General features: G+C 38.7%; 46 protein-coding genes. 6 read left to right on the plus strand and 40 right to left on the minus strand.

Annotated features, from left to right (window positions below; genetic code table 11):
* Positions 1–392 precede the first annotated feature (392 nt).
* The 24 genes from pknB to O3798_RS05800 form a co-directional block, all read right to left on the minus strand.
* Positions 393–2,366 (minus strand): Stk1 family PASTA domain-containing Ser/Thr kinase, encoded by a 1,974-nt coding sequence (gene pknB, locus O3798_RS05685; RefSeq protein ID WP_371463881.1) that lies wholly within the window; start codon positions 2,364–2,366, stop codon positions 393–395.
* Positions 2,363–3,112, minus strand: a complete 750-nt coding sequence (locus O3798_RS05690) for a Stp1/IreP family PP2C-type Ser/Thr phosphatase (RefSeq protein WP_048711075.1) — start codon at positions 3,110–3,112, stop codon at positions 2,363–2,365. Before O3798_RS05690 ends, pknB begins: the two co-directional genes overlap by 4 nt.
* A 21-nt stretch (positions 3,113–3,133) precedes the next feature.
* On the minus strand, positions 3,134–4,456 hold the full coding sequence (gene rsmB, locus O3798_RS05695) for a 16S rRNA (cytosine(967)-C(5))-methyltransferase RsmB (protein ID WP_371463882.1): 1,323 nt from the start codon (positions 4,454–4,456) through the stop codon (positions 3,134–3,136).
* Positions 4,449–5,405 (minus strand): methionyl-tRNA formyltransferase, encoded by a 957-nt coding sequence (gene fmt, locus O3798_RS05700; protein WP_371463883.1) that lies wholly within the window; start codon positions 5,403–5,405, stop codon positions 4,449–4,451. The genes rsmB and fmt overlap by 8 nt, the downstream gene beginning before the upstream one ends.
* A gap of 9 nt (positions 5,406–5,414) precedes the next feature.
* Positions 5,415–7,820, minus strand: a complete 2,406-nt coding sequence (gene priA, locus O3798_RS05705) for a primosomal protein N' (protein ID WP_371463884.1) — start codon at positions 7,818–7,820, stop codon at positions 5,415–5,417.
* A gap of 130 nt (positions 7,821–7,950) precedes the next feature.
* Positions 7,951–8,166 carry a DNA-directed RNA polymerase subunit omega gene (gene rpoZ, locus O3798_RS05710; protein WP_048712313.1) on the minus strand — a complete coding sequence of 72 codons (216 nt, stop codon included), beginning with the start codon at positions 8,164–8,166 and terminating at the stop codon, positions 7,951–7,953.
* 17 nt (positions 8,167–8,183) lie between these two features.
* Positions 8,184–8,819: a guanylate kinase gene (gene gmk / locus O3798_RS05715; RefSeq protein WP_048712315.1), complete on the minus strand. Its 636-nt coding sequence runs from the start codon at positions 8,817–8,819 to the stop codon at positions 8,184–8,186.
* A 198-nt stretch (positions 8,820–9,017) separates the two neighbouring features.
* Positions 9,018–10,385, minus strand: coding sequence for an MATE family efflux transporter (locus O3798_RS05720; RefSeq protein ID WP_371463885.1), 1,368 nt, complete (start codon positions 10,383–10,385; stop codon positions 9,018–9,020).
* 94 nt (positions 10,386–10,479) lie between these two features.
* Positions 10,480–11,127, minus strand: coding sequence for an HD domain-containing protein (locus tag O3798_RS05725; RefSeq protein ID WP_048712320.1), 648 nt, complete (start codon positions 11,125–11,127; stop codon positions 10,480–10,482).
* Positions 11,124–12,107, minus strand: a complete 984-nt coding sequence (locus tag O3798_RS05730; RefSeq protein ID WP_048784166.1) for a Gfo/Idh/MocA family protein — start codon at positions 12,105–12,107, stop codon at positions 11,124–11,126. Before O3798_RS05730 ends, O3798_RS05725 begins: the two co-directional genes overlap by 4 nt.
* 93 nt (positions 12,108–12,200) lie before the next feature.
* The gene (locus tag O3798_RS05735) at positions 12,201–12,932 is read right to left on the minus strand and encodes an alpha/beta hydrolase (protein WP_048784168.1); all 732 of its coding nucleotides are present in this window, start codon (positions 12,930–12,932) and stop codon (positions 12,201–12,203) included.
* A gap of 208 nt (positions 12,933–13,140) precedes the next feature.
* On the minus strand, positions 13,141–14,988 hold the full coding sequence (gene typA, locus O3798_RS05740; protein ID WP_371463886.1) for a translational GTPase TypA: 1,848 nt from the start codon (positions 14,986–14,988) through the stop codon (positions 13,141–13,143).
* A 189-nt stretch (positions 14,989–15,177) separates the two neighbouring features.
* Positions 15,178–17,832: a DNA polymerase I gene (gene polA / locus O3798_RS05745; RefSeq protein WP_371463887.1), complete on the minus strand. Its 2,655-nt coding sequence runs from the start codon at positions 17,830–17,832 to the stop codon at positions 15,178–15,180.
* A gap of 209 nt (positions 17,833–18,041) precedes the next feature.
* Positions 18,042–18,542, minus strand: a complete 501-nt coding sequence (locus O3798_RS05750) for a GNAT family N-acetyltransferase (RefSeq protein ID WP_371463888.1) — start codon at positions 18,540–18,542, stop codon at positions 18,042–18,044.
* A 149-nt stretch (positions 18,543–18,691) separates the two neighbouring features.
* Complete coding sequence (gene murC, locus O3798_RS05755; protein ID WP_371463889.1) at positions 18,692–20,023, minus strand: UDP-N-acetylmuramate--L-alanine ligase; 1,332 nt, start codon at positions 20,021–20,023, stop codon at positions 18,692–18,694.
* 20 nt (positions 20,024–20,043) lie between these two features.
* Positions 20,044–20,850: a hypothetical protein gene (locus O3798_RS05760; RefSeq protein ID WP_371463890.1), complete on the minus strand. Its 807-nt coding sequence runs from the start codon at positions 20,848–20,850 to the stop codon at positions 20,044–20,046.
* Positions 20,851–20,866: 16 nt separating this feature from the next.
* Positions 20,867–21,493, minus strand: a complete 627-nt coding sequence (gene ytpR, locus O3798_RS05765; RefSeq protein WP_371463891.1) for a YtpR family tRNA-binding protein — start codon at positions 21,491–21,493, stop codon at positions 20,867–20,869.
* 19 nt (positions 21,494–21,512) lie between these two features.
* The gene (pepA, locus tag O3798_RS05770) at positions 21,513–22,595 is read right to left on the minus strand and encodes a glutamyl aminopeptidase (protein ID WP_371463892.1); all 1,083 of its coding nucleotides are present in this window, start codon (positions 22,593–22,595) and stop codon (positions 21,513–21,515) included.
* A 77-nt stretch (positions 22,596–22,672) separates the two neighbouring features.
* The gene (locus tag O3798_RS05775; RefSeq protein ID WP_048710056.1) at positions 22,673–22,999 is read right to left on the minus strand and encodes a PepSY domain-containing protein; all 327 of its coding nucleotides are present in this window, start codon (positions 22,997–22,999) and stop codon (positions 22,673–22,675) included.
* 22 nt (positions 23,000–23,021) lie between these two features.
* Positions 23,022–23,690, minus strand: a complete 669-nt coding sequence (trmB, locus tag O3798_RS05780) for a tRNA (guanosine(46)-N7)-methyltransferase TrmB (protein WP_371463893.1) — start codon at positions 23,688–23,690, stop codon at positions 23,022–23,024.
* 14 nt (positions 23,691–23,704) lie between these two features.
* On the minus strand, positions 23,705–24,508 hold the full coding sequence (locus O3798_RS05785; protein WP_371463894.1) for a phosphotransferase: 804 nt from the start codon (positions 24,506–24,508) through the stop codon (positions 23,705–23,707).
* Between the two features lie 109 nt (positions 24,509–24,617).
* Complete coding sequence (locus tag O3798_RS05790; protein ID WP_371463895.1) at positions 24,618–25,850, minus strand: ABC transporter permease; 1,233 nt, start codon at positions 25,848–25,850, stop codon at positions 24,618–24,620.
* A complete protein-coding gene (locus O3798_RS05795) occupies positions 25,843–26,583 on the minus strand; it encodes an ABC transporter ATP-binding protein (protein WP_371463896.1) in 741 nt (246 codons plus the stop codon). Before O3798_RS05795 ends, O3798_RS05790 begins: the two co-directional genes overlap by 8 nt.
* A 102-nt stretch (positions 26,584–26,685) precedes the next feature.
* Positions 26,686–27,348 (minus strand): TMEM175 family protein, encoded by a 663-nt coding sequence (locus O3798_RS05800; protein ID WP_371463897.1) that lies wholly within the window; start codon positions 27,346–27,348, stop codon positions 26,686–26,688.
* A gap of 132 nt (positions 27,349–27,480) precedes the next feature.
* On the opposite strand from O3798_RS05800, the gene O3798_RS05805 reads away from it, so the two are divergent.
* The 5 genes from O3798_RS05805 to O3798_RS05825 all read left to right on the plus strand — a co-directional run bounded on the left by O3798_RS05805 (position 27,481) and on the right by O3798_RS05825 (position 31,451).
* A complete protein-coding gene (locus tag O3798_RS05805) occupies positions 27,481–27,903 on the plus strand; it encodes an HIT family protein (protein ID WP_048711312.1) in 423 nt (140 codons plus the stop codon).
* A 3-nt stretch (positions 27,904–27,906) separates the two neighbouring features.
* The gene (locus O3798_RS05810) at positions 27,907–28,239 is read left to right on the plus strand and encodes a YtxH domain-containing protein (protein ID WP_371463898.1); all 333 of its coding nucleotides are present in this window, start codon (positions 27,907–27,909) and stop codon (positions 28,237–28,239) included.
* Between the two features lie 12 nt (positions 28,240–28,251).
* Entirely contained in the window at positions 28,252–29,124 is an 873-nt protein-coding gene (locus O3798_RS05815; protein WP_371463899.1) for a Cof-type HAD-IIB family hydrolase, read from the plus strand.
* Between the two features lie 159 nt (positions 29,125–29,283).
* Positions 29,284–30,720 carry an amino acid ABC transporter substrate-binding protein/permease gene (locus tag O3798_RS05820; protein WP_371463900.1) on the plus strand — a complete coding sequence of 479 codons (1,437 nt, stop codon included), beginning with the start codon at positions 29,284–29,286 and terminating at the stop codon, positions 30,718–30,720.
* A complete protein-coding gene (locus O3798_RS05825) occupies positions 30,720–31,451 on the plus strand; it encodes an amino acid ABC transporter ATP-binding protein (RefSeq protein WP_048784205.1) in 732 nt (243 codons plus the stop codon). Before O3798_RS05820 ends, O3798_RS05825 begins: the two co-directional genes overlap by 1 nt.
* Positions 31,452–31,953: 502 nt before the next feature.
* Here the strand turns inward: O3798_RS05825 and O3798_RS05830 are convergent.
* From O3798_RS05830 to O3798_RS05895, 14 genes are all read right to left on the minus strand, one after another.
* Positions 31,954–32,250, minus strand: coding sequence for a helix-turn-helix domain-containing protein (locus O3798_RS05830; RefSeq protein WP_371463901.1), 297 nt, complete (start codon positions 32,248–32,250; stop codon positions 31,954–31,956).
* Positions 32,251–32,412: 162 nt separating this feature from the next.
* Positions 32,413–32,835 carry an Rrf2 family transcriptional regulator gene (locus O3798_RS05835; RefSeq protein WP_371463902.1) on the minus strand — a complete coding sequence of 141 codons (423 nt, stop codon included), beginning with the start codon at positions 32,833–32,835 and terminating at the stop codon, positions 32,413–32,415.
* Between the two features lie 8 nt (positions 32,836–32,843).
* Positions 32,844–34,211 carry an FAD-dependent oxidoreductase gene (locus O3798_RS05840; RefSeq protein WP_371463903.1) on the minus strand — a complete coding sequence of 456 codons (1,368 nt, stop codon included), beginning with the start codon at positions 34,209–34,211 and terminating at the stop codon, positions 32,844–32,846.
* Positions 34,212–34,335: 124 nt separating this feature from the next.
* The gene (locus tag O3798_RS05845) at positions 34,336–34,782 is read right to left on the minus strand and encodes an HIT family protein (RefSeq protein WP_371463904.1); all 447 of its coding nucleotides are present in this window, start codon (positions 34,780–34,782) and stop codon (positions 34,336–34,338) included.
* An 11-nt stretch (positions 34,783–34,793) separates the two neighbouring features.
* Positions 34,794–35,342 carry a GNAT family N-acetyltransferase gene (locus O3798_RS05850; RefSeq protein ID WP_371463905.1) on the minus strand — a complete coding sequence of 183 codons (549 nt, stop codon included), beginning with the start codon at positions 35,340–35,342 and terminating at the stop codon, positions 34,794–34,796.
* A gap of 64 nt (positions 35,343–35,406) precedes the next feature.
* Positions 35,407–36,360: a 3'-5' exoribonuclease YhaM family protein gene (locus O3798_RS05855; protein ID WP_371463906.1), complete on the minus strand. Its 954-nt coding sequence runs from the start codon at positions 36,358–36,360 to the stop codon at positions 35,407–35,409.
* A 3-nt stretch (positions 36,361–36,363) separates the two neighbouring features.
* Positions 36,364–38,808, minus strand: a complete 2,445-nt coding sequence (locus O3798_RS05860; RefSeq protein ID WP_371463907.1) for an AAA family ATPase — start codon at positions 38,806–38,808, stop codon at positions 36,364–36,366.
* Positions 38,808–39,977, minus strand: coding sequence for an exonuclease SbcCD subunit D (locus O3798_RS05865; protein WP_371463908.1), 1,170 nt, complete (start codon positions 39,975–39,977; stop codon positions 38,808–38,810). Before O3798_RS05865 ends, O3798_RS05860 begins: the two co-directional genes overlap by 1 nt.
* 110 nt (positions 39,978–40,087) lie before the next feature.
* Complete coding sequence (locus O3798_RS05870; RefSeq protein WP_048709697.1) at positions 40,088–40,432, minus strand: YlbF family regulator; 345 nt, start codon at positions 40,430–40,432, stop codon at positions 40,088–40,090.
* Positions 40,433–40,510: 78 nt separating this feature from the next.
* The gene (locus O3798_RS05875; RefSeq protein ID WP_371463909.1) at positions 40,511–42,673 is read right to left on the minus strand and encodes a transglycosylase domain-containing protein; all 2,163 of its coding nucleotides are present in this window, start codon (positions 42,671–42,673) and stop codon (positions 40,511–40,513) included.
* A 487-nt stretch (positions 42,674–43,160) separates the two neighbouring features.
* On the minus strand, positions 43,161–44,477 hold the full coding sequence (gene murA / locus O3798_RS05880) for a UDP-N-acetylglucosamine 1-carboxyvinyltransferase (protein WP_371463910.1): 1,317 nt from the start codon (positions 44,475–44,477) through the stop codon (positions 43,161–43,163).
* A 29-nt stretch (positions 44,478–44,506) separates the two neighbouring features.
* Complete coding sequence (locus O3798_RS05885) at positions 44,507–44,737, minus strand: DUF1146 family protein (protein ID WP_065422371.1); 231 nt, start codon at positions 44,735–44,737, stop codon at positions 44,507–44,509.
* 564 nt (positions 44,738–45,301) lie between these two features.
* Positions 45,302–45,901: an ATP-binding cassette domain-containing protein gene (locus O3798_RS05890; protein ID WP_371463911.1), complete on the minus strand. Its 600-nt coding sequence runs from the start codon at positions 45,899–45,901 to the stop codon at positions 45,302–45,304.
* 13 nt (positions 45,902–45,914) lie between these two features.
* Positions 45,915–46,421: a hypothetical protein gene (locus O3798_RS05895; RefSeq protein WP_371463912.1), complete on the minus strand. Its 507-nt coding sequence runs from the start codon at positions 46,419–46,421 to the stop codon at positions 45,915–45,917.
* Positions 46,422–47,446: 1,025 nt separating this feature from the next.
* On the opposite strand from O3798_RS05895, the gene O3798_RS05900 reads away from it, so the two are divergent.
* The gene (locus O3798_RS05900) at positions 47,447–48,082 is read left to right on the plus strand and encodes a YigZ family protein (protein ID WP_371463913.1); all 636 of its coding nucleotides are present in this window, start codon (positions 47,447–47,449) and stop codon (positions 48,080–48,082) included.
* Positions 48,083–48,234: 152 nt separating this feature from the next.
* Here O3798_RS05900 and O3798_RS05905 read toward each other — a convergent pair whose 3' ends face one another.
* Both O3798_RS05905 and O3798_RS05910 read right to left on the minus strand, forming a co-directional pair.
* Entirely contained in the window at positions 48,235–49,344 is a 1,110-nt protein-coding gene (locus tag O3798_RS05905; protein ID WP_371463914.1) for a hypothetical protein, read from the minus strand.
* Positions 49,345–49,629: 285 nt separating this feature from the next.
* On the minus strand, positions 49,630–50,241 hold the full coding sequence (locus O3798_RS05910) for a PepSY domain-containing protein (protein WP_371463915.1): 612 nt from the start codon (positions 50,239–50,241) through the stop codon (positions 49,630–49,632).
* Positions 50,242–50,327: the final 86 nt, after the last annotated feature.

A 50,327-nucleotide genomic window follows, 5' to 3' on the forward strand; every position in this document is an offset into this window, starting at 1 on the left:
TTGAATTTTCATAAGCTTTGAAAAGCTCATTTTAATTACTGACTTATTGTATCTCTTTAAGAGATAAGAAATTGTTGTTTCTTCATCAAAAGATGAAGTCCCTACACATTTGGTTTGTCTTCTTTGTTCAGTTTTCAAAGGTCAATCGTTGTTTTGCAACAACTTCTATATCCTATCACAGGACATTTTTACTGTCAACAGATTTCATGTAACTTTTTTTAAGTTTTTTGAAACTGTTTTATAAGCGAACGTTCGCTCAACAGTGATATTAATTTATCATAACTGATTACCAATTTCAACTGAAATGACTAAGAAAATTTTAGATATTTTATTATTCTATAAAAATTCAAAAAAGAGCCTAGGTTACTTGAACCTAGACTCTCATATATACTCTACTGTACGACCCCTGTATCGATTGCTACACCATCTCTTTTAATGATGTATTTACCACTTTGAACTTGATTATTAAATGTAAAGTCGATTGTCACACTTGTGTTCTCAGAAATCTTGAAGGTACGATACGCAGTATTAATATTGTTGTTTGCATCTTGAATAAAGATTTCAACTGTATTTTGTTTTGCTTCTTGGGTATTTGACCCAGAGTTCGCATTATTATTGTTATTTGTCTTCTTCGCTTCATAAGGAATCGTGAATTGGCGAGATACTACTCGTTCTCCTTTTCCTTTCGAGATGACAACTGTTAATGTATCACCTTTTTTAAGAGCTGTGCCTTCTGCTGGTGATTGTTTAATAACAGTATCTGCTGTTTCATTACTATTTTCTTCTGAAATTTGTAACTTCAAGCCATGTTCTTTCGCGTAGTCTTCAACGCCTGAACGCGAATAACCTTTTAAGTTAATTAACGTTACTGGTTCTTTTCCTTTAGATACGGTTAAAACCATTTTTGTATCTTTGGCGACTACTTTTTCACCTTTAGCAACACTTTGTTCTATTACCTTACCAGACTCTACAGTATCTGAATAACTTTCTTTCTTCTCTACTGCAATTCCTAGTTTTTGCAAGGCTGCTTTGGCTTCATTGAAAGTCTTGCCGGTATAATCTCCGACTTCAACGGTGTCTTTACCAGCACTTACTTTTAATACCACTTTAGATTTTTCTTTTACAGAACTTCCTGCCTTAGGGTTCGTCTCTACAACTTTCCCTTCTTCGACAGTGTCCGACTTCACTTTTTGCACATCTGACACTTCGAGGTTCGCATCCGCTAATTTTACTTTTGCATCTGCTTCAGTAAGGTTCGTTACATCTGGAACTTTAACGTCTTTTGGAGAAGTTTGAATAAATGCATAGATAGTTCCAGCACTAATGATGATAAATAGTAGCAATAAGATCCATGGCCATTTCTTTTTCTTCTTCTTTTTAGGTTCCTCTTGAACAACTTTCTTCTCTTCGTCAAATTGAATTTCAGGAACTTCCTTACTTGTTGCTGGAACCTTACGAGGGATTGGTCCTGTCGTAATTGGTTGCAACACCTTTGTTTCCTGACTGAAAGCAGTCGGTTTAAACATTGGCTCGTGTAAGCGTTCTGGATTTAAGCATGTTTGTAAATCTTCCAACATTTCGTAGCAACTGCTGTAACGATCAAGAGGTTCTTTCGCAGTCACCTTCAACACCACATTTTCTAAACTTTGTGGTACTGTTGGTAACATCTGTGATATCCGAGGAAGTGGCTCTTGGAAATGTTTCAACGCGATTGAAACTGCTGATTCTCCTTCAAAAGGAACTTCACCGACTAATAACTCATACAATACGATACCGAGTGCATAAATATCACTGCGGATTGTTGCCATTCCACCTCTTGCCTGTTCAGGAGATAAATAATGAACAGAACCAAGCAATGTATTCGTTTGTGTTAATGACGTTTCAGAAAGTGCAATTGCAATCCCAAAGTCTGTAATCTTCACATTACCTTCTCTATCAATTAAGATGTTTTGAGGTTTGATATCGCGGTGAATGATTCGATTTTGGTGAGCGAGCTCAATCGCTGAAACGATTTGTGTCATAATACGAACGGCTTCACGTGGTGGAAGAGGTCCTCTCTCACGAATGTACTCTTTCAAATCCGTTCCTTCGACGTATTCCATTACAATGTAATTTGTTCCGTCTTCTTCTCCAACATCATATACACTTACAATGTTTGGATGGACTAATTGTGTTGCTGATTTCGCTTCTCGTTGGAAACGTCTCATCGCAGCTTCATTTGTATGGAAGTCTAAGCGTAACACTTTTACTGCCACGGGTCTTTCTAGAATTAAATCTTGTGCTAAATACACTGTGGCCATTCCACCAGTCCCGATATGAGACTTGATTTTATAGCGACCACCAACTGTTTTTCCTGGTACAATCATTCTTCTACCTCCTCCCTGGCAGTATATTTTGCAATCGCAACTGTAATGTTATCGCGACCGCCCGCCTCATTTGCAGCATCGACCGCTTTATTCGCTTGCGTTGTTACATCTGAATAATTCCCTAGAATTTCTTTAATATATTGATCTTCAACCATATTCGACAATCCATCTGAACAAAGGAAAATCGTGTCTCCATTTTTTAGACTCACTCTTACAAAATCAATCTGGACATTCAGTGTAATCCCTAAAGACTGCGTTACAATATTTCGTTGAGGGTGGCTTTTGGCTTCCTCTTCAGAAATCTCTCCAGATTTTAACAACTCTTGTACGAGTGTATGATCTTCTGTCAATTGTTTCATTTGAAAATTGCGATACAAATAAGCACGGCTATCACCGACGTTTGCAATTAACAATTCAGAACCGATCACTACGGCAACCACAATTGTTGTTCCCATTCCATCTAGCTCACGATATTGATTCGCTTTTTGGAAAATACGATCATTTTCGGCCTGAATATTTTTAACGAGCCATTGATAAGCGGCTTCTGTATCCGTAATACTTTCTTCTTCCCAACGTTTTCCCAAATGCGATAATGCCATAGCACTTGCTACATCCCCAGCATTATGCCCGCCGATACCGTCACACACAACAATCATCGGCACGTTTTGAGTATTCAAAAAATATCCGGCAGCATCTTCATTTAAAGTACGTCTTTGTCCGACGTCACTTTTGATGGCTATCTCCATATTTTTCCTCCTGTTGCGAATTTATTTTCTTACCATTCTCGCGATGAAAAATCCATCTGTATGATATTCATGCGGTAAAATCGTAAGCATCGGATTTTCCTTTGTACAACCAAACTCTTCGATTCGTTGTAATTCAAACTCCGGATGTTCTCGTAAAAAGTTATGGACTACTTCTTCATTTTCACCCTTGTTAATTGTACAAGTTGAATAGATGAGTTTTCCACCTTTCTTTACCATTGTAGCAATTGCAGACAAAATTTCCAACTGTATTTTTGTTAATTTTGTTAAATCTTCACTATTTTTTGTGTATTTTATATCTGGTTTACGACGCATCAAGCCCAATCCAGAGCATGGTGCATCTACAAATACCGCGTCAAAGCTTTCTTCTTTAAATAGTTCGCCAACTTTTCTAGCATCGAGTGCGTGAGTATGAATTCTGTCTTCTACTCCTAAACGTTTTGCGTTTTGATGAATCTTACGTAATTTATTCTCATGTAAATCCAACGCCTCTACAAGTCCGCCCTCTTCAGGCACTAAGTAACTTGCAAAATGAGTGGTTTTCCCTCCAGGAGCAGCACACGTATCGAGCACTTTATCTCCAGGTTGTAAGTCCCCTACTTGAGCCACTAATGAAGAAGACTCATCTTGAACGGTAACCATTCCATTTTTGAATGCTTTCGACCCTAGTAAATCTCCTTCTTCGACAATCACTGCTCGAGGAGACAACTTGCTTGGCTGAACCATAACCCCTTCTTCTCTTAAAAGAGTTTGCACTTCATCAACCGACATCTCTGGATTTTGAATACGCGCACTTAGGTGAGGCGCAATATTTAAACTTGGGAAAATTTCTCTAGCCTCTTCTCCGTATTGTTCAAATAATAAATCCACAATCCAGCGTGGCATACTATATTCAACACTCAAACGTTCACGTTCATCTTTAATAGAAGAAACTCCATCGAATCCAGCACGTTGAACATTTCGAAGAACACCGTTGACGAATTTCGCAATCCCTTGATGACCACGTTTCTTCGCAATTTGAACGGCTTCAAAAATAGCTGCGTGATCAGGTACTCGGTCTAAATACGCCATTTGGTATACAGTCATTCGTAGGAGACTTAGCACCCATAATTCCATTTTCTTTTGTTTCTCGATAAATGGTTTTAAATAGAAGTCTAATGTCAGTTTACGCTGAATCGTTCCATAGAATAATTCCGTTAACAAACCTCTGTCTCTTGCATCCAGTTTGTGCTTTTGTAACACGTTTTGAAATGCAACTGTCGAGTACGCTTGATTCTTTTCTACATTCGTTAATAATTCTACGCAAATGTCACGTACATTACTCATGGTTTAACCCCTCAAAAATCGCATCATCCTTCACCCATTCTGAAAATCCATTCATAAATGCCTTCGCATCCATTTGAGCTTTTCCTGCTGGTTGAAGACGTGTAATCTCAAGAACCGTTCCGCCACCACAAGCCACATATAGACGTCCGCCTTCTACAAATAAGCTACCTGGTGCTTTAGTAGTTTGTTTATCCGTTAAAGCTACTCCCCACATCTTCACACGGTTTCCATTTAAAATCGTAAATGAAGTTGGCCATGGACGTAAGCCACGTACGAAACAATCTACTTCAGTCGCTGTTTTATTCCAGTCAATTTGCTCTTGCTCTCTTGAAATATTTGGAGAGAACGATACAAGCGCTTCATCTTGTTCTACTTCAGTAATCGTTCCAGCAAATAACGCTGGTAATGTTTCGATTAATAAATCCGCTCCAACGACACTTAGTTTTTCAAACATACTAGCCACATCGTCTTCACCAGTAATTGGAATGGCGCGTTGTGAAATAATCGCACCCGCATCCATTTTTGCAACCATTCGCATAATTGTTACGCCAGTTTCTTTGTCCCCGTTCATAATTGCATAATGGATTGGAGCTCCACCACGATATTTTGGTAAGAGTGACGCGTGAACGTTCACCGCACCAAAACGAGGGAAGTTTAAAAACTTCGTTGGTAAGAATTGACCATATGCAGCCGTTACAATTAAATCTGCATCTAGTTGCATCAACTCTTCCAATTCCTGAGACCCACTTAATTTTTCTGGTTGGTAAACAGGAATATCATGCTCCAATGCCACTACTTTAACAGGAGTTGGTGTAATGATTTTCTTACGTCCAACTGCACGGTCTGGTTGTGTAACAACGGCAATGACTTCAACTGTTTTATCTTCAATTAATCGTTTCAAAACACCTGTTGAAAACTCAGGCGTTCCCATAAAAATAACTTTCTTCATTTTTCACCTCTATAAGAAATGTTGTGGTTCCATATCAATCGTCATGAGTAATTTCTTCGAACCCACTTCTTGCGTTTCCATCATCAATTGCTCAAGAAACTCTTGCAGTTGCGGTTCGTTTTTGTATTTCACAATAATTTGGAAATAATAACGATTATTCATTCGCGCAATCGATTTAGCAGTTGGGCCTAACACAACTGCATTCGGCGACACGTTCGCCTTCAACGCCTTATGCACTTCAACGGCTTTCTTCAAAGCCACCCCTTCTTCTTCACTAGAGAAAGTAATCATCGTGGTAAAGAAGTACGGTGGATAGTTTGCCATATGACGCATCCGCATCTCTGTTTCAAAGAATCGTTCATACTGATGACCTTGCGCTAATTGAATCGCATAGTGAGTTGGGTTATAAGTTTGGATAAATACCTCACCTGGTTTATCCCCACGCCCCGCACGTCCTGAAACTTGGGTCAGTAGTTGGAATGTTTTTTCCGAGCTTCTAAAGTCAGGAATATTCAATGCCGTATCTGCATTAATTACTCCAACGAGAGTTACGTTAGGATAATCAAGTCCCTTCGCAATCATTTGCGTTCCAATTAAAATATCGGCTTCTTGATTCTCAAACTGTTTCAGAATCGCCTCATGTTGCCCTTTACGTCTTGTCGTATCCACATCCATTCGTACAATGCGAGCATCTGGGAACACTTCTTGCAATTCTTCTTGCACCTTCTGCGTTCCTGTTCCAAAATAACGGATTTGTCGGCTATGACATTTCGGACAAAAATTAGGAATATGTTCTTCATGACCACAATAGTGACATTTCATACTTCTTGTATCCATATGAAGCGTTAATGAAATATCGCAATTAGGACATTCCAAAACTGTTCCACAATCACGACAAAGTACAAATGAAGAATATCCGCGTCGGTTTAAGAGTAAGACACTTTGTTCTCCTCGTTCTAATCGTTTTTCGACCGCATCTAGTAACGTCTTCGAAAACGATCCTTTTTGATGAACGAATTCCGTTCTCATATCAATCAAATGAACTTCTGGTAATAGTTGCGCCCTTGCACGTTTCGTTAATCGTAGAAGTGTATACACTCCCTTTTGTGCACGCGCACGGGACTCAAGACTTGGAGTCGCACTTCCTAACACCACTGGACAGTGATGATATTCCCCACGCCAAATCGCTACATCGCGAGCGTGATATCTTGGAGACTCATCTTGTTTATATGTTGCTTCGTGTTCTTCATCTAAAATAATAATTCCGATGTTTTCTAATGGAGCAAAGACTGAAGAACGAGCACCGACCACAATGTCTGCTTCCTTATTCTTAATCTTACGCCATTCATCGTATTTTTCTCCGACACTCAACCCACTATGAAGCACCGCTACACGGTCTCCAAAGCGAGACTTGAATCGGTCGACCATTTGAGGAGTCAATGCGATTTCTGGGACGAGCATCATCGCGCTCTTTCCTTTTTCAATCACTTCCCCAATCCATTGTAAATACACTTCTGTTTTCCCAGAACCTGTTACACCTTCTAACAAGTATACTTTTGACGTGTCGGTATCGATAGATTCTTCTTTCACTCGGTCAAACGCGACTTGTTGTTCAGGATTTAACTGGAATGGAGCACTCTTTTTAAAGACTCTTCCTTTATAAGGGTCGCGGTTCACTTCTTTTTGAACAATCGTAATCCAATTACGTTCTACTGCGAATTTTAAATCGGCTGTTGTGAAATCCGTATCCTCTAAGAAACGTCTCTTTTCGATTTCCATCACTTCCATCGAAGCGAGTGTTTTTAAGAGTGCTACTTTTTTCTTCGCACGCGCAGAGATTGTAGGGATAAACTCTTCATACTCTTGCATCACATAATTCAATCGAATCCAGTCTTCTGTTTTTACCTTGGCACGGTCTTTGACAAGTGTCTCGATGACCACTGCACCTTCTTTTTTCAACTTCATCAATTGTTTTAAATGATCTTGTGGCAGGTCATCGGTATAAAGCAATGTAGTTTCGTAATGGAAAATTTCTCGAAATACATCTTCATGTTCTTTCGGATTCACTAACACAAATCGTTTTTCATAATTAGATTTCAACATCGCTGGAAGCATCGTTTGATAACATTGAATAAGGAAGGCATGAATCTTCTTCGATAAATACGCTCCAAGCTCTATCATCTCTGGTGACAAGACTGGATCTAAATCCATTAAATGCAAAATATCTTTTACTTCTCCGTCAAAATCTACTTCGTCACTAAGTGCTAGTACGAATCCAGAAATACTTCGCCCGCCAAACGGAACTGCAACACGCATCCCTACTTCAATACTCTCTTGTAAATTTTCTGGGACATGATAATCAAATGGTCGATTCACTTGAATGACGGGAACATCAACAATGACTTTTGCAAACATCTTCTCACCTCCAAAATAGTTTTACTACTCATTATACCATAATGCACTTTAATTTGTTGTCGCTTGCTCTACACTTCAAAACTACGAAAAGAAAAAAGCCAAGGGAGTTTCCCCTTGACTATAAATTTGATTATACGTGTTCTGGTTTGCTATCTTCACGGATTGTTAAGTCACCAGCAACTACTTCTTCCAACGCACGACCTACATTTTTATGTGATTCGTAGTGTTCTAACATTGGTGGTTCATGGTGGTGCAATTCATGCGCACGTTTGCTTGATAAAATAACTAATGAATATTTTGAATCGATTTTTTTCAATAATTTATCGATTGATGGATATAACATCATAATGGTCTTCCCTCTTTCTACTCTTCTTCTAAAATTTCTTCTAATTCATCTTCGAACTCTTCAATGCTCTCCAAGTTTCTTTGGATGCGTAAATGTTCTGTTTGAATAATTGCTTCGATTTGTTGAACCGCATTTTCTACTTTGTCATTGACAACAGAGTAATCATAATACTTCATCAAACCAAGTTCTTCTCTTGCAACCTTCATACGGTTTTTAATCACTTCGTCTGAATCTGTTCCACGGTTTACGATGCGAGATTCTAGTTCATGCAAATCAGGTGGTGTTAAGAAAATAAACACCCCATCTGGCATTGCTTCACGTACTTGAAGCGCTCCTTGAACTTCAATTTCTAAGAATACATCTTTTCCTTTATTTAATGTTTCTTGTACATAATCTAAAGGCGTTCCGTAGTAGTTTCCTACATACTCCGCGTATTCTAATAATTTTTTATTTGCAATCATCTCTTCAAATTCTTCTCTTGATTTGAAGAAATAATCTTTTCCATCCACTTCACCTGGTCTTGGCTTACGAGTCGTTGCAGATACAGAGTACACGAATTCTTGATTGTCTTTTGCAAAAATTGCTGCACGAACTGTTCCCTTGCCGACACCTGAAGGTCCAGATAAAACGATTAATAAACCTTTTCTTGCCATAATCGTTTGAAAACTCCAATCTCTTTACATCTTTTTACTATAGTATCACAAACACTATTCTCTCAACAACCAAAAGTATTGTAAATTCAATAAAAAATCATTATTCGTCTGTTTTCTTTTGATTTTCCATAATTTCAGTAAACTACTCCACACGATTTATACTCAAAACAAAAAGGCTGGAAAATTCCAGCCTTTCCTTTATGCAATTCGAATATTTTTCCATCGTCCACTTCTAAATCGAAGGAGAATAATCATATCCCTGATAAATTGGTCGATAAAGACTGCATACCATGCACCAGCAAGTCCCCATCCAAAGAAGTTTACAAACACATATCCTACACTCAATCGAATGACGCATGATCCAATAAAAATTGCAATGAGTGGCCATACTGTATCTCCTGCCCCACGCAGTGCTCCAGAAGTAATCAATTGATGACTTTGGAACGGTTGAACGAACGCAACGATGGATAAAGCAATAACGGTATTTTGAATAATTTCCACGTTATCCGTATACATCCCTGCTAAAAATGTTGCACCAAAATAGATTGAAGCAGACATCATAATCGCTAACATTAACCCGATGCGCTGGCACATTTTGGTATAGCGCTCTGCTAATTTCTCATCTTTTGCCCCAAGCGATTGCCCCATCAGTGACGAAGCAGTAATCCCGAAAGCTTGAGCTGGAGAATACGATAGCGAAAGTACATTCAAAGCAATTTGGTGAGCCGCATAAACATTATTTCCTAGTCCTGAAACGATTTTCAAGAACATGATAACGCCAAAACGTAGTGCCATTTGTTCTAATGCTGTTGGTATTCCGATACGTACTAAATCGCGCATCACTTCCGCCCTAAATTCAAATTTTTCCTTAAAATCGAGTTTTAGAATACTTTTTCCTGACAAAATATAACGTACATTTAACACCATCGCGATTAAATTCGATGCAGCTGTAGCAATCGCCGCTCCTGTAACGCCTAATGCCGGAAAGCCAAACATACCGTAGATTAAAATGGCATTTCCTAAAACATTACAGCTATTGGCTATAATATTATTCTTCATCGGAGTTTTGGTTTCACCAATCCCTCGAAGCGCTGCTGTTACAGTAAACGATAGTGATTGGAAGATAAATCCAATGGTGACAATTCTAAAGTAGTCCACACCGACATTAATAACTGTCGCATCGCCCCCAAGTAAAGATAAGATTTCCGGGGCGAAAATCAGCATCAATATTGCTGTTGGCGTCACACAGAAAACCATCGCAAGAATCATTACATGCTTCAGGATACTTCCCATGCGATTGTATTTCTTTGATCCAAAATACCTAGCAATAATCGCAGTCCCGCCGACATTTAATGCCTGAATCAAACTTAGTCCAAGGAACATTGGTTGGTTTGTCATCCCAACTGCAGAAACAGCTGCGGCAGTATCCCCTGGAATCTTACCCACCATCATCATATCGACCATTCCAAAGAGTGCACCAAGAAGTACTTCCACAAATACCGGCCATACAATCACAAATATATTTTTTCGAAGTTCTTTATTCGTAAGTTGTTGCTCAACTTCCACGAAACCAATCCTCTCACTTTAAAATGTAGTTACTATTTTACACCTGTTTCTCTTACAAAACAAATAAGCGACAAAAAATTTTGTCGCTTATTGTCTATCGTTTCCCATCCCATTCGGCATAAAATTGCTCTAAGTACAGTTCTAAAAATTCATGTCGCCCTTTTGCCAATTCATTACCATATTTGGTATTCATCAAATCTTTTAACTTCAGTAATTTTTCATAGAAATGCATAATAGCTGTCGATTCACCGTTTCTATATTCTTCAGGCGTTAAGTTTTCACGTGGCTTCATTTCTGGTTTGTGGATTGGTCTTCCAGTACTTCCAGAGTAACACATCACTCTAGCAATCCCGATAGCACCAATGGCATCTAATCGATCCGCATCTTGCACTACTTTTCCTTCAAGAGAAAGTTCTTGTTGTTCCTTATGATTCTTAAACGACATTCTCGTAATAATCGACTCAATAGCTTCAACTTGTTCAGGAGTCACTTCAATAGAAATTAGAAATCCTTTCAATTCCTTCAACGCGGTTGCGGGATCGTTGACAATTTTATCATCGATAACATCATGGAGTAGCGCTGCAGCTTCACAAATAAATAAGTCTGCTCCTTCCGCCTTCGCAATCGTCTTTGTCGTATTGACGACGCGTTCAATATGCGACCAATCGTGCCCTGTTGTATCTGCACTAAGCACTCTTTTGGCATACTGTTCCATTCGTTTTAATTGTTCTTGTTGCTTCATGCTTCCTCTTCCTCTGGATACTTGATTCCCCATTCACGACGTAATTCTGTCATAATTTTCATCACATCGACCGTATATTCAAGATGCATTTTGTCTACTCCTGAATTAATCGTTGACTCCATATCTAGCACTTCATAAGCTAAGGCATCTAATCCCAATTCATCTTCAAAAGTTTCAACGTGTCCATCTTCTGTATAAGTAATCGTTGCTTTATGTGCTCGAGGATAATCTACAATCTCAATATACCCTTTGTCGTAAGCAATGACTCCGCGTTTTGGTTGTTTAGCATGTAGCGTCATCGTGACAGTTGCCATTTCTCCAGCATCATTCGTCAAAACGATTCCAGCTTGTTCATCCACACCCGTTGGCGCTAATTTCACTTGAGAAACCATCGAACTTGGCGCCTCACTCATGAAATAACGAATGCAAGACAAGGCATATACACCGATATCAAGCAATGCCCCTCCTGCTAGATTGCGATTGAAGAAACGATTCGTCATATCATAATCTTTATAGCTACCAAAGTTCATTTGAATCATGCGAAGCTCACCTAAGTTTTCAGCAGCTTTTCTTAATTGTTTATAGACTGGCATATGGTAAAGTGTCATCGCTTCAGCCAAAATTACATTATTTTCTTTAGCAAGTTGCAACGCTTCTTCCAACTCTTCACTGTTTAGCGTAATCGCCTTTTCACATAATACGTGTTTTCCAGCGGCTAATGCTTTTCTAAGATAGTGAATATGAGTGTTGTGTGGTGTTGAAATATAAATAATATCCACTGCAGGATCTATAAATACATCATCAATTGCATCGTATACTTTTTCAATACCATATTTTTGGGCAAATTTCACGGCATTCGCATAGGTGCGATTGGCCACACCATAGAGTTTTCCATTTAAAGATTCCATTGCTACGGCTAATTCATTCGCAATAACGCCAGTTCCGATAGTGACCCAGTTCTTTGTTACTTTTTGTTGCATACACTCTACCTCCAAAATTCGTTACTTTCATGATACCTGCCGAGGTGTGAAAACTCAACTCTAGCGTATAAAAAAGCTAGACCGAAGCCTAGCTTAATGTGTTACGATGAATTGTTTAATCAATTGAATGAGTTGTTTTTGTTGCTCTTCGGCACTCATTGTCGCCTCACCATCTCCATTTTGCTGACCATAAAGTCCAAATCCACTATGATTCCCACCTTCAATGACTTTATAGAGTGTAGACTCTGGTAACCGAGATTTGGCATCTTCATATTTCTCTTGTTTCAAAATTTTATCGTTCGAAGCCGTAATGGATAAAACAGGAATTTGTGTTTCACTGATATCCGTACTCTGATCTGGATAACTTGCTAGTAAAATTAACCCTGCTACTTGACCCGTCTCGTTCAATTTTTTCGCTTCAACCGTCGAAACAACTCCACCTAGAGAATGCCCTCCGACAAACACTTTATCCAAGTGCTCTTCTTTTACGATAGTGGCCATCGTTCCATTATCCAATACCGGTAAATTTAACTGAGAGGAAATAATGTACACTTCGATTCCTTCTTTAGCGAGTCCATCAGCTAATTTTGCATAAGCTTGCGGTTCAACTAATGCACCCGTATAAAATAAAAGCGTTCCTTTCTTTTCGCCAGTCACCTCAAAATGAGTCCAGTTGTTTTTCTGTTCAAACGCAGCAATATTCCAAGTTTTTTGTGCCTCAGGAGTCGCTCGATACGTAAACATTTGAATCAATCCCAGGGCCAATAAAATAAATGCGAAAAGTACCCCAAAAACTCCGTACATGATTTTTCTTTGTTTTGTCATCTGTCATCTCTTCTCTCTATAAACCTTACCACTATAGGATACTACAACTGTACATAAAAACACAATACACCTAATACAAGTGATACCGTATACGGTATCACTTAACTTTTAAAACCGGAACTTTCATGAGCAAGTTGTTCGAGTTAAATTAAATCAATAAAAACAACAAAAAAAGTGGATGCAATGCATCCACCTTTTGCTATTCAGATTAATTTTCTGCTTCGGCTTGTTTTTTACGTTTATTTGCTTTTTCACGTTCGCCTTTATTTAGAATTTGTTTTCTTAAACGAATTGTTTCTGGAGTAATTTCGCAGTATTCATCGTCTGATAAGAATTCTAATGACTCTTCAAGAGATAATTTCTTAGGAGTCTTAATCACTGAAGTTTGGTCTTTCGTAGCTGAACGAATATTTGTTTGTTGTTTTGCTTTCGTAATATTAACCGCTAAGTCATTTTCACGAGAGTGTTCTCCAACAATCATTCCTTCATAAATTTCAGTACCTGGTTCAGTGAAAATTACACCACGTTCTTCAACACCCATAATTCCGTATGTTGTTGCTTTACCTGTATCTGTTGAAACAAGTGCCCCATTACGACGTCCGCCGATGCTTGTTGGAATGTATGGTAAGTATTGATCGAATGTGTGGTTCATGATTCCGTAACCACGTGTCATTGATAAGAATTCAGTTGTATATCCTAATAATCCACGAGCTGGAACTAAGAAGACAATACGAACTTGTCCGTTATCATTGTGTTGCATATCTTGCATTTCACCTTTACGGTTACTTAATGATTCGATAATTGAACCCATGTATTCTTCAGGAGTATCGATTTGTACACGTTCAAATGGTTCACATTTCACGCCATCGATTTCTTTGATGATTACTTCTGGACGAGATACTTGTAATTCGTATCCTTCACGACGCATGTTTTCGATAAGAATTGATAAGTGTAATTCCCCACGTCCTGATACGATCCATGCATCTGGTGAATCAGTTGGTTCAACTTTAAGAGATACGTCTGTGTGTAATTCACGCATTAGACGTTCTTCAATCTTACGTGCTGTTACAAATTTACCTTCACGTCCTGCAAATGGTGAGTTGTTCGTCAAGAATGTCATTTGTAATGTTGGTTCGTCAATGTGTAATACTGGTAAGCTTTCATGTGTATCTACTGGAGTTACTGTTTCTCCAACGAAGATATCTTCCATACCAGATACAGCGATTAAGTCCCCTGCTTTTGCTTCGTTAATTTCTAAACGATTTAATCCGAAGAAACCAAATAATTTAGTAACACGGAAGTTTTTCTTTGTACCGTCTAATTTTAATAAGGTTACTTGGTCCCCAACTTTGATTGTTCCACGGAAGACACGTCCGATACCGATACGTCCAACGTAGTCATTATAGTCTAATAATGATACTTGGAATTGTAATGGTTCATCTGAGTTATCTACTGGTGCTGGGATATGTTCGATAATTGTATCGAATAAGTAATCCATTGTTTTTTCTTGGTCCGCTGGGTTATCTGATAAACTTGAAGTTCCGTTTAATGCTGAAGCATAAACTACTGGGAATTCTAATTGATCATCATCGGCACCTAATTCGATGAATAATTCTAACACTTCATCGACTACTTCTTCTGGACGAGCAGCATCACGGTCGATTTTGTTTACAACAATGATTGGTGTTAAATGTTGTTCTAATGCTTTTTTCAATACGAAACGAGTTTGAGGCATTGTCCCTTCATACGCATCCACTACAAGAACTACACCGTCTACCATTTTCATGATACGTTCTACTTCTCCACCGAAGTCCGCGTGTCCTGGTGTATCCATGATATTGATACGAGTTCCTTTATATTGAACGGCTGTATTTTTCGCTAAAATTGTAATTCCGCGTTCACGTTCGATATCGTTTGAGTCCATGGCACGTTCTGATAATTCTGTACGTGCATCTAATGTATCTGATTGTTTTAATAATTCATCCACAAGTGTTGTTTTACCGTGGTCAACGTGGGCGATAATAGCAATATTGCGAATATCATTTCTTAATTTCATGTATTTCCTCCATTGATTGACAAAATGAAAGTGATGGAATCTGAACGCTAAAAGAGCCCTTCCATCACCTAAACTTCTTCTCTTAACTCAAAAAGTATACTACAAAAACGCTATAAACTCAAAAGATAAAACATAATGGACATCCCTAACTTACTTTCGTTAAGAAGAGATGCCCATTTTTATTTTTAGTTATTTTGCTTCAAACCAGTTGTCACCAACATTACTATCTGCGCGTAGTGGAACTTTCAGACTCACGGCATTTTCCATGACTTCTTCTACTAAGCTTTGAAGGCTTTCTAATTCGTCTTGTGGCACTTCGAAAATCAGTTCATCGTGCACTTGCAATAATAGGTTTGCTTTGAATTTACGTTCTCTCATTTCACGGTCCAATTCAATCATCGCCATCTTCAAAATATCAGCGGCACTTCCTTGGATTGGTGAGTTCATCGCTGTACGTTCGGCAAATGAGCGTAAATTAAAGTTACTTGAATGAATATCTGGCAAGTAGCGACGGCGGTGGAATAAAGTTTCCACATAATCTTTCTCACGCGCTTCTTTTACCACAGATTCCATAAAGTCTTTTACCCCTTGGAACTCTTCCAAATAACGGTCGATAAATTCTTTAGCTCTTTTACGAGAAATATTCAAGTTTTGAGATAATCCGTAATCACTAATGCCATACACAATCCCAAAGTTTACAGCTTTAGCTTGGCGACGCATTTCACTCGTTACATCGTCTGGGTTTGTAATTCCAAAGACACGCATTGCTGTGTTTGTATGAATGTCGACATTATTTTTGAACGCTTCAATCATATGTTTATCGCCAGCAATATGCGCTAATACACGCAATTCAATTTGCGAATAGTCGCTTGAGAGAATCTTCCAATCGTCATGTTCTGGTAAGAACGCGTAACGAATGCGACGTCCCTCTTTTGTACGGATTGGAATATTTTGTAAGTTTGGATCCACCGAGCTTAGACGACCTGTTTGCGTTAAGTTTTGGACAAAACGCGTATGAATCTTGCCGTCTGCTTGAATATACGCTTGCAATCCTTCTACATACGTTGAATTTAATTTAGCTAATTGACGATATTCTAAAATCAATTCTACGATTGGAGCTTGGTGCGCCAATTTCTCCAAAACATCTACTGCTGTTGAATAACCAGTCTTCGTCTTCTTGATAACTGGTAAGCCCATCTTTTCGAATAAGATGACCCCTAGTTGTTTAGTCGAATTAATATTAAACTCTTCTCCAGCTAGCTCGTAAATTTCTTGTTCGATTTCTTTTAGACGTGCTTCGAATTCCACACCCATCTCAACTAAACGTTCTTTATCGACGCGAATCCCTTGAATTTCCATACGCGCTAAAATGTCGCTCACTGGCAATTCCATTTCCCAATAAAGATGTGTTTGTTCATTTTCTTCGAGGCGTTTCAATAGTTTTTCTGGCGCCACCGCAATCGTATATACTTTGGCTGCTAAATGCTGATTCCATACTTCTTCATCTTCAGGAATTTGGATTTTAACGCCTTTTCCGTAAACGGCTTCGTCACTAGCAAGAATCGTCACATCGACACGGCGAGCCACGTCACTAATTTCTTTCACGATATCATTTGTGTCCACTAAATACGCAAGAAGTGACACATCATATTTGGCACCTGCTAACACAAACCCGAAACGATGTGCGAGTACTTTTGCTGCTTTTGTATCAAATAAATGTTTTTCGATTGATGCATCCGCCAGCCATTTCTTGAAAGCTTCTGAAGCAACGGCCGTATTTAAATCGGTCACGAAGACTTCTTTTTCATTTCCGAAGGCAACGGCAATCACATCTGCCACATGATAATTCGCTTCAAGCGTCTCAAAATGAACACTCGTTGCCCCTTTTAGAATATCTTCTGTAATCTCTGACACACGTTTGACGTTTGGGCGCTGAGCTTTTGGTGCTTCTTCTACTGTCGCAGCACCAGAATTTAATAGGTCAGATTGGAACGAATTGAAGTTCATTTCTTTATAGAATGCCATCAACGCATCTACATCTTGTTCCTTACGAAGGGTATCGTCTAGGGTGATTTCAAGAGGCGACTCCACATTGATGCGCGCTAATTTCTTACTTAAGAAAGCTAACTCTTTGTCGTTAATTAAGTTTTCTTTCAACTTACTCTTCTTCATTTCATCGACATGTTCATAGATTCCTTCGACGCTACCAAATTCTTGAAGAAGTTTCACGGCTGTTTTTTCACCGACTTTTGTAACACCAGGATAGTTATCGGAAGAATCTCCCATTAACCCCTTCATGTCGATAATTTGCTCAGGCGTTAAGCCGTATTTTTCAAAAATCACTTCAGGAGTGTACTCAACTAATTCTGTCACACCTTTTGTCGTAATTTTGACTGTGATATTATTATCCGCAAGCTGAATTAAGTCTTTATCTCCTGAAAGAACTACGACTTCATATCCTGCTGCTTCCCCTTGTTTGGCAAGAGTACCGATAATATCATCGGCTTCGTATTGGTTCAGACGGTAATGAGGAATTCCCCATGCATCTAAAAGCACATTAAAATAAGGCATCTGTTCGATAAATTCACCAGGAGTTTTCGAACGACCTCCTTTATAATCTGCATACATTTCAGTACGGAAAGTTGTCTTCCCTGCGTCCCATGCAACGAGCACATGAGTCGGTTTTTCAGAATCTAAAATGGACTTAAACATACGGTGAAATGAATAGAGTGCATTTGTATGTAAGCCGTTGGAATTTTTAAAACGATTTAAATCTAAAATTGAGAAAAATGCGCGGAATGCTAAGCTACTTCCGTCTACTAATAATAATTTTGGTTTTGCCATAATATGCCTCCTAATTTGTCATTATCAGTGTAACAAATAAACAAACTTGTGAACACTAAAAAGAGCTTTTTGAAGATAACCGTAAATAGAGTTTAAAGGTAAAGCCTGTTATGAACCCTTTAGTTTAAAATATCTACCGTGATAAACAAAAAACAGTAAATCATATGATCTACTGTTTTTTTGTAAGAATATATTTCATCTCAAACTGTTTATAATGTTTTTTCTAAAACGACAGCTTTTCCATGTTCGTTCGTTCTTTCAATTCCAGTTTCCATAAAACCGCATTTTTCCCAAAATCTTTTACTTTGAGGATTTCCTTTCATATAAGCAAGCCTTACTTTCGTAAATCCTTCTTCTCTAAAGGCTGTTAAAACCTCATTAATAATAAGGCTTCCCTTTCCTTGTCCAGACTCTTTACAATCCATCATAAAAAGGCCGATATAGATAGTTTCTTTTATCGGAAAAGATACAATGAAATCCATAATAGCAACTAATCTATTTTCCTTAAAAAAGCCTATGTAAAATTTATCTTCCATGTTTTTACCTTCTGGCAGAGCTTGTAAATCATTTAATACAGTTTGTTTACTAGGTTTTGGCGGACAATAGTTAAAATACAATGGATTGCCATTTTCTAAATCCAAAATAAGCGATACATCATTTTCTCCCATCCTTCTAATATTATATATCGTTGATAATTTACTCAAATTCATCTTAAGCCCTCCAAAAATTTGCTTCAATTTTATATTTTATCATTTCTCCTCCAAATCAAATCTATTAAATTAAATAGAAAGTGTACTATTCTACTGAGCGTTTATAAAAACAGAAAAAGCTTGACTTTCTGCCAAGCTTTTATGTTCATTTAGTTTTGTGTTGGAGAAGTATTTGATAAGAGTTTTTCATAAGCAAACTCATATTTTTGAACGTCCCCTGCACCCATAAACACGATTACTGCGTCTTTATAGTTTAATAATGGAGATACATTATCAAGAGGTAATACTTTCGCGCCACCTTTAACCAGTTTTGCTAAGTCTTCGATAGATACATCCCCTGCTTCTTCACGAACAGATGCGAAGATATCACATAAGTATACGTGGTCCGCAAGTGATAACACTGCCGCAAACTCTTCTAAAAGCGCGATTGTACGAGTAAATGTATGTGGTTGGAAGACTGCTACCACTTCTTTTTCTGGATATTTTTGACGTGCTGCATCTAATGTTGCACGAATTTCAGATGGATGGTGAGCGTAGTCATCGATGATTGTCACGCCGTTAATCACTTTTTCAGAGAAGCGACGTTTTACTCCACCGAAAGTGCTGAATTGTTCCGCTAATTCATTACGATCTAAATCGTTTAAGTAGTAGAATGCGATAATCGCTAATGCATTAAGGATGTTGTGGTCTCCATATGTTGGAATATAGAAATGACCATATAATTCACCTTTAATGTACGCATCGAAGTAGCTTCCACCTTTTTCTTTACGGATGTTTTTAGCAATGACATCATTATTTTCACCCACACCATAATAAGTAACAGGTACGATGGAATCTAATGTACGTAATCTTTCGTCATCCCCACAAGCGATGATTCCTTTTTTCACTTGTTTACCAAATGCTTCAAAAGCACTTTGAACGTCGTCGATATCTGTATAGTAGTCTGGATGGTCAAAGTCGATGTTTGTCATGATTGCATAGTCTGGACGGTATGCCATAAAGTGACGTTTATATTCACAAGCTTCTAAAACAAAATACTCTGAATTTTCAATCCCTTTACCAGTTCCATCACCGATAAGATAACTTGTTGGTTCCATTCCACTTAATACGTGAGATAGCAATCCTGTTGTACTTGTTTTTCCGTGCGAACCAGTAATGGCAACACTCTTATATCCTTTTAATAATTCACCTAAGAATTTGTGATAACGAATCACTTCTACACCTTTTTCACGTGCAGAAACTAATTCTTCATGGCTATCTGGAAATGCGTTCCCTGCAATAACAATTTGTCCTTCTTTAATATTGTCAGCGCTGAATGGTAACAATGTAATTCCAGCTTCTTCCAATCCTTTTTGAGTGAAGAAATATTGTTCTAAGTCTGACCCTTGCACTTTATAACCTTCCCCATGTAATACTAAGGCTAATGCGCTCATTCCTGATCCTTTTATTCCCGTAAAGTGATAAATCTTACTTTTATCCATTTTTTCTCCTCGCTTTTCTACTACTGTTTTTTCGGATGAACATATGGCAACTGACGTTCATGTTGCTCCTGTTCCATAATCATCGATAACGATTTTTTCATTGCGCGTCTTTGTTTTCCTGTTAGTGGTTTCTCCGGTGCTTTTCGTCTTTCAACTTTTGTCTCCGGCAACCCTTCTAACAAGGACTCTTGCACGACTTCAACATCTGATTCTTGTTTGCGTTTAAAGGCTGGTACATAGCCCTTTGTTGTGAAAACTTGGCTTTGTACTGGTTTCTCATAAGAGGTGCCATTGTACTCCTTCAAGCGTTTCTCGATTGTATCTTCTTGTTCCTCAACGGATACCAATAAAGCTTCTTCTTTTTCGAATAAAATCAAGTCCGTACTATTTGGCAATAACTCATTTTCTAATTCACGATAAGAAACTTTTGGTGTCTCTTCTTGTTCTAAACCTCTAGTACTTGAAGGTACCGTACTCGGTTTAAAAGGTTTGCGTTGATTCGTATTCAAATAAGAAGTCCAATCCACACGCGGTTTATATTTTTGATGACCTTCCGTCGCTTTTTCCTTAAATGAACGGAATTGCGCTGGTAATTGATGCTCCTCTTTTTCAATCGGTTGTAAGAGTGCTGCATCAGGTCGCTCATCAAAAGGTAAGGATTCTTGTGGAGTCTCATCTTTTCTTGTCGCATCAACTCGCGTCATTTCTTCAACGACCTGATCTTCAAAAGTTTGACCTTGCTTCAAGTAATTTGGAAAAGTAGACTTTTCACGTCTCGCTTGAAGCGATGCGAATGAATCGTTTTTCTCGTTAAATGGTTCATTCATGACTCCGTATCCTCCTTTATTGTAAGTTTAATGATTTAAATGGCGTTCCAACAGGAGTCGCATCATCTAATACTAAGATTCCTTTTTTCGCTGGTGCGTTTTCTAATCCTAATTCACGTGCTGAGCAAAGCATTCCATGACTAGCCACTCCGCGTAATTCTCCAGCCCAAATGATAGCGCCACTTGGCATTACTGTACCAGGTTTAGCAACAACCACTTTTTGTCCTGCTTTCACATTTGGTGCTCCGCAGACGATTTGTAACACTTCAGAGTCGCTTACTCGTGTCATTGTCACATGTAAGTGGTCAGAATCTTCATGATCTACGCAACTTTCAACGTATCCAACTACAAGCGCATCTTCCGGTGTTAAATCTAAAGTTGAAACATCAAATCCAGCTTTTTCAATCAATCCTTTGACAACTTCTTGTTGCTTGGGAGTTAAGACTTGTTGTCCATCTTCTTCAAATGAAATCACTTCAGAAATCTTTTCAATATTATAGCCTAGAACTTCTTTCGACTCACGAACAAAGACTTGAGTCACATTTCCTTTTTTCTCAAAGTCGACGTCGTAGCGGTTTGCAGTTCCACTTGTTAATAATAACGTATCACCGATACCCTTTTTGTTATAAAAACTTAACCACATATATTGTACCTCTTTACTCTTAATTTGTTCTTCCGTCTAAAATAGTGTTCACTGTGCTACGGTCTAACGCACGAATTGTTTGGATGACCATTTCACGTGCTGCTTCGTAGTCTTTAATTGAGAACATTGTTTGGTGTGTATGAATATAACGAGCACAAACCCCAATCACTGCACTAGGAACCCCTTGATTCATTAAGTGTGCTTTACCAGCATCTGTTCCACCTTGAGAAACAAAGTATTGGAATGGAATGTTATGAGTTAACGCAGTATCTTCTAAGAATTCTTTCATACGAGGAAGAGTCACCATACCTGGGTCTAAAATACGTAATAAGAACCCTTGGTCTAAATGCCCAAATGTTTCTTTTGAACCATTAATATCATCTGCTGCTGAGCAGTCTACCGCAAAGAATAAATCAGGATTGAACTTCGTCACACTTGGACCCGTACCACGTAATCCAACTTCTTCTTGCACGTTTGCTCCAGCGATTAATGTATTTGGTAAAGTTTCATCTTTAACAGCTTTTAACGCTTCAAGAACGACTGTACATCCGTAACGGTTATCCCAACATTTAGAAATCATGCGTTTCTTATTGGCCGTCCAAATGGTTTCTACATCCGGAACGATTGTATCACCAGGACGGCAACCATATTCAAGCGCTTCTTCGCGTGAAGTGAATCCAGCATCGAATAAAATATCTGTTACTTTCACTGCTGATTGTTGACCACCAGCCGCACGTAATAAATGCGGTGGGATTGAAGATGAAATAATTGGATAATCTCCATTACGAGTTAATAAAGTAAAACGTTGTGCTGAAACCACATATGGGTTCCATCCACCTAAAGGACTTACTTTGAACATTCCGTTTGGAGTGATGTTAGTTACCATGAAACCAACTTCGTCCATGTGTGCCGCAATCATAATGCGTGGTGCATCTTCTTTGCTATCACGAACTCCAAAAATACCGCCAAGACCATCTTGTTCAATGCGGTCTACTAAAGGTGTTAATTCGTTTCTCATGAATTCACGAATACGGCCTTCGTGTCCACTAGTTCCTTTCATTTCTGTTAACGTTTTGATTAATTGTTCTGTATGAGCTTCCATTGTATCCTCTTCTTTCCTACTTCTATAAAACATCTTATAAACGCGCCAAAAGCTGGAGGTCCTCCAGCTTTCTTTGATTATCCAATTTTGTATAAATCAATAACGGCTCCTGTTTTTGCATCTGCATAAAATTCGTATTGGACTAGTTCATTATCTTCTTTACGAGTAACCCCGCCATAATAAACTTCCCCATAAAACTCAGGGCTATCCACGAATACAGGTTCCATCTCAATCCAAGAGCCTTCGATAGTACCTACTACTTGAAATAATTTACGGACATTTTGAACAATAACATCTCCATTGACATTTCTGCGTTCAAACCATTTTGAAGTGACCCATGCTCCAATAACAGCACCTGCTGCTAGTAGAAAACTTGCACCTTTGAAACTATTTTTTGATTCCATATGAATCAGGCTCCTTTATTTGTTATTCGGGTTGTTTAAAAGCTTTTCTATCCTGTGGGAAAATCACTTCCACACGATAAATTGGATGACCTTTTGCTGAGAATTTCTCTTCGTATTCTGTCATCACATTTCCTGGAAATTCCACTTGATGTAAATCTAACCAAACTTGTTTTAACACAAGTCCAAATTGTGAGAATGACGCAAGGCTGTATTCAAACAATCCGCGGTTATCTGTCTTGAAGTGTAATTCTCCAAATGGTTGTAATACTTTTTCATATCCGACTAAGAAACTTTCATGAGTCAAGCGACGTTTCGCATGACGTTTCTTTGGCCATGGATCTGAGAAGTTCAAGTAAATTTGGTCTACTTCACCATCTTCGAAGTAGTCTGTTACTTGTCCACCATTCACATGTAATAATTGTAAGTTTGGAACATCTGCTGCAAGAGCTTTTTCAAGCGCGACTACAAGGACGCTTTCTTGAATTTCAATTCCAATATAGTTAATGTTTGGGTTTTGACGAGCCATGCCGCTCACGAATTGACCTTTCCCAGAACCAATCTCGATATGGATTGGATTGTTATTGCCAAAACGTTCATGCCATCTTCCTTTCCATTGCGCTGGATCTTGGATGACCATTTCTGGGTGAGCTGCTAGTGCATCTTTTGCCCAAGGTTTATTTCTTAATCTCAAAGTCTAACTCCTGTCTATTCTTCTGTTGGCTTTCCAATACGATTATTATAAATCGACTTCACCAAAAGAATTTTCTCATTCATTTCAAGGTAACGTCCCTCGAAGTGCGTTTTCTTAATGTAATTCAAGCAATTCATGAGAGCATACCATTCAATTCGTTGATAAATATTTGTAGACAGTTGTAAGCCATACATATCAAGCCATTCACCCCATTGATGAACAGGAATGTATTGCGTCAATATCATTGTCAAATCAGAAACCGGATCGGCAAGGCGAACCATTTCCCAGTCGACAAGGTAGAGCTTCTCGTCTTCTGATAACATAAAGTTACGACGGTCTAAGTCTCCGTGACATACCGTTTTCCCAACTTCACTCACAAGCGGAATTGTTTCAATTAAGTAATTCAATACTTCATTTAAGAAACGGTGGGTTTGTAATCCTGACTGTAAATTATTTAAATATTCATCGATGAATTTTTGAGTGCTATACTCTTCACCTTGAATTTGTTGCAACATTTGTAAAAGATTTGGGGATTGATGAATTTGTTTTAACAGCTCAATGACTTCGACGGACCCCATTTCTTCCTTAGTGAGGGATCTTCCAGACAACCATTCTTGAGCTGTAATGACATCACCATTACCCGCACGTTTGGTCCATATTAACTTAGGAGTGATACCTTCACCCGATAGCACCGCTAAAAACGGTGAAGCATTTCTCTTTAGAAATACACGTTCATGGTCTTTTACACCCATGTACGCTTGACCGGTGTCCCCACCAATTGGATGGAGATCCCATCCTGAGTCCATGTTATATTCCATCTATTCCATCCCTAACGACAAATTCTGTTTCCTTTAATAAATCTATTCTTTTATTTTATGGTTTTATACCATTTGAGTCAAGTTTGTGCGCTACTTTTAGCCTACAAACTTAAATTTTTCTTCTCTTCTTAAGGAATCGATAACGTAAATAAAATTGTGTAAAGAATACTCCAAAAATCGGATAGAAAATAATCCCTACTAAACCAATCATTTCACGCATCCCTATCACTGAAGAAATGCCCAATACAATACCGGACGCGACCATCGTCATCATGAGGACTGATAAATTATCCTGTAGACGCGTCTTACTATCTACAAGAGAGGCAAAATGACTATTTTGCGTGTTGGCACTTTGGATAACCCCAACAAGTTGGAATCCTAATAGCATTACAAGTAACGCATTGACGATAAAGTTCCAATAATACTCTTGAGAAAACAATGCAACTACAAAGCTGACAACTGCCAGTTGAAATAATAAACTCATATATTGACTAGTACGGATGACCGTACGACTCACTAAATAGCGATGTCCACTTGGATTCTTTCCAACCAGTACCTTCAATACGCCATCTAAATATGAACGGCGATGCGCTTGAGGTTTATGCACCATTGGCACATCCACAAACAATGCATATAAACGATAAATTCGTTGTTGTCTTTCTAATTCCGATTCAATCATAGAATCGAATCGATATACAAAAGCCGCTTTCCCATAATAGTACTCGATAAAAACACTCATAAGAATTGGGATCACTAATAAAACAAATGACCAAACTTCAGAAATCCATAAAAACATTCCGAAGAAGTTCGCTACTGCAATCACGTAAATACCAAGTTTTTCCATCCATGTAAAATGGAGCACTCCGCGATAAGAATATTTCGTACAACGGAATAATAAATCTTTAAAGAGCACTTGTAAGAGGAATAGCTTTGCGAACATACTCATATTCGTTCCAAAGGCTTGAGCTACGATTGGAAAGACAATTCCAGAAGATGACAGCATCACAAGAAGCGGAAGCGCCCAACTACGACGAATGGCTTTTTGCAAATATGCCTTAAAGTCTTGCCCCACTACCGATAAAAAGATTCCATCGGCTGGTTCGAGCAACGTTGCTACTCCGCCAAAGAATGGAACACTCGCTAGTAGAACTGCAAGTAACCCTAGTAAAGGCCATTCCAATACACGAATCGTTTGAATCCAACTCGAGTATTGCACCATGATAAAGCCAAATAAGAAAAACAAGACAATCAAGAAATGGTCGTTCAGCATATAGCGAATATACTTCATGCTTTTCTTTTGATATTTTCTTACGCGGGCCTCAAAAATTGTTGCACTATTCATGGGCATCGTCCCCTGTCGTTAATGCAAAGTAAATTTCCTCTAGAGAAGTTTCTTCAATATTCGAAGTTGCGCGTAAGCCTTCGATATCGCCTTGTGCAATCACTTTTCCTTCGTGTAACACGATGAAACGATCGCAATACTTCTCAGCCGTATCTAATACGTGAGTCGACATTAAAATCGCTGCACCCTTTTCCTTCTTCTCTTTCAAGACTTGCAGTAAGGTACGAATTCCTAGTGGGTCGAGTCCTAAAAATGGTTCATCGACCACATAGACGGGCACGTCTAGCATTAATGCGCAGACGATAAGCACTTTTTGCTTCATCCCTTTTGAAAAATATGCTGGGAACCAATCCAATTGCTTCGTTAAACGGAATGCTTCCACGAGTTCCATTGCATGAGCCATTGTCTCTTCGTTCATTTGATTATATGAACGAGCCACAAATTCAATATGTTCTCTAAATGTCAATTCTTCGTAAAGAACTGGGCTTTCTGGAATGACCGCAATCGATTGACGGTAGCCACGTTGGTTTTCGAGGATGCTAAGTTTCTCTACTTCCACTCTTCCGCTAAAAGGGGTAAGTTGCCCAATAATCGCTTTAATCGTCGTACTCTTCCCGGCACCATTGAGCCCGATTAGGCCGCAAATCTCGCCCGGATTTACATCAAAAGTGATGTCCGTAATGACAGGAACTTTTGTATATCCTGCAGTTACATTGTTTAATTGTAGTGACATATAGATTCTCCTATCTAACTATTCTCCTCATTATACCATAAAGCAAAAAAAGTGTGAAAGGACGCAGGATTAGGCGCCCTTTCACACTCCTATTCATTTATATTATTTTGCAATATTTCTCTTTATTCGTTCTTCATCAATTCGTCCTAATACTTTATCTGAAAATTCGACTAAGTTTTCATCTACAAATATTGACCGACCTCTTCCCACCCCTAAACGAGAAAAGAACTTAGTCATTGGAATCGCCAAGTATAAATACATAACGATTTGAGGAATTAAAAATGTTAAGGCCAAAATAATCACTGATGTTAAATAAGAACGCATATGAAACTTTCTGAATAAAGTAAGCATTTCATCTCTTCTCTCATAATCAGCATCCGTCAATGATTGTTTCAATACAAAATAGTTTTCGATATCGAACAATACAGAAATGATTGCAATCAAAATTCCGTATGCTAGCACAGAAATCATTCGATTTTCAAAACTAAATAAGAATTTTGTAAATAAAGGGATGAGACAGATTCCCAAATGTGCTAATAAATCAATCGACAAAATCGAGAAAGAAATTCGTTTTGAACGACCAAAGAACTGAGAACGTTCAAACCAAAAGTTCGCAATCACGACAAAACTTTGCGCAAATAAAAAGATTTCCTTTGCAAACTCCCACATCCCCGCCATCGATGTTGGCGTATTGATTTCTAATACTAAAACGGTAATCGCAATGGCAATAATCGCATCGCTTAACGCATCTAATTTTCCCTTCATAAAGACTCCTCGCTTTCATTCTGATATTTTAGGATATGTTCTTCTAAAAAGCAACGACAACAACTGCTACGAGTCTTTCATTTTAGGGCATTTTTTGATACCATAGAGGTACGAACTCAAGGAGGAAACACCATGACAGATTGCATTTTTGACAAAATTATTAATAAAGAAATTCCAGCACATATCGTGTATGAAGATGACGTAGTACTTGCGTTCCTTGACATTTCGCAAGTAACACCAGGGCACACGCTTGTCGTTCCTAAAAAACACGTGGCTAATATCTTCGAATACGATGAAGACTTAGCGAGCGCAGTGTTTGCACGTATTCCAAAAATCGCACGTGCCGTTCAAGCTTCAAACCCAGACATTAAAGGTTTAAACATTTTAAGTAATAACGGAGAGTTGGCTTACCAAAGCGTCTTCCACTCTCACATCCACTTAATCCCACGCTATACAAAAGAAGATGGGTTTGGATTAAAATGGGAACCAACGAATCCAAGTTCAGAAGTATTAGCAGAAATCGCGCAATCAATTCGCGAACAAATGGAGGCATAATCAATGAGTAAATTTCTAAAAGGTTTTATTTTCGGTAGTGTGATCGGTGGAGCCGTTGCCCTACTAAACAACCCAAGAAGCGGTAAAGAAAATCGTGAAATCTTAGCAAAACAAATTCAAGAAGTGACACAGGATGTTACCGTGATTAACACTGGTAAAGCCACTCTTGAAAGAGGCATTAAAGAAATCCAAGAAGTGATTGTTCCACAAACAATGGAAGTTGTGAACTCTATTCAAGAAGAAGTCGCAAAATTCCAATTGGAAAACAAACCACGCTTCAGACGTATTCAAGAAAAAATTCAAACGTTACAAACTCATCTTAAAGAAATGAAATAGAGGTTTTGCTCTATGATTAAATTATTTGCATCGGATATGGATGGTACTCTGCTAACCAATCACGTAGAGATTCATAAGAATAACATTCAAGCGATTCGAAAAGTCCAAAAACAAGGGAAACACTTTATCGTTTGTACTGGACGCGATTATCTTCAGGCCAATTTTGCACTCGAACAAGCGGAATTACATCTCCCTGTTATTGCGATGAACGGTGCTCAGATTTTTGATAAAAATCATGACATTATCTGGGAAGTAACAATCCCGCACGAAACAGTCTATGCCCTGCTAGACTACTTCGATTCGATCGACTTGGACTGGCAGCTCGTGACTTCTGAAGGAAACTTTAGAAAGAACTATGCTCTCTTTATCAACAAAGTCATTGAACGAAAAAAGGCCGAAAAAAATAATCTTTCGCCTGAACAATTGAAAGAAGAAATTAGACAGCTCAAAATCCTTCTAGAAGCAACCGATGTAACGACTGCTGAAGAAGTGCTATCGATTCCGGATATTAAGGTGTTCAAAATTATCGTCTCTCATGACGACGGGCCTACTTATTTCAAACCTGTTCGTGAACATATCGATCAAGTGCATCCAAACCTTGTGGTCACTTCCGCATTTTATACGGATTTGGAAATCAACCACAAAGACGCTCAAAAAGGCATTGCGGTTGCTCACTATGCCGAAACACTTGGCTTATCGATGAAGCAAACTTTCGCTATCGGCGATAACTTCAATGACGTTTCGATGATTCGTGACGCAGGAATTGGCGTTGCGATGGGAAATGCTCCAGAGGAAGTTAAAGATGTGGCCGATTTTGTGACAGACACCAATGTTAATGGTGGTGTGGCAAAAGCCATCTGGCGTGTCCTCGAACAAGAACAATAAGCATCACTCTCTTCTCTTTCATGAGAGAAGGGAGTTTTTTATGCTCCTACCTTCATGTCAGAAAATGTGACATGAGATGAGACTAGAATTTTGCATTTTAAGAAAATCTTCCATATAATAGAAAAACCTTATACGTAAGGTAGATTTGGAGGAATATGTATGAACATAAAAAAATTGAGCTTGGGAGCTGTTCTAGTCACTCTATTGATGACTCTTCTATCCCTCGTTTCTCCGACAAGTTCTGTTAAAGCAGAAACTAAAAAATATGTAATCGCAACAGATATTACATTTGCTCCATTTGAATACCAAGATACAAATGGTGAATATGTCGGAATTGATATTGAATTAATGAAGAGTATCGCAGAGGCTGAAGGCTTCGAAGTAGAATTCAAACCACTCGGCTTCAATGCTGCCGTACAAGCATTAGAATCTGGTCAAGTAGATGCTGTGATGGCTGGTATGGGTATCACAGATGAACGTAAACAAAAATTCGACTTCACAAATAGTTACTATGACAGCGGAATCGGGATGGGAGTTTCTAAAAACTCTGAAATCACATCTCTTTCTGATTTTAAAGGTAAAAAAGTTGCCGTTAAATTAGGAACACAAGGTGCCACTTACGCAGAATCTATCAAGAACAAATACGGCTTTACCGTTACAGCTTTTGAAGATTCATCAAGTATGTACCAAGATGTAATGGTAGGAAACAGTGATGCGTTATTCGAAGACTATCCAGTACTTGCCTACTCAATCACATCAAACAACTTGCCTTTAAAAATGACAGACCATAACGAAAACAAAACAGAATATGGTGTTGCTGTTAATAAAGGTGAAAACGCAGAATTAATTACTGCTTTCAACAACGGTTTGAAAAAACTAAAAGAAAGTGGTAAGTATGATGAAATCATCGACAAATACACAACAAACGCTAGCGAAAACACAGAAGCAACAAGCATTCTAGGATTAATCAAAACAAACTGGAAAACACTTGCAACTGGTTTATGGAACACAATCGTATTAACAGTTGTGGCTTTAATCTTCGCAAGTTTAATCGGTATTATCTTCGGTTTAATGAAGACAAGCCAAAACAATATTGTACAAGCAATCGCAGGATTTTACATTGACATTATCCGTGGTGTTCCACTAATCGTATTAACGTTCTTCATTTACTTTGGAATCCCGCAAGCATTCAACATTACAATGCAACCGTTCGTAGCGGGTGTCATCACCCTCAGCTTGAACGCATCGGCTTACATCGCTGAAATTATCCGTGGGGGTATCCAAGCGGTAGACAAAGGACAATATGAAGCCTGCATGAGTTTAGGTCTTCCATATCCTAAGAGCATGCAAAAAGTTATCTTACCGCAAGCGATTCGAATTATGGTTCCTTCATTCATTAACCAATTCGTGATTACATTGAAAGATACATCTATCCTTTCAATCATCGGTATTGCCGAATTAACGCAAACAGGTAAAGTCATCATCGCTCGTAACTTACAATCAAGTCAAATGTGGTTAATCGTGGGCGTGATGTACTTAATCGTGATCGTTCTATTAACGAAACTTTCAGCTCACTTAGAAAGGAATTTAAAATAATGGCTATTATCGAAGTTCAAAAAATTCAAAAGAAATATGGCGACTTAGAAGTATTAAAATCCATCGACCTTTCTATTGAGGAAGGCGAAGTAGTTTGTATTATCGGGCCTTCAGGTTCTGGTAAATCCACTTTCTTACGTTGCTTAAACCGTCTTGAAAAAATCAACAGTGGTCATATCATCATTGATGGCTATGATTTAACAGACAAGAAAACAAACTTAAATAAAGTTCGTGAGGAAATCGGAATGGTGTTCCAACACTTCAACCTCTTCCCTCACCTAAGCGTTCTAGAAAATATCATTCTTGCACCGGTAGAATTAGGTCGTGAGACAAAAGAAGCTGCAACTGAACATGCGATGGAACTCCTTGGCATGGTTGGTCTTGCAGATAAAGCGGATGTCTCTCCTAAATCTCTTTCAGGTGGTCAAAAGCAACGTGTGGCTATTGCCCGCGCGCTTGCAATGAAACCAAAGATGTTATTATTCGATGAACCAACTTCAGCACTCGACCCTGAGATGGTTGGGGATGTATTAGAAGTAATGCAAAACCTAGCTAAAGAAGGAATGACGATGGTCGTGGTAACACACGAGATGGGATTTGCGCGTGAGGTTAGCGATCGCGTTATCTTCATGGATGGTGGTTATATCATCGAAGAAGGAACTCCTGAAGAAGTGTTTGGTAACCCACAAAACGAACGTACTCAAAACTTCTTAAACAAAGTCTTACATTAAAATCAACACTGCTCCTGGTACCAATTGGTGCCGGGAGTTTTTTTGTGACAAAAATATGTGCTAGAAGAAATAATACTTAATTGGTGCTCTTCAAAAGGAAAAAGATAGACTTGCGTCTTTTTGTTTTTTATTGAAAGAGTCATAGTGGGGCAACGGCGCAAGCCTTGGTCTTGCACCTTTGAAGCTTCAAAGCTGGAGTAAGGAATCAATTCCTAACTCCAGCTAATTCACATTCAATGCTATCCCCCACTATTCTTTCAATAAACAAAAAGACTCGTCTATCTTCTTAGCTTTTTGATGGAGCATTGTTTCTTCTATCTCGTATTTATGTTGCTAAAACTCCTGTACATTTGTGTGGTGCAGGTATTTTAATCAGATTTGTAAAGGTTTTGGTGTATAGTGGTTCAAACACTTCAAGGTTCTTCGACAAGAAAACCACCTCCACTCCGAGGAAAACAAAAACTCAAAATTATCATATATGATAATTTTGAGTTTCTACATTCTACTTCACTTCAGATTTCGATAATGGCACTATGGCTAGTGTTTTCCCTAAGCATCCTAGAATCTTTAATAAGGTATCTAGTTGCGGAGTACTCTTCCCCGTTTCGATTCGAGCAATCACGGGTTGCTTCACCCCACTTAATTCTTCTAATTGTTTTTGGCTAATTCCTAATTCTTTTCTAGCACGAATTAATTCACTAATAATAGCAACTCTTAAATCAGTAGCGGCGATTTCTTCTGGGGTAAATAAATCGTTTTTCACATCTTTCCAGTTACTTCCAATTGCTGTTTTACTCATCTTCTCACTCCTACTCTCTTAAAATTATCGTACTATTATTATAACTTAAAAGTTATCGTTTTTAAATACTTTTAAGTTATTAAGTTTTAAAAATAAAAAAATCATTATAATGTATACATTATAATGATTACTTAAAAAGACCGAGCGGATGCTCGGTCTTTACTAGTGACATTCAGTTTGGACACCATCAATCATGTCTTGGATGGTGCGTTTGTTATAGAAATTAATTTGTTGTTGGATTTGTTCTTCTTGCAATTTGCCCATCACGCTTCCCATTCGGGTGCTGACAAGGCAGGTTGGGTCGGCAGCTTCTTTGAAGGCTTTTTCCAAGCGCTCATCCTCAGATACTAATAAGAAGATTTCTCCAAGTCGAACTTCTTTTGGATTACCTTGCCACTGGTAACCACCTTGTTTTCCCGCAGTGGTTGACACCCATCCTTTCTTCACCGCTTGGCTCATCAATTTTCGAACAATCGCAGGGTTGCTACAAGCGTTAAACGCGAGGTCTTTACTTGAATAACGATTGTCGTGATGAATTGCCAGGTACGTTAGGCAGTGAATCATTACGATAAAGTCATTTCCCATAATAATCCCTACTTAATTAAGCCGAATACGTCGTTTAAAGCTTCTGCCATTGTTGGGTGAGTGAAGATTTGATCGCGAAGAACTGTGTAAGGTACGTTCGCGTTCATTGCAGTTGCGATAATGTTAATCACTTCATGTGCTTCTTCAGCGAATAATGTTGCACCAACGATTTGGTTTGTTGAAGCGTCCACTAATACTTTGTAGAATCCAACTTGGTTTCCTAAGATTTTAGCTTTTGGAATTGCCATTGCAGGAAGTTTCGCTACTTTAACTTCGATACCAGCTTCTTTTGCTTGTTTTTCATTTAAACCAACGCTTGCTAAAGGTGGGTTAATAAATGTTGCTGTTGGGAATTTTGCACGTTGTTTAGTTGAATATGTTGTATCCCCTGCTAAGAAACGTTTCACGATACGGAAATCATCTAATGATACGAATGTGAATTGTGGTCCGCCGTTTACATCGCCCATTGCGAAAATATGAGGCACGTTTGTTTGTAAGAATTCATTAACTTTAATTGTGCCGCGTTCTGTTAATTCAACGCCAGCCTTGTCTAAATCAAGACCTTGTACATTTGCACGACGACCTGTCGCAACTAAGACCGCATCTGCTGTAAAGGCAACTGGTGCACCTTCTCCTGTAGTAGCTTCTACTACTGCTTTACCGCCTTCTTGATGAACGGCTTTTAATTGAACACCTAAGTCGAAAGTAACGCCTAAAGCTTCTAATTGTTCTTTCACAGCTTGTGCCACATCTTCGTCTTCACGAGGAAGGAATGCTTCAGTCACGTCGATTACTGTTACTTTTGTACCGAATTGTGCGTAAGTTGCAGCGAACTCTAATCCGATAAATCCACTACCGATAATGACAAGGCTTTCTGGATATTCTTCTAAGTTCATAATTGTTTCGCTTGTGTGAATTGCCCCACCGATTGTTAAACCTTCTACTGGTGGTACGAATGGAGTTGCTCCAGTATTAATGAAAATACGATCTGCTTTGAAGAGTTTTTCTCCTTCTGCAGTATCCACAGCTACTGTATGGTCATCCACAAAACGTGCAGTTCCATCGATAATTTGTGTTTTTTCAACTGAATCTACTTTGTTGTAGTTTGCAGTGTTTAAAGCAGCAATTAATGCTTTCTTTTCTTGAACGCTCTTTGTATAGTAGCTGCTAGCATCTTCGTTTGAATATTGTTTGCGAAGTGCTTTTGTCGCTAATTTTTTAGAAGGAATACAGCCGACATTAATACATGTTCCACCGTACATTTCTTTTGATTTTTCGATTAAAATCGTATCTTCTCCAATACTTCCTAAGTATCCTGCTAATGTTTTTCCGGCTTTACCGAAACCAATAATGATATTTTTTACTGTTGTTGTCATAAAATCACCTTTCTAATTGTAATGTTTTTAATTACAGTTAGAGTATATCTCACGAATGTATAATCACAAAATTATCTGCTCACGAAAAAAGACACCTACTTTTGTAGATGTCTTATTGTCCTATTTATAAATACTCTTTTAAATGATTTACTAATTGAAGCAGATCACTCTCTTTTGGTTGATATTCTTCGGATGACATTTCTTCCCAAGGAACCCACCAAACAGGGCCTCTTCCATTATGGCCATACCCCTGCATATCTCCTGCTTTTCTTGGAAATAGATGCCAATGTACATGTGCATCACCATTTCCTAACAATTCGATATTCATTTTCTCAGCTTGAAACGCTTTTGCCACGGCCTCTTGAACAATACTCATTTCTTCTAGAAATTTTATTTTTGTTTCATACTCCATTTGATGCAATTCCGTTACGTGTTCTTTGGCTAGGAACAATGTGTACCCTTTAAAATACTGTCCGTCTCCTATTACCACATAACCCGTTTCAAGTTCTTTTACAAAATGCGGATTTTTACCTTGCTTAATTAATTCAATCCGCTCACAAATCAAACACATGTACTTAACTCCTACTTCAATCTGTCTGCTTTAATGATGGAATAATATGCCATATCACAGATACCTTGATTATTCTTACCATTTTGTCGCAGCGTGCCTTCATAAGTCATTCCAGCTTTTTGCATCACTTTTCCGCTGGATGGATTATTCGCATCATGACGTGCAGCCACTCTATTACAACCCGCTTCTTCCAAGAGATAGCGACTCACTGCAAACAATGCTTCTGTCATAATTCCTTTTCCCCAGCATTTGCGACTAAGCGCATATCCAATCTCCACAGCGTCCAGCTTTTCTTCCAAATGCACAACATCGATACTACCAACAACCTCATTGTCAAATACGATTGCCCACTTGAATTGAAGCGGATTTTGGTAGCCATCTACCCAACGTTTAAGGCTTTCCTTCGTTGTCTCGACAGATTCATGCGGAGGCCACGTTAAGTAATGCGTCACCTCTTCGTCGCTCGACCAGTTTTTAAACATCGCTGGTGCGTCTTCTACTTGAAAAGGTCTGAGAATTAATCTTTCCGTTTGAATCGTTTTTGTTCCTATTGGATTCATCGTTTTCCTCCTCAATCAATGGCTAAAACAAAGTCCAAAAGGATTCATTTACCGTATTGATTTATTATTGAATGGTTGGTTTATAAAACGAGCGGTTATCTAAACCGAATACGCGCTCTGAGAATGCGCCTGGTTCTGTCTTATCGAGTGCATTTGACATCATTGTAATCGTCGCATCTAACAAGTCGATATGGTGCAATACTTCCGCTTCTAATAATTGCGGACGTACTGGTGAACCGTATTCGAGTTTGCCGTGGTGAGCAAGCACGACATGTTTTAATAAAAGCACGTCTTCTTGATTTTCATCGATACCAAGCTCTTCACAGGCTTTTGTAATTTCTTCGTCCATGATCACGATATGCCCTAGTAAGTTCCCTTTAAGTGTGTACTCCGTACCGATTGCGCCGGTTAATTCCATCGTTTTACCAATATCATGTAAAATCACACCAGAATATAATAACGAACGGTTGATTTGTGTGTATTGCGTTGCAATGGCTTTGGCAAGGCGTAACATCGAAACTGTGTGGAAACTTAAACCACCTACAAAAGCATGGTGGTGACGTTTCGCTGCAGGGAACTCGAAGAAGGCTTCTTGGTATTTCTTCAAGATATTATGGACGATACGACGCAAATATGGATTTGTGATATCGAACATAATTTGGTTCACTTCTTCTTCCATTTCTTCCTTCGTCATTGGAGCGTGTTCTACGAAATAGCTCGCAGATGTTGGCTCTCCTTTTGAAGCGTCAGTAAGTCGAAGGCTGACAATTTTCACTTGTGGCGAATTATTGTACATTTCTCGTTTTCCGTTTACAACTACTACTTTTCCTGGTACGTATTTTGCAATATCGTCTGAAGTCGCAGACCAATATTTTCCGTCCATTTGACCTGATTGATCTTGGAACGTGAAGGCGATAAACGGATTGCCATTTTTTGCCATACGCACATCTGCAGATTTAATCAATAGGCAGATTTCGAAACTCTCGTCCACATTGTATTCATATAATTTTTTTGTCATGATTTACCTTCTTTCTCTTTCCCCTAACTTCAGTACATTCTCTTTAGGTAACTGAAGCGGAACTTCCGTTGTAAAGTAAAAAACTTGTGTTACGCGTGATAGCTCTTCCATTAATTCTAACATAATCGATAGACGTTCTCTATCAAAATTGACGAATCCATCATCGATTAACACTGGAATTTTCATCTTCTTCGCTAATTGGAAAATAAAGGCAAATCGAATCGCGACATACAGTTGGTCTAAGGCCCCTTTTGAAAGATAGAAAGCTTCCATCCATTGGCCATTTGCCTGCTGCACCTTCGCCTGCGTATCCGTTAAGAGAATCTTCGTATATTGTCCCATCGTGAGTCGGCTAAAGATACGGCTCGCCTCGTCTAAAATCAACGGCACTCTCGTTGGAACTTTTTCTTCAAGTTGCTTCAAAATCCATTTGGCTGCATATACTTGTGTCGCCCAATCTTTGATAGACTCTTGTACCTCGAAGCGTTCAAAGTCTGCTTCAAGCTGAAGGGCTTCCGCATTGTCATCTTCTTCAAGAAGTTCTGCCTTCGTTTTTGTACTTGCCAATTGGTCACGTACTTCTTTACGTTTACTTTCTAGCTGCGCCTTCGTGAAGGACTCGTCTTGAATTTCCTCTTCAAGCGTTTGTCGTTGCAAGCTTTCTTTTTCTTCATTCGTAAAAATAGCTACTTGCTTTTCGATATACGCTCTCTTTTGCGCTAACGCTACACGATTGTCCAGTGTTGGTAACTGAGTTCTAAACTCTTCTACAGTTGTGATTCCTAGTGGTGAAATGGCTTCTTGTAATTCTTTGCGCACTTCTGTTGTATCTTGTTCCAATTGCGCTAAATGGCGTTCTTTTTTTAAGATACTTTCTTGGAGTTGCTCCAATTTTGCCACTCGTTTTTGAGAAGTCATCCATGTCTCACGGATAATGCGTAGCTGTTGCTCCACAGTAGCAGGAGGAGTGATTTGTTCTTTGGTCCAGAAATCTTCGCTCTCTTCTTTAAAGGCTGAAAGTCTTTGTTCCAATTGAACGAACTGCGCCTTCTTTTGTAAGAAATCATTGACACTTCGTCCTTCATTTCTTCGAACAAATCGTCTTGCTTCGTCTAGAGTTACCTCAATTCCTTTCCCTGAAAGGAGTTGTTGAACCCGTTCGTCTACTGCACTGTTTTTTGGAGATTGTAACTTCCCTGTTTTGTGTAAGAAGAACCCTCCGCCAATTCCTAGAGCTGCAGCAACACCAACGCCTAGCACTACCTGGTTCGTTAAAAATCCTACTACAATAATGGCAATGATTCCAACTAGCCCAATAAGGACTCCTGTTTGAAATTGCCCAGCATGTTCGTTTTCACCTTGAAGGGTATCTAATTCGGCTAATTCAGCCTCTGTAAATGGTTTGGCATCTTCACTTTGCACACCGATATTCCCTGGATGTGTCTTCAACTCCCGTTCCAATTCAAAAGCACGCTCTTCTACCGCCGCTGCACCTTGAGCTTTTGCATAGAGTGCTTCAAGAGTCGAATCCTCTGCTGCTTCTCCGAGTGCTTCTGCTTCCGCTTTTGCCTGTTCTAACTCGATTTTTGTACGTTCGAGTTCTTTTTCAAAGGAACGTAAAGTATTACTCGCTTCCACAGCCTTACTATGGTCGTACTCTTTTGGGAACTCATGTAGTCCTTCCATAGCGCGGAATTCTTCTAAGGCATCAAAATGAGCGAGCTTTTTCTCTAAGACATCTAGTCTAGATTCTGTCTCTTGCAATTTGGTAGATAATTCTCCTTCTTCTACTTGAAGCTCTTTAATAGAACTGAGGTAACTTTCATAAAGTACGTTCTCGCCTTTAGTTTGCGCCAATTGATTCGTTAAGCCTTCGAGTCGATCCATTCGCTCGTTGAGTTCCAGTTTTTTAGCTTGCGGGCGAAACAACTTATCCGCCTCAGCAAGTAACTTCTGACTCTCCTCGTAGGCACCCTTATGTCCCATGACACTCAAGCTATACAAGAAGCGATGGATTTCCTCTTCGCTTCCAAACGCATTATTTTGCAATTCCTCTTCATTAAATCCAAAGAGTGAATGGTATTCATTCATCGTCAACTCATGAAGAACGCGGTCCAGCATCGTTTCGGGCAGCTCTTGTCCAGTTTCTGCACTCTTTAGAACGAGTTTCCTCTGAGGCCCCACAGCGCTACGCTCGATGATTAGAGCTCCAAGCCCTTCATCTTCAATCCACATCCGTCCACCACGCGTATTCGTATGGAGGGGCTGATATGGATAAACGCCATTTTTCTTTTGTTTAAAATCAAAAAGCATCTGCTCGATAAAACGTCGAAGGGTCGTCTTTCCGGATTCGTTCAAGCCTTGAACGACTTGTAAGTTCGGATGGAAAGTAAAGGTCTCATGTTCCCATTTCCCAAAATGATCAATCTCAATTTTTGAAATATACATTAGCCTTCCTCCCTTCCCGAAAAGCGAGCTTCTAATAGACGCATCGCACGTTCATGAATCTCTTGTTGGACATCTTCCTTTTGCAGGAATTCGCTCATTAACTGATTCGAGAATCCACTCTTGGCAATTTCCATTTCAGAAAAGAGTGATGCATCTACATCTCCCACAAGAGAAATTCCAGAAGCGCCACGAAGCGGTTTTGTGACTTGTTCTCGAATACTCATCACTGTTACAAGGCTACGTTTTTCTTCTAACAATCCATTCACGACTTCTGTGAGTTGTTTTAAATCTTCTCTTGAATATCGCGATTCTTGCGTTTGTAAATGCAGCGTCACAAGACTACGTTTCGCAGGACTCGGCAACGCCTCTACGATCAGATACGGTAAAGTTTCTAAACGAGCGGTCTCGCTGATAGCAAGTTCTACTTCCATCCAATCCATCGTACTCGTTTCAATAAAGTGAACCTCTGGGGCATTCCCTGGAGTAATTTCAACAAGTAACGCTCCCTTTGGACCACTCTCTTTACGGTCCGCTCCTTGAGTTGTACCACTATACCACGCACATGGCTGGCTAGAGACTTCTTGGCAAGTATGAATATGTCCAAGCGCCCAATAGTCATATCCTTTTTCTCTCAGTTCAGGAATCGAAAATGGTGCATAGCGACCTTGCGCAGTCGTAAGTTCTCCATGCAATACCCCAATATGAATATCACTGTTGGCACTCTTAACCGGATACTCTTGAACTTTCCGCGTAGCTACAACAGGAACCTCATAACTAAACCCACTAAAGGCCACACGTTCCCCGTTTCTCGTCTCCACTTCAATCGTTTCAATGGCACTCCCAAAAGTATAAATATGCTCCCCGGAAACGTATGAAGTGCCCGCATCATGATTTCCAAGCGCTACAACGACAGGAATTCCAAATGGTGCCAGGCGATTCAACTGACTCTGCAAGAACAATTTTTCTTTGACGAAGGTGCGTGAACTATCCAGTAAGTCCCCAGCCAACACAAGCGCATCGACTTCTTCTTCAATCGCCACATCAATGACTCTTTCAAAAGCATCAAACGCCGCCTGCTTTAGCTCTCTTGCGATATCTTTATGGTTCTTTCCGACACCTGCGTACGTAATTCCTAGATGGACGTCGGCTGCGTGGATGAATTTCACCATACGTTGCTCCTTTCTTTTCTTCAAAAAAAGCATATTTTCCTGAACCGTCTGTTGTGCGTTCAAAGAAAATATGCTTTGGATCGATTCTTAATAAAACCGTTTAAAATTGATTATTTTGCGCTATAAAGCTCTTGTAATGGATTTGTGATGATACGGTTGATGTCTTGCATAATCGTATTCAAACGTTGCTCAGCTTCCATTAACGCTTTAATATGCTCATTTTCAGACACTTTTTGTCCTAATTCTTGTGCTTTTTGAATATCTTCTTCAGTGATTTCTTGTCCTGAGAATTGTTTTTGTTGTAACTCGATATTCACTGTACGGAATTCATCGAATAACGCTTTTGCTGTTTCGTCAGCATAAATTGCTTCGAAGCTTTCCTTTACTGTTTTGAATTCTTGTAATTCGCGTAAGTCGCGTTCTAATTGATTGGCTGTATCATAAATATTACTCATGTTTCTTCCTCCTTAAAATACTCTTTTATTATACCATAATTTATATGGCTAAACTATTAATACGTACGTACGTTCGCATCATCGATTTCTGAATTTATCCCAGAGGTTTTTACCCCATTCTTGGATTTGATTCCAAACTTGTTCGCCCGCTTTTTGAGCGTCTTTGATAAATTGATCGACACCGTTATTCGAATTGTTATTTTGGTTATTTTGTTTCGTCTTCACGGCTTCCACATTAAATGGTGTATTCGCGGTAAATTGAAGCAATCCTTCCATCTCTAGTTTAAAGAGTGGCCCTACCCCTTCTCGGCTAGATGCTGATAGAGAGTAGTTTCCTGATTGGTCATATCCCATCCAAGTTGCAACAACTACGTCAGGTGTATATCCAATCATCCATTGGTCACGAGAACCATTGTCATTATTGATAGCTTCGGTTGTCCCTGTCTTACCTGCAATCGTCTTACCAGCTGGTGAAAATGGTGCGCCAAGTCCTTCTGAACCGTATACGGTTAATAGCATACTTGTCATCTTCTTAGCGACTTCTTCCGTTGTCACACGGTTTTCCTTCGCTGCTGTGTTGTCTACAACGACTTTACCATTTGCGTCCACAATTTTCGTTACAAAACGTGGTTGCACACGAACACCTTTATTGGCAAAGGCTGTATAGGCAGAAGCCATTTGTTCTGGAGAGACCCCTTTTGTAAGTCCTCCAAGGGCAATCCCTAAGTACTCATCTCCTGGATCCGTTTCGATTCCGAACTGATGAACCTTCTCGATTCCTTTCTTCAATCCGATTTTATCGAGTAACCATACAGCAGGAGCATTCCAACTGTGGTTCAAGGCTTCCGTCATCGTCACAGTTCCTTGATACTTTTTATTCCAGTTCTCAGGCGTATATTTATCTGAACCATACGAACGTTTCTCGTCCACTAGAACAGAATTAGGTTGATATCCTTCTTCAAGAGCCGGAGTATATACGGCTAATGGTTTGAATGTTGACCCTGGTTGCGCCTGAAGCTGTGTTGCACGGTTAAATCCACGGAAAGTGTGTTTCTCGTTAGTACGGCCACCTACTGTTGCAAGGACATCACCAGTTTGCGGATCCATGGCAATCGAAGCCGCTTGAGCAACCGTACCGTCACTCGCTTTCGGGAATAACCAACTGTGTGAGAAGGTTTCTTCCAAATCTGCTTGCATATTTTGGTCTAGACCTGTGTAGATTTTATATCCTTTGTTCAGCAAGTCTTCTTCGCTGATTCCGTATTTCGTTGTAATTTCATTAATTACCGCATCGAAATAATATGGATATTTATAACGAGCATTCGCTTCATACGTATCCGTCACGGTAATCACTTCAGCGGCAGCTTTATCGGCTTCTTCTTGCGTGATTTTGCCATTATCGACCATCAACTGTAAAACGGTCGCACGGCGTTTCACCGTCGATTCCATATCGTCAATCGGATTATACACATTCGGTGCCTTTAAGCTTCCTGTAAGAACAGCCGCTTCACTGATGGTTAAATCCTTTGCACTCTTTCCGAAATAACGAAGCGACGCATTTTCAATTCCGTACGCCCCATTTCCGAAATAAGCATTATTTAAATACATCTCCAAAATTTGGTCTTTGGAATATTTCTTCTCCAACTCGAAACTCAAGAAGAGCTCTTTCGCTTTTCGCATAAACGATTGTTCCTGAGTTAAGAACGCATTCTTGGCTAATTGTTGCGTAATGGTACTTCCTCCACCCGTCACTCGGCCACGGTTCATTAACAGGCCAAATGTCGCACGAAGCAGCCCCATCGGATCGAATCCATGGTGGTCATAGAAACGTTTATCCTCTGTCGAAACAAGCGCGTTAATCATATTCGGAGAAATCTGGTCTATCGTTAAAAACTCCCCTTTATTGATATTCAGTACGCCGGCTTCTTGGTTATTGCGGTCATATACTTCCGTCACTTGGACCATCCCAGCACGTAAGCCACTCACATCGGTTGTCTTTGCGGAATAAACTAAAAATCCCGTAAATAGTGTGACTACCGTTAGCATCATTGCAAGAAGTAGCTTCGTGACATGAAATTTTCTCCAAAAGCGACGAATCGCCATCATGATTTTATGATTCCAAATACTCTTTATAATGGATTGTTTTTGTGGTTCTTCAGTATGACGGTGCTCGAGTTCATTGTCTTGTTCGACTTCGATATTTTCTTCGTCATGATTCTGATTGTTAAATTCTTCGTTCATTACAATCCTCCTTTTAAATTGAGTCTATTATACTGTACCATAAAACCCTTTAAAACCACATAAAAACTACACACCTTTACGAAAAATTAAAGGATACCATCGCCTACTATTTCTCCTTAAAAAACTTACTTAAAATACCAAATTATTTTTATCAATATAAGGTATACCTTATATTGGTTAAATCTTATATTGCGTGTTTTTATTATTGGAGCAAGAAGATTTAAAGATTATTCGTAAAATAATTAAAGTGCAGTTGCAAACGTAAATGATGACTAGAAACTTACAGATTCTATCATTACAGTAACGTGACTTCGCATTAAAACGAATAAGCAGGCGTAGGAATTTTATTCCATACGCCTGCTTTGAGGATTTAAAGGTGAGAGACTTTTAAGGCTCGAACCGGTGCAACGTTACCGTAATGATGAAGATATCTGTAAGGATTCATAGGAATCATTTACGATTTCTCTTGCACTGTCTCTTTATTTTTTTAAACTGCGAATAAACGTTCTAAGTCTTCGTGAGTAAATGCTTGTCCGTCTGGTTCGTCCACACGTTCAATCGTTGCGCCTAATGCACGTAATTTTTGATGGAACTCATAATATCCACGGTCCAAGAATTGTAAGTCTGTTACGCGTGTATATCCTTTTGCAACCATTCCAGCGATGATTAACGCTGCCGCAGCACGTAAGTCTGTAGCACGTACTTCAGCACCTGACAATACTGAGGCACCAGTCATCACAGCTGTATGTGAGTCAATACGGAATTGCGCACCCATACGTCGCATTTCTTCTAAGTGGTTGAAACGGTTCTCGAACACTGTTTCCGTCATTGTGCTTGTACCAGTTGCTAATAATTGTGCAATTGTCATTTGTGCTTGCATATCTGTTGGGAATCCTGGGTGAGGTAAAGTTTTCACGTCAGTTGGTTTCAACTCATCTGGACCGATAACGCGGATTCCGTCTTCTTCTTCGATAAACTGAACACCCATTTCGCCTAATTTAGAAATTAATGGTTGGTTGTGTTCTGCAATCGCATCTTCGATAAACACATCGCCTTTTGTAACGGCAGCCGCTACCATGAATGTACCCGCTTCAATACGATCTGGGATAATAGAGTGAATCGTTCCATCCAAACGTTCTACCCCTTCAATACGCATGTTTTCAGTTCCGGCACCGACAATTTTCGCACCCATCTTATTTAAGATATTTGCTAAGTCGACGATTTCTGGTTCACGCGCTACGTTTTCGAGATATGTTGTTCCTTTTGCTAAAGTCGCAGCCATCATAATGTTTTGAGTAGCTCCAACAGATGGGAAATCTAAGTAAATACGAGCTCCGTGAAGTTCTTCCGCATGCGCTTCGATATAACCTTCTGTTTGAACGATTGTCGCACCCATTGCTTCGAACCCTTTTAAGTGAAGGTCGATTGGACGACTTCCGATAGCACATCCACCAGGCATTGCAACACGTGCATGTCCAAAACGTGCTAATAATGGTCCCATTACAACGATTGACGCACGCATTTTACTTACGTATTCAAATGCTGCAGTTGTTGTAATATCTTTTGTGGCATTTAATGTAATTGCCTTTTCTTCTTCGTCAAATGTACTTAAGACGTTTAAGCTCCCTAATACGTTTAACATCATATGTACGTCTGATAAGTTCGGTACATTTGTTAAATGCGTAACGCCTTTATCTGCTAAAATACTTGCTGCTAAAATCGGTAATACCGCATTTTTAGCGCCTTCTATCTTTACTGTTCCCTGAAGACGTGTATCGCCACCGCGCACGATCATCTTATCCATTAAATAACCTCCAAAAACTCTCTATCCATCTACTGCAATATCAATTGAATGTACTGATTTAAATAATCTGATAAATCGAATATGACTTTGGCTATACTAGCACCCATCCAAATAGCAATGAGTAAAAAGAGGATACGGGCTTCCTGAACGCGGCCTTTTCTGAGAATCTTCTCAATTTGAATGCCTTGCAACGCCCAATAGCTAAGCATGATAAAAGCAAGAACCAATGTAATTCGAATGATTAATGTTACTTGAATCATACCTACTCCTCCAGTCATATACTGCCTTTCTATACTACCATATTTGACCATTAAAAAAAAGCAGGAGATATCCTCCTGCTTACCCAATTAAGTAAAAGCATCCTAGTCTAATAAGTGCTGCTAAAATCAGGCTTAAAAATAATATTTTTTTAGAGTCTTGAATGAATATTGCTAGTAGAGTCATCCCTGAAAACAGAATGGGTAACGAACCTAATACAAGGGGATGAACCCCTCCAATTTCGAAAAGTAAAATTGCCTTAATACAGAACATTAAAAATACAGAAGGCCATATCATCCTCACTAATATTCGCCCTATAAAAACGCGGCTTTGGCTTCGAACTAGTATCAAAAGTCGCATACTCTCATACTCATTAATAAAATACATCAAAATAAGTACTTCCATTACCATTAAGAGAATACTTAAAAGATGGCCAAAAAGAAAAGTAACGGGTATAAAACTGAAGTGTGCCTCGATATAGAACGACGGTAATGGATGATATAAATTCCATACTATTAACAAACCAAAAATGTAGAGAAGCCACTCTCGAATTGGAAATAACTGTTTCATTGAAGAATCAGCTTCCCTTCTTCCATCAAATATTCCTTATCAAACTGTAATTCGGCCAAATTATCATGAGCAGCAATCACAATTGATTTCCCTTCTTCATGAAGCTGTTGAACTAATTGATGAAACTGATCTAGTGATTTTTTATCTAGACCTCGAGTTGGCTCGTCTAATAAAATTAAATTTTGATCCTCCATCACAGCTTGAATAATCCCCATTTTCTGACGCATTCCAACGGAGTATTTTTTCACGTGAACTTTACTATCAAAATCTAAATCGAAATTATTCACTAATTCTCTTATTTTCGATTCATTGTAATTTTTATTGATAGAGGCTAAAAATTTAAGATTCGTTTTTAAACTACTTTCTTCCATGAACGCTGGATTCTCAATCAAAGCTCCAATTCGTACATCACTATCTACAACAATTTCACCTTTATCCGGCTCCAAAATATCACAAAAAAGTTTAAATAAAGTAGACTTTCCGCATCCATTAGATCCTACAATATGAATAAGCTCTCCTTGGTCAATTTTGAAATCAACCTCTTCTAAAATCACTTGAAAGCCAAATTTTTTGGATACATTTTTTAGTTCTAACATGAGTACCTCCCCTTCACTCTCGTAATAGAAACAATATCGTAAAATAAGATGTTAATGAAAATAGGATAGAACCAATAATAGCCATATTTCTATTACACCCAATAGAAATCGTATAGATGATTAATCCCGAACAAATTAAATACACGCTTTTTAATAGAGCAAATATCAGCATCGTTTTTGTAAATGCTTGTCCATTCATCATTTGGAATAGTAACGCTAAAGAGAATTGAGCGACAAAATAACAAACAACTGAAACTAACACTGTTACCAATTGATAAAATTGGTAGTTTTTCTCTCCAACTCTTTGAATGAGAAGGTAACGGATTTGATGTCGTCTCCAAATGACAACCCCTAGTAAAACTAATAATAAGGTGTCTGAAAAATATGCTGTAAAATGGGAAGACAATAAGTCTAGTATTAAGTTACCGAAAATTTGCCCTTTTAAAACAAAAGAGACTCCAGAAACAATCGATAATCCATACACCCATTGTTGTCTTTTTCCAACGAGGAGCTCATTCATTAATATCCCTCCTTCAAATCCATCTTTCTTCTGATAATTAATAGGAGAATCGTCAAAAGACTATAAAATATCGCAGGATATACAAAAAAAACCCAAGCTGAATGAGAAATAGTTTCTCCTAATAATGTGTACATTCCTGGTTGAATGAGTGATAAAACGCAGATTGAATATCCGATAACCGGGGAAATTCCACCTATAACCATTGCTAATAAAAGCGATATAATCACTAATAACAATCCACTGCATAAATAAATGATATATCGTTTTAGGAACAATCCAACTGAAAAAACAAATGAATAGAAAATGGCGTATCCTAAAGGAATCATGACTATCGTACAGATTAAATTAACAAAACTATTGGTTGAAAAGTTGATAGTAAAGGACCACGTCAAATATGAACTACTCTCTTCGAAAATAAATGGTGAGTAAAATAAATGAACTAATATAGCCTGAAGGAACATTTTCACTAAGAAAACAAAATAGATTATGATAAAGTTCGTTTTAAATTGTTTTGATATAAGTGGTGAAAAGAATGTTTTTTATGTCGTAATCTCACAGATTGTAAATAGTCGTAATGCGTTATCCTTTGTCTAATACATTCATGTGAAAAGAATAGCGGTGGAATCATGAATGCCAGAAAACCATATACAGCGTCCATTACCTCGCTGGTACTGAATATAATCTCATAAAACAATGGTATTCCTCCTTCAGCTCCTCCAAAATGTCCCGTTGACAAATGATAATGAATATAGTTTAGAATCATAATGATGGAAAGTATCCAAAAGAAAATGATTGAGAACATTGACCACTTATTTTTATAAAATATCATTTTTTTCACCTACCATACCTTTATCTTTATCATTTAAAAGCAGTATTGTTTACGCTTTCATTATACAACTCTTATTTATAATCAACAATACAGATTTGTAAAAAAAAATCTCTTTTATTCGTAAAATTTCTCTATTTTTGAAACTTAAACGAAAAAAGAAATTTATGCTATACTAATACCAAAGTGAGGGGAAAGAATGTTAGAGAGATATAAAACGATTAAAGCGGCTGGGACGAATGAAATCGAGATTAAGGGATCTCGTTTTATTGCTCATTTTCAGAGGGTAACAGACGAAGAAGAAGCACTCGAATTTATCCAAGCCATCAAAAAGGAACACTGGAAAGCAACGCATAACTGCTCTGCTTTTCTCATTGGTGAAAACGACCAAGTGCAGCGCGCGATGGATGACGGTGAGCCAAGTGGTACCGCAGGCGTTCCAATGCTAGAAGTACTCAAAAAAAACGAATTAAAAGATGTCGCGGTCGTGGTGACACGTTACTTTGGTGGAACAAAACTTGGCGCTGGAGGACTCGTTCGTGCGTATTCTGGGGCTGTCAGCGAAGGGTTGAAAGCCATCGGAATCGTCGAATGCAGACTCGAGGATCAACTTGCCCTAACTTTTGATTACGCACATGTAGGAAAAGTGGAATATTACTGTCAGACGCAAAATATTCCCATTGTCGATAAAGTCTTCCTCAATAATGTTCAATTCACCTGCAGCCTCCCTGTTCAAGAGGTCGAAGCTTTCCAAGCAGCTATCATTGATCTTTTACAAAATCAAGTGGAGTTTGAGAGCCTTGGAGAAATGTATACAGAATATCCAGTTGGGTAAAAACAGAGGTCTATTCATTCGAATAGACCTCTGTTTCTTATGTTTTATATTCGAGGATGGATGGACAGAGAAGCTGTGAGAGTATTTAGCTTCTCCCCCTTCCAATTCCTACACTAGCGGAAACGTTAAGGGCACGGGTCTCAACGTTTCACTTAAAAGAGAAGATTATCAATATCATTTTGCGATAATAGAAGATCCATTTTCGCAAGGCTTGAGTAACGGTTCATCGTTGGCAATTCATCCAAGATGACAATATCCGTTCCAAGTCGTTTTAAGAGCTGATCAACCATATTCGAGAGTCTCATGGCAAATGGTCCACTTGTAATAAAGCGAAGCGGCACAGCCTCCATCATCATAATGAGTTCTAAAATATAATTCTGAATCGCTTTAGTATCTAAATCTGTTTCCTGTAAGAAGATGATTTCACGTTCATCGGCTATCGCCAGCATAAATGCGCCTGTTTTATAAAATCCCATGGCCGCAATCGGCGACAATGTCAATTGGATTTCCAAACTTTCTGATAAGATGCCCTGAATTGCCTTCTTTGCACGTAAGAGTGAGAAATCACTGACCGCAACGGGTTCAGGTTTCACTTGGAAGAACGGCTTCAACTCTGCAATCTTATCGAAACTGATTTCCTTACGCGTCATATCTAGTGACTTTACAGCCTTTGTTTTTTGATTATATTCGAGAACAGCATAGCAATCCGCATCTTCTTGGTCGAGAATACTCGCAGCTTTCAAGAGCTCCTTCCAGTTGCCTTCTTGCAAGAGAATGTCACTCACACGTAGCACAAACTGGACTTCTGATTTCTTAAGGTCTGCGAATAAATCAAATGGTTCATTGAAGCTCGATACCATCGGCAATTCTCTGGCTCCTTTAACAGGATACCCTTTCTGCTTCAAGTATTCGATTTCCTCTTCATCGAAATCTACACGTTTTGAAAACTGAATTTCGATACCTTTTCTAAACCAAAACGCTTCGGTCCGTTCCTCTCCGACTACCTCATCTGACATGGTTACTAGTCGTTCAGAGAGTCTATAACGAACAAGTTCTTCTTCGTTTTTGAAGAATAATAAACGTAAATCTTGCTGTTCATCACGTTCAATTAAAAAGAAAAACTTCACTGCTCCTCGTTTATTCTGAAAAGCAAAGGCAGCATTTTTGAGTTCTGTTTGCTTTTTTACGAGCTTAAATAGCAACGGTATACTTTGGTACAATTCCTGACTCATATACACTACCCCAATCTTTCTTTTATTCATTTTTATTATACTACCTTTTACATAAATTTGATAGCGGTTTTAGTTTTTATTTAAAATATTATATATTTGATGTTTTTAAATGATTTAATTCCACCTGCGACTCATTTTTCCCACTATTCAATGAATTAATTCGTTTTTTTAGTGTTGAATTTTTTCAACTTTTCAAAATTCTTAAACTTTTCTTAATCTATTTTCGGGCTCTTTCTTGTAATTTTAAGCATAAAAATACCCCCTCAAGCATTGAATAAACAATCCTTGACGGAGTATCTTATAAACAATATTTAATTAGCGATCGATTTCAGTAATTTTTCCTGTGTCGTTTGAAATCTTAACGTTCACTTGTTGTCCGTTTACTGATAAATCAAATTCCCAAACTACTTCACCGTGATCTTTATCGACGCTCCACTCACGAAGGACTCCTGTTGGGAATTCTTTTTGAGCGATAGCTGCCATCTCATCTACTTGTTTCAATGTAGCTAAGTAAATTTTTTCTTCATCATGTTCTTCTTTATCTGAAGTGGTTTCATTAACCTTCATGAAAGTCTTAGCTGACTTATCGTAACGGTACGTATATTCATTCGTATCGTTCATCGCTTCCACTTCATAGAACATTCCGTTAGAGTATTCTAATGCAGTAATATCAAGAGCTGGGAATTCTTTCTTAAATGCATCTACAATTTCTTTTTGCATTGCATTTTGGCTTCCCATCGCCTCTTCAGAAGCGTTTGTCGCTACAGTTGTGTTTGTAGCAGTCGTAGCTGGTGCTTGAGTTGTCGCTTGCACAGTCGTTGGTTGAGCTGTTGTTGCTTGCGTAGTCTCTGCTGGTGCTGCTTGGTTAGAACAAGCTGCTAATAAGCTTGCGGCTACAAGACCTAAGAGTTTTGTTGTTTTATTCATAATTCCACTCCATTCTTAAGTTTTAATAATGATAATCTAGAACCTTTGTTTCTAGGAGAAGGTTCTATGAAGTTACCAAGAAAAAA

It is taken from the genome of Granulicatella sp. 20925_1_45 (assembly GCF_041433555.1).
Classification (GTDB): domain Bacteria; phylum Bacillota; class Bacilli; order Lactobacillales; family Aerococcaceae; genus Granulicatella.

Coding starts and splice junctions, on each gene's coding strand:
- O3798_RS05785 (WP_371463894.1), bottom strand. CDS start 24,508: ATGGAATATAACATGGACTCAGGATGGGATCTCCATCCAATTGGTGGG.
- O3798_RS05830 (WP_371463901.1), bottom strand. CDS start 32,250: ATGAGTAAAACAGCAATTGGAAGTAACTGGAAAGATGTGAAAAACGAT.
- pknB (WP_371463881.1), bottom strand. CDS start 2,366: ATGATTGTACCAGGAAAAACAGTTGGTGGTCGCTATAAAATCAAGTCT.
- O3798_RS05900 (WP_371463913.1), top strand. CDS start 47,447: ATGTTAGAGAGATATAAAACGATTAAAGCGGCTGGGACGAATGAAATC.
- O3798_RS05810 (WP_371463898.1), top strand. CDS start 27,907: ATGAGTAAATTTCTAAAAGGTTTTATTTTCGGTAGTGTGATCGGTGGA.
- O3798_RS05690 (WP_048711075.1), bottom strand. CDS start 3,112: ATGGAGATAGCCATCAAAAGTGACGTCGGACAAAGACGTACTTTAAAT.
- pepA (WP_371463892.1), bottom strand. CDS start 22,595: ATGGAAGCTCATACAGAACAATTAATCAAAACGTTAACAGAAATGAAA.
- rsmB (WP_371463882.1), bottom strand. CDS start 4,456: ATGAGTAATGTACGTGACATTTGCGTAGAATTATTAACGAATGTAGAA.
- O3798_RS05860 (WP_371463907.1), bottom strand. CDS start 38,808: ATGTATATTTCAAAAATTGAGATTGATCATTTTGGGAAATGGGAACAT.
- rpoZ (WP_048712313.1), bottom strand. CDS start 8,166: ATGATGTTATATCCATCAATCGATAAATTATTGAAAAAAATCGATTCA.
- fmt (WP_371463883.1), bottom strand. CDS start 5,405: ATGAAGAAAGTTATTTTTATGGGAACGCCTGAGTTTTCAACAGGTGTT.
- O3798_RS05855 (WP_371463906.1), bottom strand. CDS start 36,360: ATGACAAAAAAATTATATGAATACAATGTGGACGAGAGTTTCGAAATC.
- O3798_RS05730 (WP_048784166.1), bottom strand. CDS start 12,107: ATGCAACAAAAAGTAACAAAGAACTGGGTCACTATCGGAACTGGCGTT.
- O3798_RS05850 (WP_371463905.1), bottom strand. CDS start 35,342: ATGAATCCAATAGGAACAAAAACGATTCAAACGGAAAGATTAATTCTC.
- O3798_RS05815 (WP_371463899.1), top strand. CDS start 28,252: ATGATTAAATTATTTGCATCGGATATGGATGGTACTCTGCTAACCAAT.
- polA (WP_371463887.1), bottom strand. CDS start 17,832: ATGGCAAAACCAAAATTATTATTAGTAGACGGAAGTAGCTTAGCATTC.
- gmk (WP_048712315.1), bottom strand. CDS start 8,819: ATGGCAAGAAAAGGTTTATTAATCGTTTTATCTGGACCTTCAGGTGTC.
- typA (WP_371463886.1), bottom strand. CDS start 14,988: ATGAAATTAAGAAATGATATTCGCAATATTGCTATTATCGCCCACGTT.
- O3798_RS05890 (WP_371463911.1), bottom strand. CDS start 45,901: ATGTTAGAACTAAAAAATGTATCCAAAAAATTTGGCTTTCAAGTGATT.
- O3798_RS05905 (WP_371463914.1), bottom strand. CDS start 49,344: ATGAATAAAAGAAAGATTGGGGTAGTGTATATGAGTCAGGAATTGTAC.
- O3798_RS05895 (WP_371463912.1), bottom strand. CDS start 46,421: ATGAATGAGCTCCTCGTTGGAAAAAGACAACAATGGGTGTATGGATTA.
- O3798_RS05795 (WP_371463896.1), bottom strand. CDS start 26,583: ATGTCACTACAATTAAACAATGTAACTGCAGGATATACAAAAGTTCCT.
- O3798_RS05835 (WP_371463902.1), bottom strand. CDS start 32,835: ATGGGAAATGACTTTATCGTAATGATTCACTGCCTAACGTACCTGGCA.
- murA (WP_371463910.1), bottom strand. CDS start 44,477: ATGGATAAGATGATCGTGCGCGGTGGCGATACACGTCTTCAGGGAACA.
- O3798_RS05885 (WP_065422371.1), bottom strand. CDS start 44,737: ATGATTCAAGTAACATTAATCATTCGAATTACATTGGTTCTTGCTTTT.
- O3798_RS05775 (WP_048710056.1), bottom strand. CDS start 22,999: ATGGAATCAAAAAATAGTTTCAAAGGTGCAAGTTTTCTACTAGCAGCA.
- O3798_RS05735 (WP_048784168.1), bottom strand. CDS start 12,932: ATGACAAAACAAAGAAAAATCATGTACGGAGTTTTTGGGGTACTTTTC.
- O3798_RS05725 (WP_048712320.1), bottom strand. CDS start 11,127: ATGAAGCAACAAGAACAATTAAAACGAATGGAACAGTATGCCAAAAGA.
- ytpR (WP_371463891.1), bottom strand. CDS start 21,493: ATGTGGTTAAGTTTTTATAACAAAAAGGGTATCGGTGATACGTTATTA.
- O3798_RS05805 (WP_048711312.1), top strand. CDS start 27,481: ATGACAGATTGCATTTTTGACAAAATTATTAATAAAGAAATTCCAGCA.
- O3798_RS05840 (WP_371463903.1), bottom strand. CDS start 34,211: ATGACAACAACAGTAAAAAATATCATTATTGGTTTCGGTAAAGCCGGA.
- O3798_RS05910 (WP_371463915.1), bottom strand. CDS start 50,241: ATGAATAAAACAACAAAACTCTTAGGTCTTGTAGCCGCAAGCTTATTA.
- O3798_RS05865 (WP_371463908.1), bottom strand. CDS start 39,977: ATGGTGAAATTCATCCACGCAGCCGACGTCCATCTAGGAATTACGTAC.
- priA (WP_371463884.1), bottom strand. CDS start 7,820: ATGTTTGCAAAAGTCATTGTTGATGTTCCCGTCATTCAAGTGAATCGA.
- O3798_RS05870 (WP_048709697.1), bottom strand. CDS start 40,432: ATGAGTAATATTTATGATACAGCCAATCAATTAGAACGCGACTTACGC.
- O3798_RS05800 (WP_371463897.1), bottom strand. CDS start 27,348: ATGAAGGGAAAATTAGATGCGTTAAGCGATGCGATTATTGCCATTGCG.
- O3798_RS05845 (WP_371463904.1), bottom strand. CDS start 34,782: ATGTGTTTGATTTGTGAGCGGATTGAATTAATTAAGCAAGGTAAAAAT.
- O3798_RS05825 (WP_048784205.1), top strand. CDS start 30,720: ATGGCTATTATCGAAGTTCAAAAAATTCAAAAGAAATATGGCGACTTA.
- O3798_RS05875 (WP_371463909.1), bottom strand. CDS start 42,673: ATGAACGAAGAATTTAACAATCAGAATCATGACGAAGAAAATATCGAA.
- O3798_RS05790 (WP_371463895.1), bottom strand. CDS start 25,850: ATGAATAGTGCAACAATTTTTGAGGCCCGCGTAAGAAAATATCAAAAG.
- murC (WP_371463889.1), bottom strand. CDS start 20,023: ATGGATAAAAGTAAGATTTATCACTTTACGGGAATAAAAGGATCAGGA.
- O3798_RS05820 (WP_371463900.1), top strand. CDS start 29,284: ATGAACATAAAAAAATTGAGCTTGGGAGCTGTTCTAGTCACTCTATTG.
- O3798_RS05750 (WP_371463888.1), bottom strand. CDS start 18,542: ATGAATTTGAGTAAATTATCAACGATATATAATATTAGAAGGATGGGA.
- O3798_RS05760 (WP_371463890.1), bottom strand. CDS start 20,850: ATGAATGAACCATTTAACGAGAAAAACGATTCATTCGCATCGCTTCAA.